Annotated in this window: 54 protein-coding genes, 1 tRNA gene and 2 pseudogenes (1 of these 57 running past the window's edge); 30 read left to right on the forward strand and 27 right to left on the reverse strand. The window is 56.6% G+C overall.

Translation table 11 applies throughout. From position 1 onward, the window contains the following. Positions 1-1,111: tyrosine--tRNA ligase (tyrS, locus tag MDG893_RS08975; protein WP_040474460.1), on the reverse strand; the 1,111-nt coding region annotated here is incomplete at its 3' end. A 306-nt stretch (positions 1,112-1,417) separates the two neighbouring features. Here tyrS and MDG893_RS08980 point away from each other — a divergent pair. Together MDG893_RS08980 and MDG893_RS08985 are read left to right on the forward strand one after the other, a co-directional pair. After that, positions 1,418-2,842, forward strand: coding sequence for a peptidoglycan DD-metalloendopeptidase family protein (locus MDG893_RS08980; RefSeq protein ID WP_007153446.1), 1,425 nt, complete (start codon positions 1,418-1,420; stop codon positions 2,840-2,842). Between the two features lie 5 nt (positions 2,843-2,847). After that, positions 2,848-3,945 (forward strand): anhydro-N-acetylmuramic acid kinase, encoded by a 1,098-nt coding sequence (locus tag MDG893_RS08985; protein WP_007153447.1) that lies wholly within the window; start codon positions 2,848-2,850, stop codon positions 3,943-3,945. Between the two features lie 9 nt (positions 3,946-3,954). Here the strand turns inward: MDG893_RS08985 and erpA are convergent, their stop codons facing one another. The 4 genes from erpA to argC all read right to left on the reverse strand — a co-directional run bounded on the left by erpA (position 3,955) and on the right by argC (position 6,635). Continuing rightward, on the reverse strand, positions 3,955-4,308 hold the full coding sequence (gene erpA, locus MDG893_RS08990; RefSeq protein ID WP_007153448.1) for an iron-sulfur cluster insertion protein ErpA: 354 nt from the start codon (positions 4,306-4,308) through the stop codon (positions 3,955-3,957). 61 nt (positions 4,309-4,369) lie between these two features. Further along, positions 4,370-4,846, reverse strand: a complete 477-nt coding sequence (locus tag MDG893_RS08995) for a bactofilin family protein (RefSeq protein ID WP_007153449.1) — start codon at positions 4,844-4,846, stop codon at positions 4,370-4,372. A gap of 1 nt (position 4,847) precedes the next feature. Further along, positions 4,848-5,588: a DUF6776 family protein gene (locus MDG893_RS09000; RefSeq protein WP_007153450.1), complete on the reverse strand. Its 741-nt coding sequence runs from the start codon at positions 5,586-5,588 to the stop codon at positions 4,848-4,850. 9 nt (positions 5,589-5,597) lie between these two features. Then, the gene (gene argC / locus MDG893_RS09005) at positions 5,598-6,635 is read right to left on the reverse strand and encodes an N-acetyl-gamma-glutamyl-phosphate reductase (RefSeq protein ID WP_007153451.1); all 1,038 of its coding nucleotides are present in this window, start codon (positions 6,633-6,635) and stop codon (positions 5,598-5,600) included. A 131-nt stretch (positions 6,636-6,766) separates the two neighbouring features. On the opposite strand from argC, the gene MDG893_RS09010 reads away from it, so the two are divergent. The 6 genes from MDG893_RS09010 (at position 6,767) to MDG893_RS09035 (ending at position 13,016) form a co-directional block, all read left to right on the forward strand. After that, positions 6,767-8,545: a chloride channel protein gene (locus tag MDG893_RS09010; RefSeq protein ID WP_007153452.1), complete on the forward strand. Its 1,779-nt coding sequence runs from the start codon at positions 6,767-6,769 to the stop codon at positions 8,543-8,545. A 3-nt stretch (positions 8,546-8,548) separates the two neighbouring features. Beyond that, positions 8,549-8,971 (forward strand): protoporphyrinogen oxidase HemJ, encoded by a 423-nt coding sequence (gene hemJ, locus MDG893_RS09015; RefSeq protein ID WP_007153453.1) that lies wholly within the window; start codon positions 8,549-8,551, stop codon positions 8,969-8,971. A 44-nt stretch (positions 8,972-9,015) separates the two neighbouring features. Beyond that, the gene (gene thiD / locus MDG893_RS09020) at positions 9,016-9,771 is read left to right on the forward strand and encodes a bifunctional hydroxymethylpyrimidine kinase/phosphomethylpyrimidine kinase (RefSeq protein ID WP_244264409.1); all 756 of its coding nucleotides are present in this window, start codon (positions 9,016-9,018) and stop codon (positions 9,769-9,771) included. Then, entirely contained in the window at positions 9,759-10,472 is a 714-nt protein-coding gene (thiE, locus tag MDG893_RS09025; RefSeq protein WP_007153455.1) for a thiamine phosphate synthase, read from the forward strand. Before thiD ends, thiE begins: the two co-directional genes overlap by 13 nt. A 3-nt stretch (positions 10,473-10,475) precedes the next feature. Continuing rightward, on the forward strand, positions 10,476-11,756 hold the full coding sequence (gene hemL, locus MDG893_RS09030) for a glutamate-1-semialdehyde 2,1-aminomutase (protein ID WP_007153456.1): 1,281 nt from the start codon (positions 10,476-10,478) through the stop codon (positions 11,754-11,756). Positions 11,757-12,095: 339 nt separating this feature from the next. Beyond that, a complete protein-coding gene (locus tag MDG893_RS09035; protein ID WP_007153457.1) occupies positions 12,096-13,016 on the forward strand; it encodes a lipase family alpha/beta hydrolase in 921 nt (306 codons plus the stop codon). Between the two features lie 44 nt (positions 13,017-13,060). On the opposite strand, the gene MDG893_RS09040 is transcribed toward MDG893_RS09035, so the two are convergent. The 4 genes from MDG893_RS09040 to MDG893_RS09055 form a co-directional block, all read right to left on the reverse strand. Next, complete coding sequence (locus tag MDG893_RS09040; RefSeq protein WP_007153458.1) at positions 13,061-14,374, reverse strand: tetratricopeptide repeat protein; 1,314 nt, start codon at positions 14,372-14,374, stop codon at positions 13,061-13,063. Between the two features lie 143 nt (positions 14,375-14,517). Further along, positions 14,518-14,802, reverse strand: a complete 285-nt coding sequence (locus MDG893_RS09045; protein WP_244264407.1) for a hypothetical protein — start codon at positions 14,800-14,802, stop codon at positions 14,518-14,520. Between the two features lie 98 nt (positions 14,803-14,900). After that, positions 14,901-15,641, reverse strand: a complete 741-nt coding sequence (locus MDG893_RS09050; protein WP_007153460.1) for an anti-sigma factor family protein — start codon at positions 15,639-15,641, stop codon at positions 14,901-14,903. Positions 15,642-15,645: 4 nt separating this feature from the next. Beyond that, positions 15,646-16,233, reverse strand: coding sequence for an RNA polymerase sigma factor (locus MDG893_RS09055; RefSeq protein WP_007153461.1), 588 nt, complete (start codon positions 16,231-16,233; stop codon positions 15,646-15,648). 226 nt (positions 16,234-16,459) lie between these two features. On the opposite strand from MDG893_RS09055, the gene MDG893_RS09060 reads away from it, so the two are divergent. Further along, on the forward strand, positions 16,460-17,365 hold the full coding sequence (locus tag MDG893_RS09060) for a DUF4382 domain-containing protein (RefSeq protein ID WP_007153462.1): 906 nt from the start codon (positions 16,460-16,462) through the stop codon (positions 17,363-17,365). A 78-nt stretch (positions 17,366-17,443) separates the two neighbouring features. On the opposite strand, the gene MDG893_RS09065 is transcribed toward MDG893_RS09060, so the two are convergent. After that, complete coding sequence (locus MDG893_RS09065) at positions 17,444-18,019, reverse strand: hypothetical protein (RefSeq protein WP_007153463.1); 576 nt, start codon at positions 18,017-18,019, stop codon at positions 17,444-17,446. Beyond that, positions 18,016-20,340 carry a penicillin-binding protein 1B gene (mrcB, locus tag MDG893_RS09070; RefSeq protein ID WP_040474473.1) on the reverse strand — a complete coding sequence of 775 codons (2,325 nt, stop codon included), beginning with the start codon at positions 20,338-20,340 and terminating at the stop codon, positions 18,016-18,018. Before mrcB ends, MDG893_RS09065 begins: the two co-directional genes overlap by 4 nt. An 80-nt stretch (positions 20,341-20,420) precedes the next feature. Here mrcB and MDG893_RS09075 point away from each other — a divergent pair, with 80 nt between their 5' ends. Together MDG893_RS09075 and MDG893_RS09080 are read left to right on the forward strand one after the other, a co-directional pair. Next, positions 20,421-22,049 (forward strand): bifunctional aminoglycoside phosphotransferase/ATP-binding protein, encoded by a 1,629-nt coding sequence (locus MDG893_RS09075; protein WP_007153465.1) that lies wholly within the window; start codon positions 20,421-20,423, stop codon positions 22,047-22,049. A gap of 67 nt (positions 22,050-22,116) precedes the next feature. Next, the gene (locus tag MDG893_RS09080; RefSeq protein ID WP_007153466.1) at positions 22,117-22,479 is read left to right on the forward strand and encodes a pentapeptide repeat-containing protein; all 363 of its coding nucleotides are present in this window, start codon (positions 22,117-22,119) and stop codon (positions 22,477-22,479) included. Positions 22,480-22,484: 5 nt separating this feature from the next. Here the strand turns inward: MDG893_RS09080 and sfsA are convergent, their stop codons facing one another. Next, a complete protein-coding gene (sfsA, locus tag MDG893_RS09085; protein ID WP_007153467.1) occupies positions 22,485-23,213 on the reverse strand; it encodes a DNA/RNA nuclease SfsA in 729 nt (242 codons plus the stop codon). A gap of 175 nt (positions 23,214-23,388) precedes the next feature. Here sfsA and dksA point away from each other — a divergent pair, with 175 nt between their 5' ends. The 5 genes from dksA (at position 23,389) to MDG893_RS09110 (ending at position 29,360) form a co-directional block, all read left to right on the forward strand. Next, positions 23,389-23,829 carry an RNA polymerase-binding protein DksA gene (dksA, locus tag MDG893_RS09090; RefSeq protein ID WP_036203245.1) on the forward strand — a complete coding sequence of 147 codons (441 nt, stop codon included), beginning with the start codon at positions 23,389-23,391 and terminating at the stop codon, positions 23,827-23,829. 64 nt (positions 23,830-23,893) lie between these two features. Further along, positions 23,894-24,766 (forward strand): tRNA glutamyl-Q(34) synthetase GluQRS, encoded by an 873-nt coding sequence (gluQRS, locus tag MDG893_RS09095; protein ID WP_007153469.1) that lies wholly within the window; start codon positions 23,894-23,896, stop codon positions 24,764-24,766. A 50-nt stretch (positions 24,767-24,816) separates the two neighbouring features. Then, a complete protein-coding gene (locus MDG893_RS21065; protein ID WP_007153470.1) occupies positions 24,817-24,993 on the forward strand; it encodes a hypothetical protein in 177 nt (58 codons plus the stop codon). Continuing rightward, on the forward strand, positions 24,983-27,943 hold the full coding sequence (locus MDG893_RS09105; protein ID WP_007153471.1) for an ATP-binding protein: 2,961 nt from the start codon (positions 24,983-24,985) through the stop codon (positions 27,941-27,943). The genes MDG893_RS21065 and MDG893_RS09105 overlap by 11 nt, the downstream gene beginning before the upstream one ends. A gap of 7 nt (positions 27,944-27,950) precedes the next feature. Next, entirely contained in the window at positions 27,951-29,360 is a 1,410-nt protein-coding gene (locus MDG893_RS09110; protein WP_007153472.1) for a sigma-54-dependent transcriptional regulator, read from the forward strand. Between the two features lie 346 nt (positions 29,361-29,706). Here MDG893_RS09110 and MDG893_RS20905 read toward each other — a convergent pair whose 3' ends face one another. Next, the gene (locus MDG893_RS20905) at positions 29,707-29,997 is read right to left on the reverse strand and encodes a hypothetical protein (RefSeq protein ID WP_007153473.1); all 291 of its coding nucleotides are present in this window, start codon (positions 29,995-29,997) and stop codon (positions 29,707-29,709) included. 107 nt (positions 29,998-30,104) lie between these two features. On the opposite strand from MDG893_RS20905, the gene pcnB reads away from it, so the two are divergent. The 5 genes from pcnB to pgi all read left to right on the forward strand — a co-directional run bounded on the left by pcnB (position 30,105) and on the right by pgi (position 35,421). Continuing rightward, the gene (gene pcnB / locus MDG893_RS09120) at positions 30,105-31,448 is read left to right on the forward strand and encodes a polynucleotide adenylyltransferase PcnB (RefSeq protein WP_040474462.1); all 1,344 of its coding nucleotides are present in this window, start codon (positions 30,105-30,107) and stop codon (positions 31,446-31,448) included. A 3-nt stretch (positions 31,449-31,451) separates the two neighbouring features. Next, positions 31,452-31,967 (forward strand): 2-amino-4-hydroxy-6-hydroxymethyldihydropteridine diphosphokinase, encoded by a 516-nt coding sequence (gene folK, locus MDG893_RS09125; protein ID WP_007153475.1) that lies wholly within the window; start codon positions 31,452-31,454, stop codon positions 31,965-31,967. A 118-nt stretch (positions 31,968-32,085) separates the two neighbouring features. After that, positions 32,086-32,880 carry a 3-methyl-2-oxobutanoate hydroxymethyltransferase gene (gene panB, locus MDG893_RS09130; RefSeq protein ID WP_007153476.1) on the forward strand — a complete coding sequence of 265 codons (795 nt, stop codon included), beginning with the start codon at positions 32,086-32,088 and terminating at the stop codon, positions 32,878-32,880. Continuing rightward, positions 32,877-33,725, forward strand: coding sequence for a pantoate--beta-alanine ligase (gene panC, locus MDG893_RS09135; protein WP_007153477.1), 849 nt, complete (start codon positions 32,877-32,879; stop codon positions 33,723-33,725). The genes panB and panC overlap by 4 nt, the downstream gene beginning before the upstream one ends. 31 nt (positions 33,726-33,756) lie before the next feature. Further along, complete coding sequence (pgi, locus tag MDG893_RS09140; protein ID WP_007153478.1) at positions 33,757-35,421, forward strand: glucose-6-phosphate isomerase; 1,665 nt, start codon at positions 33,757-33,759, stop codon at positions 35,419-35,421. A gap of 8 nt (positions 35,422-35,429) precedes the next feature. On the opposite strand, the gene folK (MDG893_RS09145) is transcribed toward pgi, so the two are convergent. Beyond that, positions 35,430-35,948: a 2-amino-4-hydroxy-6-hydroxymethyldihydropteridine diphosphokinase gene (gene folK / locus MDG893_RS09145; RefSeq protein ID WP_007153479.1), complete on the reverse strand. Its 519-nt coding sequence runs from the start codon at positions 35,946-35,948 to the stop codon at positions 35,430-35,432. Next, a complete protein-coding gene (gene folB, locus MDG893_RS09150; protein ID WP_007153480.1) occupies positions 35,948-36,304 on the reverse strand; it encodes a dihydroneopterin aldolase in 357 nt (118 codons plus the stop codon). Before folB ends, folK (MDG893_RS09145) begins: the two co-directional genes overlap by 1 nt. A gap of 159 nt (positions 36,305-36,463) precedes the next feature. Between folB and plsY the strand changes: the two genes are divergently transcribed. Further along, the gene (gene plsY, locus MDG893_RS09155) at positions 36,464-37,057 is read left to right on the forward strand and encodes a glycerol-3-phosphate 1-O-acyltransferase PlsY (protein ID WP_007153481.1); all 594 of its coding nucleotides are present in this window, start codon (positions 36,464-36,466) and stop codon (positions 37,055-37,057) included. Here the strand turns inward: plsY and tsaD are convergent. Then, positions 37,054-38,109, reverse strand: a complete 1,056-nt coding sequence (gene tsaD / locus MDG893_RS09160; protein WP_007153482.1) for a tRNA (adenosine(37)-N6)-threonylcarbamoyltransferase complex transferase subunit TsaD — start codon at positions 38,107-38,109, stop codon at positions 37,054-37,056. The genes plsY and tsaD overlap by 4 nt on opposite strands. 239 nt (positions 38,110-38,348) lie before the next feature. Here tsaD and rpsU point away from each other — a divergent pair, with 239 nt between their 5' ends. The 4 genes from rpsU (at position 38,349) to MDG893_RS09180 (ending at position 42,674) form a co-directional block, all read left to right on the forward strand. Beyond that, the gene (rpsU, locus tag MDG893_RS09165) at positions 38,349-38,564 is read left to right on the forward strand and encodes a 30S ribosomal protein S21 (protein ID WP_007153483.1); all 216 of its coding nucleotides are present in this window, start codon (positions 38,349-38,351) and stop codon (positions 38,562-38,564) included. A 152-nt stretch (positions 38,565-38,716) separates the two neighbouring features. After that, entirely contained in the window at positions 38,717-40,450 is a 1,734-nt protein-coding gene (dnaG, locus tag MDG893_RS09170; protein WP_007153484.1) for a DNA primase, read from the forward strand. A gap of 181 nt (positions 40,451-40,631) precedes the next feature. After that, on the forward strand, positions 40,632-42,482 hold the full coding sequence (gene rpoD / locus MDG893_RS09175; protein WP_007153485.1) for an RNA polymerase sigma factor RpoD: 1,851 nt from the start codon (positions 40,632-40,634) through the stop codon (positions 42,480-42,482). Positions 42,483-42,597: 115 nt separating this feature from the next. Further along, a tRNA-Ile gene (locus MDG893_RS09180) sits at positions 42,598-42,674 on the forward strand. A gap of 362 nt (positions 42,675-43,036) precedes the next feature. Here the strand turns inward: MDG893_RS09180 and MDG893_RS09185 are convergent. Beyond that, positions 43,037-43,810, reverse strand: coding sequence for a hypothetical protein (locus tag MDG893_RS09185; protein ID WP_007153486.1), 774 nt, complete (start codon positions 43,808-43,810; stop codon positions 43,037-43,039). A gap of 243 nt (positions 43,811-44,053) precedes the next feature. On the opposite strand from MDG893_RS09185, the gene MDG893_RS09195 reads away from it, so the two are divergent. After that, a protein-coding gene (locus MDG893_RS09195) for an IS3 family transposase (protein WP_085985283.1) occupies positions 44,054-45,216 on the forward strand; the annotation gives its coding sequence in 2 pieces (ribosomal slippage) (positions 44,054-44,309 and positions 44,309-45,216; 1,164 coding nt in all). Between the two features lie 893 nt (positions 45,217-46,109). Here MDG893_RS09195 and MDG893_RS09205 read toward each other — a convergent pair. The 3 genes from MDG893_RS09205 to MDG893_RS09215 all read right to left on the reverse strand — a co-directional run bounded on the left by MDG893_RS09205 (position 46,110) and on the right by MDG893_RS09215 (position 48,156). Continuing rightward, on the reverse strand, positions 46,110-46,559 hold the full coding sequence (locus MDG893_RS09205) for a hypothetical protein (RefSeq protein WP_007153490.1): 450 nt from the start codon (positions 46,557-46,559) through the stop codon (positions 46,110-46,112). Positions 46,560-46,622: 63 nt separating this feature from the next. Further along, on the reverse strand, positions 46,623-46,913 hold the full coding sequence (locus MDG893_RS09210; RefSeq protein WP_007153491.1) for a hypothetical protein: 291 nt from the start codon (positions 46,911-46,913) through the stop codon (positions 46,623-46,625). A 526-nt stretch (positions 46,914-47,439) separates the two neighbouring features. Further along, positions 47,440-48,156 carry a hypothetical protein gene (locus MDG893_RS09215; RefSeq protein ID WP_244264408.1) on the reverse strand — a complete coding sequence of 239 codons (717 nt, stop codon included), beginning with the start codon at positions 48,154-48,156 and terminating at the stop codon, positions 47,440-47,442. Positions 48,157-48,784: 628 nt separating this feature from the next. On the opposite strand from MDG893_RS09215, the gene MDG893_RS09220 reads away from it, so the two are divergent. Continuing rightward, a complete protein-coding gene (locus MDG893_RS09220) occupies positions 48,785-51,361 on the forward strand; it encodes a bifunctional diguanylate cyclase/phosphodiesterase (protein WP_007153494.1) in 2,577 nt (858 codons plus the stop codon). Positions 51,362-51,703: 342 nt separating this feature from the next. On the opposite strand, the gene MDG893_RS20485 is transcribed toward MDG893_RS09220, so the two are convergent. Beyond that, the gene (locus MDG893_RS20485; RefSeq protein ID WP_167319391.1) at positions 51,704-51,907 is read right to left on the reverse strand and encodes a hypothetical protein; all 204 of its coding nucleotides are present in this window, start codon (positions 51,905-51,907) and stop codon (positions 51,704-51,706) included. A gap of 322 nt (positions 51,908-52,229) precedes the next feature. Here MDG893_RS20485 and MDG893_RS20700 point away from each other — a divergent pair. Continuing rightward, positions 52,230-53,275: pseudogene (locus MDG893_RS20700) on the forward strand (cation:proton antiporter domain-containing protein); the annotation flags it as partial. A 203-nt stretch (positions 53,276-53,478) separates the two neighbouring features. Here the strand turns inward: MDG893_RS20700 and MDG893_RS09235 are convergent. The 3 genes from MDG893_RS09235 to MDG893_RS09245 all read right to left on the reverse strand — a co-directional run bounded on the left by MDG893_RS09235 (position 53,479) and on the right by MDG893_RS09245 (position 55,872). Next, on the reverse strand, positions 53,479-54,675 hold the full coding sequence (locus MDG893_RS09235) for a low temperature requirement protein A (protein ID WP_007153500.1): 1,197 nt from the start codon (positions 54,673-54,675) through the stop codon (positions 53,479-53,481). 584 nt (positions 54,676-55,259) lie between these two features. Beyond that, the gene (locus MDG893_RS09240; protein WP_007153502.1) at positions 55,260-55,475 is read right to left on the reverse strand and encodes a hypothetical protein; all 216 of its coding nucleotides are present in this window, start codon (positions 55,473-55,475) and stop codon (positions 55,260-55,262) included. A 94-nt stretch (positions 55,476-55,569) separates the two neighbouring features. After that, on the reverse strand, positions 55,570-55,872 hold the full coding sequence (locus MDG893_RS09245) for a putative quinol monooxygenase (RefSeq protein ID WP_007153503.1): 303 nt from the start codon (positions 55,870-55,872) through the stop codon (positions 55,570-55,572). Between the two features lie 195 nt (positions 55,873-56,067). Here MDG893_RS09245 and MDG893_RS09250 point away from each other — a divergent pair. Next, positions 56,068-56,505, forward strand: a pseudogene (locus MDG893_RS09250) (IS3 family transposase); the annotation flags it as partial. Positions 56,506-56,534: 29 nt separating this feature from the next. Here the strand turns inward: MDG893_RS09250 and MDG893_RS09255 are convergent. The 3 genes from MDG893_RS09255 to MDG893_RS09265 all read right to left on the reverse strand — a co-directional run. Continuing rightward, positions 56,535-56,819, reverse strand: a complete 285-nt coding sequence (locus MDG893_RS09255; protein WP_007153505.1) for a transposase — start codon at positions 56,817-56,819, stop codon at positions 56,535-56,537. A gap of 139 nt (positions 56,820-56,958) precedes the next feature. Then, positions 56,959-57,510: an isochorismatase family protein gene (locus MDG893_RS09260; RefSeq protein WP_007153506.1), complete on the reverse strand. Its 552-nt coding sequence runs from the start codon at positions 57,508-57,510 to the stop codon at positions 56,959-56,961. Position 57,511: 1 nt separating this feature from the next. Then, positions 57,512-57,671, reverse strand: partial view of a TetR/AcrR family transcriptional regulator gene (locus MDG893_RS09265; protein WP_040474463.1) — the end only. The gene runs 470 nt beyond the window's last position; only the last 160 of its 630 coding nucleotides appear in the window; its start codon lies off the right edge, out of view; its stop codon occupies positions 57,512-57,514.

Below are 57,671 nucleotides of genomic sequence, written 5' to 3' on the forward strand. Positions count from 1 at the left end.
TCTCACCATCAATAAAGACAGCACCACGCCCAAGCACATCTCTGGCGGCCGCCCCATTCTTCACCAACCCGGCCAGACGAAGCACTGTAGCGACAGGCAACTGCTCCTGCCCGGCGAGGGAAACCTCGATAGTTGGCACGTTCTCAGGTATTTCACCCAGGCCAACCCGATTACCCGCGGACTTGTGCGCTGTCGCCGCCGCCTCAGCGTCGTGAAAGCGAGTGATAATTTCTTCTGCCAGCAGCTTTTTATAGTCCTGGGGATTTGCACCTCCGGACACTGCCGCACGAAACTCTTCCACTTCCGCCAACGGCCTGAAACTCAGCAACTCAAAATAACGCCACAGAAGATCATCCGGCATGGACAACAGCTTGGTGTACATTTCACCCGGCGAATCATTAACGCCTACATAGTTGCCCAACGACTTTGACATCTTCTGGACACCATCCAGCCCTTCCAGCAACGGCATGGTCAATACAGCCTGTGGTTTCTGACCATAGTGCTTTTGGAGAATCCGCCCCATCAACAGATTGAACTTCTGGTCCGTCCCCCCCAACTCGACATCAGCCTCGAGGGCAACCGAATCGTACCCCTGAACCAGTGGATACAGGAACTCATGGATGGCGATAGGCTGCTCGGCACGGTAGCGCTTGGTGAAATCATCGCGCTCGAGCATACGGGCAACCGTATACTGGCCCGCCAGACGAATCATGTCAGCCGCAGAAAGCTTGCTCATCCAGTCGGAGTTAAACACCACACGTGTCTTTTCCTGATCCAGGATCTTGAACACCTGCTCTTTATAGGTAATGGCATTGGCGGCAACCTGAGCTTCGGTCAGAGGCGGACGGGTTGCACTCTTGCCGGTGGGGTCACCGATCATTCCCGTGAAATCCCCAATAAGGAAGATCACCTCATGCCCCAGGTCCTGGAACTGTCGCAGTTTGTTGATCAGAACCGTATGGCCCAAGTGGAGATCAGGGGCCGTGGGATCGAATCCGGCCTTTATCCTGAGGGGGCGCCCCTCCCGGAGCTTCTCAATCAACCCTTCCTCGGGGATCAATTCATCCATGCCGCGTTTGATAACGGCCAGTGCCTCATCAATAGATGCCATGTACCACACATCCTCAATTCTGATCGTTCGGGCCGGGCGACGGTTACAGAGATCTACAAAAGAAATCTGTGCGTTACCAGCACCCCTGTTAAAGTGTACCTGCTCAGTTTTTGAACAAAGCCGCGTATTTATGGCCGGGTATTATAACAATCCCGGCCTCAGAAATCCGGCCAGTATGCCAGTAACGGTAATGTTTGATGCTGTCCTGAGCGCATTTTATACGGTAATCTGTTGGACTATACTTGAACAACAGCTTTAATTAGGTAGTACAACCTACCGGAATACCGATTAAAACGGACGCGACACGTGCTGAAAATGTTTCCGAAAACCCATATCACCATTGCCGCAGCGACCAGTGTTGTCGTAGCGGCCGCTATCTTGATGAGCCCCAGCGCCGATGTAGAAGCCAATAGAATGGCTTATTCGCTGGATCTCGACGAAGGCACCGTCAAGGCATCAGGCAAGCCAGCTCCCCGCTTGAGCGAGAAGCCCGAGCCCGCTGCCGACAAGACGCCTGAAGAAGCCACAGCAGCACCTGAATTGGCATCCATCGGCAGCGAGCCTCAGCTACCCGAGGCACTCGATACCGCTGCGGCCATGGCTGAGGTCAGTGAGCCAGTGTTGCAATGGCAGGAATACAAGATCAAGTCCGGCGACACACTTTCATCCCTGTTCGGCAAGGCCGGCTTCAACGACGGCATCATGCTGTCTGTCATCCATGGCTCTGGCGAAGCCGATAAACTTCAGCGGCTCTATGCCGGCGAAACCATCGCGTTTGCAACCGATGATGCCGGCGAACTCGCCGCCATTGACCTCCAACGCAACCTGCTGGAAACCCTTCACGTTGAAAAAACCGAAGATGGTTATTCCGGCGAAACCGTCGTCCGTGAGCCCGACGTCAAACCAGCATTTGCGTCAGGCGTTATTGACGGTTCCCTTTATGTGGCGGCGCGCGAAGCCGGAATGAGCGACAGACTGGCCATGGAAATGGCTGGTATCTTCGGCTGGAACATCGACTTCGTATACGACGTTCGTAAGGGCGACCGGTTCGAAGTAGTGTATGAGGAACTGTATCTGGACGGCGAGAAGTTCGATACTGGCAACATCCTGTCTGCCCGGTTTATCAATCGCGGCAAAGAAGTCATTGCCCTTCAGTACACCGACAGTAACGGTGATACCGACTATTACAGCCCGGACGGCAGCAGCATGCGTAAGGCATTCCTGCGCACGCCGATCAATGCCCGCGTGTCTTCTTCCTTTAATCTTCAGCGTCGCCACCCGGTGTTGGATGTCGTTCGCCCGCACGAAGGCACTGACTACGCCGCGCCTCCAGGCACTCCTATTAAGGCAGCAGGCCACGGCAGGGTGCAGTTTGCCGGATGGAAAGGCGGCTATGGCCGTACGGTCATTCTCAAGCACGGCGACAACATTACCACTCTCTACGCCCACATGAGCCGTCTCGGCAAAGGCATCAAAACCGGCACCAAGGTCAAACAGGGTGACACCGTTGGCCATGTTGGCTCTTCCGGCATGGTCACCGGCCCGCATCTGCATTACGAGTTCCGGATCAACGGCTCTCCGAGAAACTCACGGACGGTCAAGCTCCCTGATGCGAAACCGGTTCCCAAGTCAGAAATGGCCCGCTTCAAGGGATTTGCAGAGCAGCAGGTTGCCAAGTTCGAACTGTTCCGCCAGAACTACCAGCATCTGGCCCTGGCCGCTGACGAGTGAACTGAATGAAAGCCTGGATTGGATTGATGTCAGGCACCAGTATGGACGGCATTGATGCCATACTGGTGTCGTTCAGCGGCCAAACAATCCAGGTGCATGCCACCCACACCACCGCTTACCCAGACGACATACGCCGACGGCTATTCAATCTCAGTCAGAACCGGGGAACGGCAGATGACGTCGGCGAACTTGATCACGCCGTCGGCTCACTGTTCGCCCTCGCAGCGGAGACCGTGATCGGCAAGTCCGGTTTCCCGGCCTCGTCCATCAACGCCATCGGCAGTCACGGCCAGACCCTAAGACACCACCCTGATAGTTCAGCACCCTTTTCTCTGCAGATTGGCGATCCCACCGTTATCACGGAGCGAACCGGCATCACGACGGTGGCGGACTTCAGGCGGCGAGATCTGGCGGCAGGCGGTCAAGGCGCGCCACTGGTGCCGGCGTTTCATAGAGCCTTCTTTAGCTCTGAAGGCGAGGGCCGGTGCATCCTTAACCTTGGCGGCATCGCCAATATTACCTACCTTCCAGCGGACAACAATGAGCCGATCGTCGGTTTTGATACAGGGCCCGCGAATGCGCTAATGGACGCCTGGTGCATGGATCAGACTGGCCGGGCGTTTGACGAAGATGGCGCATGGGCCGAGGAAGGTGAAATCAACCAGGCGCTGCTAAGCGACCTGCTTTCGGATGCCTACTTTTCGCGACAGCCACCCAAGAGTACGGGTACCGAAAAATTCAATATTGAGTGGATCAAGACCCAATTACGTCGTCACCCCGACCTCTCCGGCGCCGATGTACAACGCACCCTCCTCGAGTTGACGGCGGTGTCTGTTGCTCAGCAGTTGCCGCAATCGCCGGGGATGACCATATTTGCATGTGGGGGCGGTGCTAAAAACAGGATTCTGATGCGGGCACTGCAGCGAACCTGCAGCCCGGCCCGCCTCGCGTCAACTGAAGACCTGGGCCTGGACCCGCAATGGGTAGAACCCGCGGCCTTTGCCTGGCTCGCAAGCCAGACACTGGCCGGCAAGCCTGGAAATGTTCCAGAAGTTACAGGCGCAGAGGGGAAAAGAATACTTGGGGCGGTGTACTACGCCTGAGCACGCGCGTCAGATCGAAAAGGAGCTACCACAGCCGCAGGTGGAGCTGGCATTGGGGTTCTGAACGACAAACTGCGACCCCTGTAACCCTTCCTGATAATCCACAGTTGCTCCAACCAGATACTGGTAACTCATAGGATCCACAAGCAACATAACGCCATCCCTTTCGATGACCGTGTCTTCCTCATCCTGCGCTTCATCGAATGAGAAACCATATTGGAAGCCTGAACAGCCGCCACCGGTCACAAACACGCGAAGCTTGAGGTCAGAGTTACCCTCTTCATCCACCAGCTCCCGTACTTTGGATACCGCGCTGTCGCTTAAGAACAGCGGTGTGATTGCCTGTTGCTGAACTACACTCAAGTCCGCCTCCGGTTACAGAAAAATCTGACCTGATTATCATATTCCTGACTAAAACAATCAACTATTCCTTGTCAGGCACCTCTACCGACTCTTCCTCCTCCGACTTCTCGTCAGGAACGGCTTTGCCGGCAGCGTCATACGGTTTGTCTCTGCTCAACAAACCCGCGGGCTCGTTCTGGTGAACCAGACTCCCGTTAACGGACGCCCCCATAGCCATCTCGATCAGATTGTAATAGACGTTGCCATGGATGGAGGCCTTTTCGGCCAGTTCAAGGTGCGTTGATGCGTAGACATCACCATGAACCGTACCGTTTACAATCACATGAGGGGCGACGATGTCCCCCTCCACGGACCCCACTTCAGACACTCTTAACACCGCATCGCCACCCTCCTCGGCAACAACCCGGCCGCGAATAGTGCCATCCACATGCAGCCCGCCGGAGAAATGCACATCCCCCTTGACCGTCGTGCGGGACGAAACCAGGGTATCGAAGTGCCCAGCGGGACGCCTAGGTTTCTGTTTCTTTTTGCCAAGCATTTTAGTTCTCCGTCAATTCATCCCAATCAAAAGTTCGTTCGGCCTGGGACGATTTACTGCCTTCTGCACGGGCGACCACCTGCAGCTCAACCGGCTCGAAACCGTCTGGCACTCGTAAAAGCCCCTCTACATCCTGAAAATACCGGAAGCGGAACTTGACGCCCAGATCGTCGATATCGTCGGACAGATCCCTCAGCGCGATCACTTCTTTCTCATCATTCCGCATACCAATGACGTTCACCGCAACCACGCCCGATATGTAACTCTTGTTGTCACCAATTTGGGTGAGCACCAGCTTGAAACCGTAGGTGTCGTCCTGGCGCCCCTGCTGCATCGTGAACCGATCAACCTGCAGCCCTTTACTGGTTTCCGAAGGCGCCATGATGTTTTTATAGAAAGTCAGATCCGCTTTCAGTGACGCGATCCGGGTTTCCAGATCAACAATGCTCCTTCTCGCCTGATTCAGAGCTTGTGCATCTATGGTTCGCCCCCGCTCCAGGTTGACCAGTTGCTGGCTGGCCTCACGGTTTTGTTCTCGAAGGTCCTCAACCTGTTCTTCCAGCAGGTCGCGGGACTGCTCGGCAGTTGAAAAACGGAATCCACCCTGCGCCATACCGGTGACATACCCCAGAATCGCAGCGATGACGGAAAACGTCAGCAATATCAAACTGCGGCGCAGTCGGTAACCTGGGCGATGCCGGATGACAACGTATTCTTCAGCGGGTTTTCTGTGTTCGCTCACCGGTCAGACCTATGGTAGCAGGGCGGGCGCTTCCAGCCCGAGGGTTTCCTTGAGGTCAAACATGATGTTCATGTTCTGGACCGCCTGCCCTGCCGCACCTTTTACCAGGTTATCAATGACCGATGAAACGATCACAATGTTGCTCTGCTCCTGCCGGTGAAGGGCCATACGACAGTTGTTGGCACCACGAACACTGCGGGTTTCCGGATGGCTGCCAAATGGCATGACGTCCACGAAAGGCTCATCCCGGAAGCGGTTTTCAAACAGCGCCTGGAGACGGTCAAAATCAGCAGGGTTCCTAAGCTCCGCGTAAAGCGTTGCCTCGATCCCCCGGACCATCGGAATCAGGTGTGGCACGAAGGTAACACCAACATCAACACCCGCCGCCTGGGACAGGCCCTGACGAATTTCCGGGAGATGGCGATGGCCGGATGCGCCATAGGCCTTGAAGCTCTCCCCCACCTCACCGTGCAACATGCCGATCTTGCCCTGACGCCCGGCACCACTGGCGCCTGACTTGGCATCCGCAATCAGTCGCGACGGATCGACCAGCCCGCTCTCAAGCAACGGCAGGAAACCCAGCTGGACAGCGGTGGGATAACAACCCGGATTAGCCACCAGTTGTGCTGTGCGAATCTTGTCCCGCACCACTTCCGGCAGGCCGTAAACCGCCTTCTCCGCCCATTCGGGACTTTCATGGGGCATGCCGTACCACTCGGCCCAGACATCCAGATCCCGGAGGCGGAAGTCCGCTGATAAATCCACGACACGAGTTCCGGCAGCCATCAGTTCCGGCATCATTCGCATGGCCACACCGTGAGGCGTGGCGAAAAAGACCAGATCACAGGCTGCCAGCGTTTTTACGTCCGGCTCGGAAAAGGCAAGGTCGTAGTGGCCGCGAAGGTTCGGATACATATCAGCGACTGGCATGCCAGCCTCGGAACGCGAGGTGATGCAACTCACCGTGACGTCCGGATGAACCGTAAGAATCCTCAGAAGCTCAACACCGGTATAACCGGTTCCACCTACAATGCCTACTTTTATCACCTGTTTCTCCAGCTGAAATCGAGTTCATAACACACATAGTCTAACATGATAAACCAATGACTTATTGCAGCCCGACCGGCGCTGGTTACAATATCGTCAAGAAACCACTCGTCTCTGGAAAACCGGCGCTCATGCGTAAACTGAGAAACAAGATTACTGAAAATCTGATCCCGGTTTTCCGACGCCGGCTGTCCGGTGTCGACGCTTTGCCGCAACTGGCAGTTCTCGGATTGCTATCCGGCCTGTTTACCGGTGGCGTTATTCTGGTTTTTCGCCTGGCCATCGAATGGCCACTCGAGTACTTCCTGCCTGGCGACGGTTCCGAAGCGTTTGAAGAGCTGGACATTCTCACCCGCGCGATCCTGCCGTTGGCCGGCGCCATCGGGCTGGGCCTGCTGATGCACAACCTGGCAACACACGACCGCAAGGTGGGCATCGTGCACGTTATGGAACGCCTGAACTACCATCAGGGCTACATTTCCGTTCGCAGCGCCCTCGTCCAGTTCGCCACCGGTGTCAGCACCGTTGTTACCGGCCAATCTGCCGGCCGGGAAGGACCCGCCGTACATCTTGGGGCAGCTATCTCCAGCCTGATGGGGCAATGGATGCGGCTCCCCAATAACAGCATCCGGACCCTGGTTGCCTGCGGCTGCGCAGCCGCCATTTCCGCGTCGTTCAATACGCCCATTTCTGGCGTTATTTTTGCCATGGAGGTGGTGATGATGGAATACACCATCGCCGGTTTCACCCCCATCATCCTGGCATCCGTTACCGCGGCGGTGGTCACCCAGGCCGCGTATGGCTCGGAGCCAGCGTTCAGTGTGCCGCCACTCACCATGAACTCCCTGCTGGAAATCCCGTGGATTATCGCCATTGCGATCATTATCGGGATCGCAGCGGCAGCCTTTATACAACTGATTGACACCACCGGCCGACATCATCACCGGCCGGTATTGCTGCGGCTCACCATCGCCGGACTTCTCATGGTGCCTTTTGCCATTGTTGTACCGGAAGTGATGGGGATCGGATACGACACGGTCCAGTTCACGATCGACAACCAGTTACCCTTTTGGCTCTTGCTGGGCGCTGGCATCGCCAAGTTGTTGATCACCTCGGTCACCCTTGGCCTTGGCATGCCCAGCGGCGTAATTGGCCCCACCCTGTTCATGGGAGCCACATTGGGAGGGGCCATGGGGTTAATCGGGGCCCAGATACTGCCAGATATGGCATCGTCCGTGGGCTTTTACGCCATGTTGGGCATGGGCGCCATGATGGGGGCCGTGCTGCAGGCACCACTGGCGGCACTCATGGCGCTGATGGAGCTCACAAGGAATCCCAACATCATTCTGCCGGGCATGCTGATCATTACCACCTCAAGCCTGGTCACCAGCGAGGCCTTCGGCAAGAAGTCTTTGTTTCTGACCATACTCAAGAGCCAGGGCCTGAGCTACCAGAACTCACCGGTTATCCAGGCTTTACGACGTGTGTCCGTTGGCGCCATCATGGACAGGAATATCCTGCGCACCGAACGCTTCCTGTCGCGAGAAGAAGCCAGAAAAATCCTCAAATCCGAACCAAAGTGGTTAGTGGTGGAAGGCAGTAGCGGCCCCACTGGCCTGCTGCCGGCGGTGGATCTCGCTCGCTACATGGAAGACACCAAAGCGCCAGCAACGGCCAGCGAAGAAGACACGACATCGGAGCAGATTGACCTGATGGACATTCCCGCCAATCGCCGGGACATCGCACCTGTGCAGTATCAGGCAACCCTGGAAGAAGCACTGAACGAGTTTGACCAGACCAACGTAGAGGCCCTCTACGTGCAGCGCCATGTTGCCCCGATGATACAACGCGTCTACGGCGTTGTGCTGAAATCGGATATCGAGAGCTACTACCAATACCGACGGAGTTGATAAATGCTGTGGGTCAAAGCCCTGCATATTGTGTCCATGGTGTGCTGGTTCGCCGGCCTTTTCTACCTGCCAAGACTGTTCGTCTATCACGCCGCCTGTGAGGACGAACCTGGCCGCCAGCGCTTCAAGATCATGGAGCGCAAGCTCTATCGCGGAATCACCACACCGTCGATGGTGGCAACGGTTGTTTTTGGTCTCTGGCTCATCGGTTACAATGTCGAGGGTTACATGAGCCAGGGCTGGATTCACGCCAAACTGTTGTTGGTTGTCCTGCTGATCGGCTACCACTTCTACTGCGGACATCTGGTGAAGGTGTTCCGCGATGACCAGAACACCCGTAGCCATGTGTTCTACCGCTGGTTTAACGAGATGCCCGTTCTGGCACTGGTCGCCGTTGTCATTCTCGCTGTCGTCAAACCCTTCTGAGGAGCCAGACTATCAACCTTCACAGCCGTCCTCACGTTCTGATTATTTCTGGTTTGGATCCCTCCGGCGGTGCCGGCATCCAGGCCGATATCCAGGCAGTGACCGCCCTGGGCTGTCACCCGCTGCCAGTGTTGTCCTGCCTGACCGTGCAAGACACCCGTAACGTATACAACGCCACTGCAACGGATCCGGACATCGTCCGCCAACAACTGGAATGCCTGGCCGGAGACACCCCCATTCATGCCATTAAAACCGGTGCCCTCGGCAACGCCGATGTGGTGGATGTGCTGGTGGACTTTCTCGCCAACCACCCTGACATTCCGCTGATTTCCGATCCGGTGATCAAGGCCGCCGGCGGCGGCGACCTCGCCGACGAAACACTGATTGCACGTATGAAGGCGCGCCTGTTCCGACACGCCGAGATGATTACGCCAAACAGCATCGAATTGGCTCTGCTGGGCGAGGACGAAGACCCGACGCAAGCCGCCCGCAACCTGCTAGACGCTGGTTGCCAGTCAGTACTGGCCACGGGGGGGCATGGCGAAGGCGAGGACATCATCAACACCCTCTACCACCAGACCGAAGAACCTTCCCGTTTTTACATTGAGCGGGTTGGTGGTGAATATCACGGCACCGGGTGCACCCTGGCGGCTTCGATCGCCGCTGGCAGGGCATCAGGCCTCTCTGCCGGGGCAGCGATTGACCAGGCGCAGAACTACGTCCTCCGTGCGATCCGGCATGCACTGCGAGTCGGCAAAGGGCAACCAGTACCCGACCGGGGCATTCCATGGCAGAGCTAACGCCTTCCGGCACCTTCAGTGCCCAGGCCATCGCCAAGGGCCTGAAGCCAGGCCTCTACGCCATTACCGACAGCCAGCTGTTATCGGAAGATCGGCTGTTAGTCGCGGTTGAGGCGGCCCTTCGGGGCGGGGCTGTGTTGGTACAATACCGTGAAAAGAAGGCGCCGGAGCCGGAACGACTGAAACAGGCGCAGGACCTGGCAGCCCTCTGCCACAACGCCCGGGTGCCGCTGATCATCAACGATGATCCCGAACTGGCCCGACGCTGCGGAGCCGCCGGCGTGCACTTGGGCCAGTCCGATGGCTCCCTGGCCCAGGCCAGACGGCAGCTTGGTGACTATGCCATTATCGGTGCGACCTGCCATGCCGACCTGGCACTGGCGTCCCGTGCGGATGCGGACGGCGCCGACTACCTGGCCTTCGGTCGCTTCTTTAACTCAACCACGAAGCCTGACGCACCCGTTGCCGAGCCCTCAGTTCTGGCCAAGTCACGGCAGTTTGGCAAACCCGTAACCGCCATTGGCGGCATTACCACAGACAACGGCGAAGGCCTGATCCGCGCCGGCGCCGACCTGCTGGCCGTAGTCGGTGGCCTGTTTGATGGTGACGTTGCCGCCATTGAAGAGCGCGCACGCCGGTTTACCAGGCTGTTTGCGCAACATCACCCACTTTTTTCATCGTCCGTACCCGAGGAGTCCTGAACCATGACCCAGTCCGAAACCCTGTTCGAACAGGCTCAGAAATACATCCCGGGAGGCGTCAACTCTCCGGTCCGGGCCTTTCGGGGAGTCGGCGGTACCCCGCTGTTTTTTAAGCACGCCGAAGGCGCCTACCTGTACGACGAAGACGATCGCCGCTACATCGACTATATCGGCTCCTGGGGGCCTATGATCCTTGGCCACGGCAACCAAATCATCAAGGATGCGCTCCACGCTCAGGTCGACCAGGGCATCGGTTACGGCGCGCCGACGGCAATCGAAACCGAAATGGCCAAGAAGGTCTGCGAACTGGTCCCTTCCATTGACCTGGTGCGCATGGTTAATTCCGGCACCGAGGCCACCATGAGCACAGTTCGACTCGCCCGCGGCTATACCGGCCGAGATAAGATCGTGAAATTCGAAGGCTGCTATCACGGCCACGTGGACTCCCTGCTGGTGAAAGCCGGCTCCGGCGCACTGACCCTGGGCGTCCCCAACTCACCGGGCATTCCCGCCAGCCTCGCGGAACATACGTTGACCCTGGCGTTCAACGATATTGAAAGCGTTCGGGAAACCTTCGCGAAAATGGGCGATGAGATCGCAGCCATCATCGTTGAGCCAGTGGCGGGCAATATGAACTGCATACCGCCTGTACCCGGTTTCCTTGAAGCGTTGCGGGAGGTATGCGACGAGCACGGCACGGTATTGATTTTCGATGAGGTGATGACCGGTTTCCGCGTCTCTCTCGGTGGTGCTCAGGGCCTCTACGGTGTCACACCAGACCTGACTGCTCTGGGCAAAGTGATTGGCGGCGGCCTGCCCGTTGGCGCGTTTGGCGGCAAACGGGAAATCATGGAACACATTTCGCCACTGGGGCCGGTCTACCAAGCCGGCACTCTGAGTGGCAACCCGCTGGCCATGTGTGCCGGACTGGCTACATTGAACGCCATTTCAGAACCAGGATTCCATGACCGGTTGACGGAAAAGACCAACGCCGTTCGCGATGGGTTGAAGGAGGCTGCGGACAGCACCGGCGTCCCATTGGCAGTGCAAAGTGCTGGCGCCATGTTCGGCTTCTTCTTCACCGATGCTCCCAAGATCACCCGCTTCGATCAGGTTATGGCCTGCGACGTTGAGCGGTTCAAGAAGTTCTTCCAGGGGATGCTGAAGGAAGGCGTATACCTGGCACCGTCAGCCTTTGAGGCCGGCTTTACCAGTGCCGCCCTGAGTGATGACGACATCCGACAGACAACGGAAGCGGCACGCCGTGTCATGAAAACGCTCTGACCGGTAATGATCGCGGTCACCGCCCCTGACTCCGAAATTCCGTCCACCCCATGGACATGTCTTTCGGGGCCCCAGGGGTGACCCGCGTCACACTTCTGACCGCCCAACCCGCCCCGGCCTCTCCTGCCGTTGACTTAGCCCACCCCATGATCAAATTATGGTCAGATCTCAGATATGAGATGCACTGACTGCGACCATCTAACAATCACAAGACAGAAGTCAGCGCACGGACGCCACGCAGTACTGCCTTGGACTGCCCGAAAATGCAGTAGTCGGCACAACCTGTTAGGTCGAGCCGCAGTTTGACAATAAATACAACAGCAAACTGTAGGTGCAACAATGAAACAATGGATCAAGGTATTCGCCATGCTGGTGGCACTGGCATGGTCGGCGCCATCAATGGCCTGGTGGTGGAATTCCACGCCCTCCAACTACACCGACACCCGCTATCCGGTGGTGTTGGTTCACGGTATGTTCGGATTCGATTCAATTGTGGGTGTGGACTACTGGTATGGCATTGCCGAAGACCTGCGCAAGTACGGAGCCGATGTCTACACCACCCAGGTACCCGCTCTGGACAGCACCATCGCCAGAGGTGAGGCGTTGCTGCCACAGATCGCTTCAATCGCAGCGGTGCACGGCAAGGTTAACCTGATTGGCCACAGCCATGGCGGGCCCACCGCTCGATACGTAGCACGGGTAAGACCGGACCTGGTAGCCTCGGTAACCTCTGTGGGCTCTCCCCACAAAGGCTCACCGGTTGCAGACCTGATCTACGGATCTCCGGCAGAAGGTCTCGCGGCATCACTGGGCAATGCACTGGGCAGCCTGATCGACCTGCTCTCCGGTGGCGGCTACAACCAGGATCTTCAGTCCAGCCTTTACTCACTGACCACCGAAGGCAGCGCCGAGTTCAACAACTTCGCCCCTGCTGGCGTTCCTGCCAGTGCCTGTGGTGAAGGTGCCTATTCCAGCAACGGTGTGCGCTTTTATTCATGGGGTGGCACTGGCGTACTGACCAACGTGCTGGACCCATCCGACGCGCTTTTGGGCACCACCAGCCTGGCGTTTACCTTCAGCCCCAATGATGGATTGGTGGGGCGCTGCAGCAACCACTTTGGCAAAGTGATTCGTGATAACTATTTCATGAACCACCTGGACGAGGTAAATCAGGCTCTTGGACTGCATAGCCTGTTCGAGACTGATCCAAAGACCGTCTTCCGGCAGCAGGCCAACCGCCTGAGAAATGCCGGGCTTTAAATAAGCCATAGGCCATGGCGGGATATGGATGTCCCGTCATGGCTTCAGAATACGGTCTCAACCCCGAGCATCACTTCCCGACGGCTGTAGTCATAACGTTCAATGGTACTGCGGTTATCCAGCACGCTCCATTCCGCCAGCATCATCCATTGGCCGGCCAGTCGGTATTCCGCCAGCAGAGAACCACGCAACCGGTTATCCGTACGCCGCTCTGAAACCAGCGCCCCATTCGACACAAATCGTTGGTCATCCTTGTAGCGGGAGTGGCGAACATCGGCCTTGCCGCCCAACGAAAATCGGCCCGACACATGGTGGCGGACTTCCGCCGCGACAAGATTGCGTATGGGAGATACGCTGAAGAACTCTTGTTGTGTCGACAGATCTCTTCGATGGTTGTCTTCCAACTGATAGTGACCGCTCAGAACCCAACTTCCCAACGCTTTATCAGCGCTGGCACGGAACCGCAGCATCTCTCCATCGTAGGCGCTGTAATCGCTGCCACCGTCAATCTTGGAAACCGAACCACTTAAGCTGCACTCAACGTTAGAGACCACAGGCGCCAAAACGCACCGATCAGGATGATAGAACATCTCGACTCGGGCCTCGCGCTCAAGGGGATCGCCTCCAAACCAGGAAGCGGACAGGTTCAGGGTTGATGTGAGCTCTCCGCCCCCCAGCTCTTTCGGCCATAACGCACCGGTGCTGAGATAAGTGTTATCAAAAGCTGAGTTCCCAGGGTACTGGCGAGTGAAGGCAACCCCGTGCACGCTGAGCTCCTTCACTCCGAGCTGAACACTTCCCGCCGCCAGAGCATCCGCAAAGCCACCTTCCCTATCACTGGATACATCATCCGGGGTCCCGGCAATATTGTCGTCGTATCCGCCAACGACTGCGAGATAGCCACTGCCATGGCGCTGATCCGATGAAGATTGCGCGGTCGCGTCCGTCAGTTGGTGACGAGCCAACGTTTGGACTTCTTCAGGCGAATCCTGGCTGGCGGCGCGTTCAAACCACTGGCGGGCGTCGCCCACGTTCCCCATCCTCTGGTTTACCAGACCGAGATTGTAGTAAGCCAGCGGTGCATGAGGCGTTTCCAGCAACGTCAGGAATACTGTCTCCGCCGACTTGAGATCGCCGAGACGGAAGTAAACAACACCGAGATTGTAGAGTAGGGATGGAGAGTTGGAGCCAGACGCACGTGCTCGCTCGAAAAAAATCCGAGCCTCTTCCAGATTTCCTTGCCGAAAGGCCTCCACCCCGGCATCGAAATCCGGTTTATTTATGACCTCCATGGCTATCGCCGCAGGCGTCGAGGTCATCAGGGCAATAAACAGAATGGCTGATCGTGGGAACCCCAAGCTTTACTCCGGAAATACGCTGTGGTGGCGCCCCTCAAAACAGACGCGTTCAGTGAGGGCACGACGAAAACCGGAGTATAGCAATTGACGAAGTGCTTCGTCGCAGAAGGAAAGTTACGATGCCGTATAGTTGGTAAGGAAAGCTAAGGCCGGTCGGGGCGATTGGAGACGTCTGGCAGATCAGGCAACTCAGGGCGCCCCTTTCGTCCATTGTCATTACGGACTTCCCGAGCCCGCTCTGACGCTGCGTTGGCGGCTTCTCGCCCTCTTTCGCGTGCGTCCCGGGCATCACGGGCCTTATCCGCAGAGTTAACGGACTTATCAGCACCACGATCTTCCGACGGTCGACCAAGTGATACCGGTTCACGCAGGTTGATCTCGCGCACGACAGACTCCGTAAGGTCCTCGTCGTCTGTGACCATTCTCATGGTCACATCAAGATCATCACTCGCAAAAACCGCTGACGGTCCCACCAAAAACAGGCTGAGACAGACGAGAAAAACCGTTCTCTGCCAGATTCCCGACATCATGACGAGGGCTCCGGACGTCCATTTATGGATGGGCCGTTGAGACTGGCCCGAAACGTTTTGGTTCTTTGGCCATCGTCAAGATGAGCGACCAGCTCACCCTCACCAGAGAACAGTATGTTTAATGGTAGGTTGACCACATTTTCGCCTTTATCCAGATCAACTCTCCAGCTCAACCTTTGGTGCCCGGGATAATCCGACACCTCTACATGAGGCGGCAGTTCCACTGTCAAAGTAACACCCTGCAGCGCTTCTCTGGAGCGAAACGCAAGCCGAACATTCCGGGCAACCGGCTTCACGACCGAGTGTTCATCCGTGCTTTCATCAACAACGGTTACTCGATGATCGGTTACTGAATCCGTTTTAATCTGCGCCAACTCATCCGCCGGTTCCTGGCCTGAACGCCAGCCAAAACCAAGTGCAATTCCCAGGACCAAGGCCGCCGCAATGGCACCTCCCACCCACGGTGCACTCCTACCGTCGTCCACAAGGCTTTTGCGGGACCGGCGCCCTCTTCCAATGGCGACATCCAGAACCTGTTTCTCAAAACCCGGCGACGAGGGCGGTATCTCTTGGCTTTCACGCATCGCGGTGACGATCGCCAACTCGTTGTGTGAGGCAACGGAACAGCTCTCACACTCAGCAAGATGCTGTTCAAGGCGGTTAACCTGAGCAGCCGAAAGCTCGGCCTTGGCCCAGGAACCCAGATTGTTTTTGCACTCGTCACACATCATTGCCATCACCTCATTCTTTCACACGCTCGGCCTGCGGAAAAAGTTCCGGACGCTCAAGTAACTTTTCCCGCAGGGCGGCCCGACAACGATGGACTCTCGACTTCACCGTGCCAACCGGTATTTCAAGCACCCGAGCAATATCTTCCTGGCTCCAGCCATCCACATCGTGCAGCAGCATCAGAGTGCGTCGATCCGGCGACAGCGTCTGAATAATCTCATCCATAACGGGCTTTAAGCGCTCGGAACTGATCTGCTCGCTGAAGTCGGGGATATCCGCGGCGTAGGAATCTAAAAAGGAGGCTTGCTGTTCCGGTTCTGCTACGTCGCTGACAGGCCTGTCGGCGCGACGTCCTTTGCGGCGGACCTGATCGATAAAGTGCCGGTACAACACGCGATTCAACCATGGTCTCAATTGCTCCACCGATTCCAGCTCCGCGAGACGGGGATACAGCTTCAAGACCACATCCTGAACCAAATCCTCTGCGTCCTGTTGCTGCCCGGCCAAACGATAAGCAAACCGGTACATAGCCTCCAAATGCGGCTGCACCAGTTTCTCAAATCGCTTGGCCCGGGAGGGGTTAAAGGAAAGTAAAGCCAAAACCGGTACTCGTTTGATTAATCGCCCAAAAAGAGGGCGCAGTTTACAACACAATCCGCACTTAAGTATTGGCCAATAACCAAACCACCGCTCAGAGTCGAAACAGCCATACCATGAGCAAAGATTAACAGAACTTATGGAACGACTGACGGACCTCCAGCGTTACCCCCTTGTGGCCATCCATTATTTCTTCAACGGGCCAGCGTCTTTCCTATAGGAGGTTTTAATGAATCAGTCTCTCAAATACCTGACAATACTTGGCTTTATCGGAGCGCTGACTGCCTGTGGCGGTGACAGCGACAGCAGCAGTCTTAGCGGAGGGGAAACCGGCAGCGTAAGCGTCGGGCTGACCGATGCACCTGTAGACAGCGCTCAGGAAGTAAACATTGAGGTTGCCGCACTGGTACTTCAACCTTCGGACGGCGAACGGCGCAGGTTTGAGCTGGAATTCCCCGAACCCATCAACCTTCTTGATTTACAGGGAGGCTCATTTGAAAGCCTCATTACTGATGAGGAAGTTCCAGCTGGCAACTACAACTGGATGCGAATCGAACTCGGCGACGACAACACTGTGGTGAACGACTCGGGCACCCACCTACTTACCACGCCGTCAGCCAGGGGCGTCCAAACGTCTGGTTTTACGGTTCCGGCAGGCGGACAAGTGAGCTTGACCATTGATTTCGACGTGCGTAAATCACTGGTAGACCCGGTAGGACAAGAGGGCTACAAGCTCAAGCCGGTACTTAGACTGGTCGACAACTCGGAAACAGGCATCATTGAAGGAACCGTGGCCGGTGAGCTGATCACCCAGGAATGCGGCGACGCCCTCACCCCCGATTTTGCCGGCAACGTATACGTTCATGACGGTGAGAATGCACAGCCAGACGACATTGGCAGCGCCAACGAGCCGCTGGTTGCTGTGCCGGTTGAAGAGAACGGAGGAGACTACTCCTACATCGCAGCCTTTATTCCGGCAGGTAACTATACCGTCAGCTACACCTGTGGCGACGATCTGATTGAAGACGATCAGGGAGAGCCTTCAGACGATGACATTGATTTCGTAGGCGCGCAAAACGTCACGGTGATCGCTGGTGAAACGGCAACGGCTGACTTCGAGATCCAAGCACCGTAAATAGCCGAAATACGAGGCTGGGGCTCTTTCGGGCACCCAGCCTTTTCGCAAACGCAAACAGTCTTCGATTGCCGTCACTTACAGCGCGGACGCCCGGGCCTCCGCCTGATCCGCCCCGGCAACATTCCCCCGTGCACGACGAATATCCGCCAGCAACAGCCACCCCGCACGCTGCAGCGATGCGTCACTGCCCGCCAAAGACAACCCTTTCAGGGTGAACTGTTCCGCCGAACCCAGTTGATCCAGTGCTACATAGGCTTGCGAAAGCTTGAAATACACCTGCGCTGAGCGTGGGGCAATCCGCTGTGCCCGCTCCAGTTGTGCGACGGCGGCTTGGGTCTCGCCGGACGCCATCAGGCTGTCCGCCCGCTGGATAAGGCTTCGTGCTGCCGGCGACAGAGCGTCCCCCTCATCCTGGTAGCTGGGGGCCGTGCGTTCTGTCTGTCGCACCGGTTGATCAGGCTGCTCGCTTTTACGTTCAACCCGCGGTTCGTCACGCGGCTCGCCGGTTTGTGGCGGCTGGGGTGCCTCGTCAGGGGATGACTGACCACCGGCTGGCACATAAATGGAACCACCACCCGGGCCAGAAGCGCAACCGGCCACCGTCAGCGACAGGGCCAGTAAACCAGCGTATTTAAACGTGTTCGATGTCATTGGAAGAGTCCTTCAAACCAGCCCCGTATCCGCCGCTCGATATTCCCTCCGCAGGAAACCTCCACATCAGGCTCACTGCCGGTGATGAACGGTACGAGGCGTGCATTATCACAATGTTCTTCTGTCAGGGCGACTTCGCCGGGATTGACCCAGAGGTACTCTACGCCATCCGGCACCACCGGCGAAAAGCCGTGCTGCGGCACCTGGCTCATGAACCGGGACCACACCGGTAACGCGCCTGTGGCGCCCGTCAGAGACGTTGGGCCGTTGTCGTCCCGGCCAACCCAGGTCACCGCCAGCAGGTCGCCGCTGAAACCGGCGAACCAGGAATCGCGGCCATCATCGGTGGTTCCGGTCTTCCCTGCAAGCGAGAGTTCCCTCGGCACGGTGCGATACGCGGAACGCCCGGTGCCTTCCTGCATGGTTTCCTGCATAACGTACTGTACGAGATGTACTGCCGCGGGATCAGCGACCTGGTCCACTTTCAGGCTATAGCGCGACAGAGCCTCGCCTTGCGCATCGGTAACCTGCCGGATGGTTCTCAGAGGCGTATTGAAACCGGAGGTAGCCAGGCCCTGATAGATCTGGGCGACCGTTACCGGCGTCATGGAGACCGAGCCCAATAACATCGAGGGGTACTCCGAAATACCTCCGGGAACGCCAAATCCCTGCAAGGTAGACTTCACCGCATCGATACCGACATCCAGCCCTACACGCACAGTGGGCAGGTTATAGGAGTGGGAGAGTGCCTTGTGCAGGGGCACCTCGCCGCGCTGTTCCTTATCGTAATTTTCCGGCTCCCAGCGGCGCCCGTCGTCGAACACCAGGGAGAAGCCCTTGTCCTCGACAGGCGTGATCAGGGTATACCGATCCGGGTTCTGCAACGCCGTCAGGTAAACGAACGGCTTGACCAGGGAACCGATGGGACGGCTAGCATCCACGGCGCGGTTGAAACCGGCGTATTTCGGGTCACGCCCGCCAACCAGGGCCAACACCTCTCCACTGTCCCGCGATGTCACCACCATGGCGGACTCCAACGTGGTATCGGAGCTCCCTTCCATTCGCCCGAGCATATCCTTGACGGCAAATTCCGCCGCATACTGGATCGCGGGGTTCAGGGTGGTGAAGATGCGAAGCCCCTCACTCTGCAGGTCTTCCTGCTTGTAATCCCTGGCCAGGTGGCGGCGAACCAGATCGATGTAGGCCGGATACCGGTTTTCAGAGTAAGAAGCCTGGTTCGTAACACCCAGCGGCTGGGCACGAGCCCTGGCGGCGTCCTGTTCGCTGATGAGATCGGTTTCTGCCATCACATCGATGACCAGGTTGCGACGGGACAGGGCACGTTCCGGATGGCGCCGGGGGTTGTAGTAGCTCGGCCCTTTAACCAGGCCGACCAACAAGGCAATCTGGTCAGCCTCAAGATCACGTATCGATTCCCCGAAATAGAACTGACTGGCCAGCCCGAAGCCGTGAATGGCTCGTGTGCCCGCCTGCCCCACATATACCTCGTTGACGTAGGTTTCCAGTATGTCGTTCTTTTCGTAATGGAGTTCCAGCAGCAGCGACATCAAGGCTTCGTTGCCCTTGCGCAGCAAGGTCTGATCCCGGGTCAGGAAGAAGTTCTTCACCAACTGCTGGGTCAGTGTGCTGCCGCCCTGCACAATCTGCCCGGCTTGGATATTGGCCAGCATTGCCCGGCCGATGGATAGCGGAGCGATCCCGACATGGTCATGGAAATTGCGATCCTCGACGGCCAGCAGCGTATCGGTGAACAGTTCCGGCACATCCGCCAGCTGCACCAGCACCCGATCTTCCTTGTGGGCGGGGTAGATACCGCCGATCTGGGCAGGTTCCAGGCGCACAATCGGCGAAGGGTCGCCCGACAGTACCCGGAAATCCTGCACCTGGTCGCTGTATATGTTGAGCGACAGGCGCCTACGAGGTTCCAGCCCGTCGGTAAACAGAAAGCCTCGCGTGCTGATAATAAAGTGGCCACCATTGCGGCGATAAGTACCTGCCTGGCTGCCATCGCCGGCTCGGTAACCGGACAGTTCAAGCTCACGCTGCAACGCACCCGAGCTGACGCTCGCGCCGTCATACAGCTCCAGTGGTCTCGCATAGACTCGTGAGGGCACTTCAAAGCGGCGACCCTCAAAGCGGGAGGTGACCACCGCATCCAGGTAAACCATCCAACCAGCGAGCAGCACCACGCCGATAAAAAAGACGCGTAAAAACAGGCGCCAGAACCAGGGCCGGCGGGCAGACTTTCCCTTGCGGGTGTTTTTCTTGGGCGATTTCCGGGGGGAAGCAGATTTTTTCATGGCGGGATTATAACGAATCCGGACCTCGGTACGGCAGGTCATCCGTGTGTTATTTCTGTAATCTGCCCGTTTTGCTCGTTATGATGGGGGCGATAAAAATCAACGAGTTCAAGGAACCCAAGGAGAGAGCCGTGAGCGATGCACCTTCCGACAACCTGATTCTGGCACTGCAGGATCCGGCGCTGTATGACCACCCGGTGAAAGACTTTCAGGTTATCGAAACACACATCTCATGGGTTATCCTGACCGGCGACTATGCCTACAAGATCAAGAAACCGATGGACTTCGGCTTTCTCAACTTCTCGACTCTGGAGCGTCGCAAGCACTTTTGCGAAGAGGAGTTGCGGCTGAATCGGCGCCTCGCCAACAACCTATACCTCGACGTATTGCCCATAACCGGCTCGGCCGAAGCTCCGGCGCTCAATGGCGAGGGGGATGCGTTCGAGTACGTCATTCGCATGCGCCAGTTCGACCAGAACGAACTGTTCGACGTGCGGCAGGAAACCAGCAAACTCACGCCTGAACTGCTCACCAACCTCGCCCGGCAGGCCGCCGACTTCCATGACAAGCAACCACCGGTTGAACCCGGAAAACCACTGGGAACGCCGGAAGCAGTCTTCGCTGCAATGCAGGAAAACTTCGACCAGATCCGCCCGATGATTGACGACGACGCCCTCCTGCTTCAGCTCGACAACCTGGAGCAATGGACCCGCAGCACCTTTGAGCGTCAATCGGCCCTGATTTCCGAACGCTACGAAGGCGGGTTTGTACGGGAATGCCATGGCGACCTGCATTTGGCAAATATCACAATCTATGACGGCGATGTGACCGTATTCGACTGCATCGAGTTCAATGAGCCTTTCCGCTGGATTGATGTGATCAATGACCTGGCGTTCCTGTTGATGGACCTGGAGTCCCGTCGTGAGCCCGAGTTGGCGAACCTGGTATTGAATACCTACCTGGAATACCGGGGTGACTTCGAGGCCCTCCCGCTGCTGCCCCTTTACAAGGCGTACCGGGCCATGGTCCGCGCCAAAATCGCCCTGTTTACCCTGGGCAACCCATCACTGACCGATGCAGAGCGCCAGGGCCTGATGCAGCGCTATCGCGATTACGCCCAACTGGCGGAAGACTACAGCGCCATACCCAATCCTTACCTGCTGGCCACCACCGGGCTCTCCGCCAGTGGCAAATCCTGCGTTAGTGGCTCCATGGGGGCGGAATTGGGGCTGATCCGGCTGCGTTCGGATGTAGAGCGCAAGCGGCTCTTTGGCCTTGGCCCGCTGGACAAGAGCAAATCCCCGACCGGTGAGAAGCTGTATACAGAAGAGGCCAACCAGCGCACCTATGAGCGGCTGGCCAAACTGGCAGGCGCCTTGCTTACCAGCGGCCTGCCGGTGATCGTAGATTCCGCCTGCCTGAAACAGTCCGAGCGGGAGATGATGGCGGACGTGGCGGAGAGCCGGGGTATGCCGTTCGCGCTTTTGCATTGCGAAGCCCCCCTGGAAAGCCGCAAGGAATGGGTTCGCAACCGCTCTGGCGATGCCTCCGAGGCCACCGAAGAATTCCTGGAAGAGCAGCAAGCCTGGCTTGAGCCTCTCACCACCGAGGAAAAAACCCACACCATCCACCTGTATACCGACGAAGAGCACGTGGCAGAAGCCGTCGCGGACCGTATCCGCCAGCATTTCGGCCTGCCCGGGATGTAAAGCGTCTACACTGAACAGTGCCCGACCCTTGGCCGGGCTTCTGAGAATCGACTCCGGGAGCACCCCCATGGATATGGATACCGACGCCGTTCGCCACATCAATGACCCGCTGTACGAAAAACTTCGCAGCGAAGACATTGACGCTTTCAACACCGCAAAAAGCAGACTGACCGAGCTCCCGAGCCTGGCGCACGGTGATTTCCGGGGGTTGGACCTTCGCGGGATGGACGCTAGAGGGCTGGACCTCAGCCACGCCTATTTTCGTGGCGCGGACCTGCGCGGTATCGATTTCAGCCAGACCAACCTGGAAGGTGCAAGCATCGCTGGCGCCAAGATCTCGGGCTGCTACTTTCCTTCACAGCTGCATTCGGACGAAATCATCCTGTCGCTCAATCACGGCACCCGAATGCGCTACAACATCCTGAAGTAACCGACTCAGGCGTCCAGAACAACCGGCACGGCCTCCCCTAACGAGATATCCCCATCCGGCCCTTGCGGGCCGGAAAGCCCCGCCCGATATGCCAGCAACTCCACACCCGCTGCCTTTGCTTCACGCAGTAGCACACCGTAGACACTGTCGATATGGTCAGCCGGCCGCACACTATTGATACCGGTGTGATTGACCACAAAAAACAGCACCGCACGCTCGCCGGCCCTGGCCTGGGCCATCAGTTCCCGCAGATGCTTCTGGCCACGGGTGGTTACGGCATCGGGAAAAAAGCCCTGTCCGTCCTCGCACAGGGTCACGTTTTTCACTTCCACCCAGGCATCCGGATGATACTCGTGACACGACAGATGTAGATCAATCCGGCTTTTTTCAGTGCCGTAACGCACCTCTGCCCTGCAGGTCTGGTAAGCGGCCAACTCCGGAACGTTCCCATTTTCAATGGCTTCACGGGCCTGCGCGTTCGGCCGCGCCGTGTTGATACAAGCCACCTCGCCCGGCGCGGTTTCAACCAGCTCCCAGGTATACTTCAGTTTGCGCTTGGGATTATCACTGGTGCTCAGCCACACTCGGGCATCCTCAGGCTGACACCCCAGCATGGAGCCCGTATTGGGGCAATGGGCAATGACCTCGCTGCCATCCGGCAACCGGACATCAGCCAGGAACCGCTTGTAACGCCGCATTAGCCGGCCTTCGATCAATGGTGCGGGCAACTTCATTTTGGTCTCCGTGCAAAAGTAGGCATCACAAGGCTGGCACCCCTGTGACTAATCTGCTATTTTCCGCAAATTCCCGTTTCAGGACGAATGCTTTTCCAGGGTAATGGCCGGCCAGTATTCGCTGGCCGCCGGAAATAAAGCGTTCTTGCGAAGTACAAACATGAGGCCGGGTTCAATGGCAAAGACTGCAGAACAACCACGCGAACGTTTCACCAACTTCACCCCCTATGAAATGAAGAAGGGTGAAGAGTACATGAGTGCGGAAATGCTGGAGCACTTCAAGGATCTGCTGCTGCAATGGAAGCAGGAGCTGATGGAAGAAGTGGACCGCACGATGCACCACATGCAGGAAGATGCGGCAAATTACGCGGATCCCAGTGACCGTGCAACCCAGGAAGAGGAATTCAGCCTGGAATTGCGCACCCGCGACCGCGAGCGCAAGCTGATCAAGAAAATTGACCAGACCATCGACCGCATCGACAAGGACGACTACGGGTTCTGCGACCAGTGTGGCGTTGAGATCGGCATCCGTCGCCTTGAGGCACGGCCAACCGCGACGTTGTGCATTGACTGCAAGACTCTCGCTGAAATTCGCGAGCGCCAGACTGGCATCTGACCCCACGCCTCTGCCCACGTCTGAGAGTGCCGGCCCCCGAACCCGGGGCCGGTGTTCACCAGCCATGACCGATTCCCACTATCGCGGCCGATTTGCGCCGTCGCCAACCGGGCCTCTGCACTTTGGTTCCCTGGTTACCGCGGTTGCCAGTTATCTGGAGGCTCGCAGTCACAAAGGCACCTGGCTGGTGCGCATCGAAGATCTTGACCCCCTTCGGGAATCCCCTGAAGCCACCCAACGGATACTGGACAGCCTGGACGCCCACGGCCTGCATTCCGACGAGCCGGTGTGTTTCCAGTCAGAGCGCCACGCCCATTACCACGCATTGATTGATCGTTTACTCAGCCAGGGGCTGGCCTATCGTTGTGCCTGTTCACGAAAGCAACTGCAGGAAAACAACGGGCGCCACCCGGAGCATTGCCGCGAGGGGGAGGCCGAACCGGGCGAACGTCCGTTCGCAGTCCGTTTTGCCCTTCACGACGAGCGCAGCACGTGGCACGACCAATTACTGGGGCCGCAATCGCAAACGGTACACGCCGAACTGGACGACCCGGTCATCCTCCGCAAGGAAGGCTTCTACGCCTATCAACTGGCAGTGGTTGCCGACGACATCGACCAGGGCATCAACCACGTTGTCAGGGGCTCAGACCTGTTGGACATGACCGCACAGCAACAGCAGATCTACCGTTCACTGGGCGCCCCACCACCTTACTGGATGCACATTCCGGTTATTCTCAATGCCGAAGGTCAGAAGCTCAGCAAGCAAAACCACGCACCAGCCCTGGACGACCGGAAAGCAGAAGACAACCTGAAACAGGCCCTTGCCGCATTAGGACAGGATCAACGTTTGTTGGCAGGGACATCAGACATCGGTACCCTGCTTGCCCGGGCTGCAGCCAACTGGGCACCGGAGCGGATTCACCTGACAGCCCGGTGAACGACGTGTTATAAACCTTCTCACAAGCGACAGTGCGGATATCATGCCTGATGTATATCTACCGTCTGGTCTTCCTTCTGGTTCTGGCCATCTACATATTCTCTCCCAACATTCTTGACTGGTGGACGTCGCCAGGGAATGCCTGGTACAGCCCCTACGTCATCTGGGCCGGCCTGATTGCCATCGGCTTCTGGCTGGAATGGCGACGGGATCCCAATGAGTTTTAGCGCCCCCGGCCTGTTACTGGCCAGCCTGTTGTATCTGGTTCTGCTCTTCGGCATTGCGTGGGTGACCGAAAAAGGCGCGGTGCCCCGCAGCTGGATCAGGCATCCCCTGGTCTACACGCTTAGCCTTGGTGTCTACGCGGGTATCTGGGCCGTGTACGCCGCGGTGGGCATGGCCGCTGAATCGGGGTTTGGCTTCCTGGCCTACTACCTGGGCATCAGTGGCGCCTTTCTGCTGGCACCGGTTCTACTCAACCCGGTGATGCGGATTGGCCGCGCTTACCAGCTCACCTCCCTTGCCGACCTGTTCGCCTACCGGTATCGAAGCCAGTGGGCGGGCACGCTGGTAACCATCTGTTCCGGCACCGCCATACTGGCCTTGCTGAGCATGCAGATCCAGGCGGTATCCACGTCTGCCAGCCTGCTGGCGCCAGACACGTCCCCCCAACTCATAAGTGTGCTTTTCAGCATTATCGTGGTCCTGTTTGCCATGCTGTTCGGCACTCGTCGCAGCCAGGGTTCCGAGAACCACCAGGGCCTGGTGCTGGCCATTGCTTTCGACTCACTGGTAAAACTCTTCTCCCTGCTGATCCTTGGCGGAGTCATTCTGTTTGGCGTATTCGATGGCATGGCGGGGCTGGAAACCTGGCTGTCGGACCAGAGCACTCCGGTGAGCACCATGACCATGAGCATCGATGACGGCAGTTGGCGTGCCTTGATGCTGATGTCCTTCGCCGGAGCCCTGGTGCTGCCCCACATGTACCACATGACGTTCAGTGAAAATCCATCGCCCAAGGCGCTGGCAAAGGCCAGTTGGGGCCTCCCCCTGTATCTGCTGCTGCTCGGCCTGCCAATCCCGCTGATTCTCTGGGGTGGCCAGGCGCTGGCTGCCACCACGGGACCGAACTTCTACGCCATCGGCACCGCCCAGGCCCTCGGCAGCCCGGCACTAACACTGATGATGTACATTGCCGGGCTGTCCGCCGCCAGCGGCCTGATGATCGTCAGCACCCTGGCTCTGGCGGGCATGGTGCTGAACCACGCAGTACTTCCATTACGAACCCCCAAGGACCACGGCGACATCTACCACTGGCTGAAATGGGTCAAGCGCCTGCTCATCGCGGCCATCATCTTCGCTGCGCTGCTGTTCCATGAAACCCTGGGCAAAAACCTGGACCTGTCGATCCTCGGCGCCATTTCACTATCAGGTATGCTCCAGTTACTTCCCGGCGCCCTTGGCGTCATCTATTGGCCTGAGGGCAATCGCCGCGGCCTCATCGCCGGGCTGGTCTCCGGCCTGGTCATTTGGGTGGTTACCCTGGTGCTGCCGTTCTCCCATACAGCCAACCTGCTGGATTTCATCGGTGCGCCCCTGGTACCGGACTACAGCAACTGGCACATCTTCACCTTCGTTAGCCTGACGGTGAATGTCACCATATTCACCCTGATTTCAGTACTGAGCACCAGTTCCGCCGAAGAGGCCGGGGCTGCTCAGGCATGTTCCCTGGGCGCGCTTTCCCGCCCCCAGCGCAGGGAGTTGCTGGCAACTTCGTCCGCGGACTTCACCCGTCAGCTTGCGGTGCCGTTAGGGCTGGGAGTTGCAAGGCGGGAGGTGGATAAAGCCCTTACCCAACTCAAGCTGCCGAACGTGGAATACCGGCCTTACCAACTTCGGCGCTTACGCGACCGCGTGGAGGTGAATCTTTCAGGCCTGCTGGGCCCGGCTGTCGCTCGTGATCTTGTCAAACGACATCTGGGCTACAAACCCATGGCAAGTGGCGGCACCGCACAGGATATCCGCTATGTCGAACGGGCCCTCGGGGATTACCAGAACCGCCTGACCGGTCTCGCAGGGGAATTGGACAACCTGCGCCGCCACTATCGCCAGACCCTTCAGAACCTTCCGATTCCCGCCTGTTCTGTCGGTGAAGACGGCGAAATACTCATGTGGAACAACGCCATGGAAGCCCTTACCGGCATTACGGCCGACGATGTGGTGGGTGCCCGACTGATGGCCCTGCCCGAGCACTGGCACCTGCTGCTGGACGACTTCAACAGCGGTGAGGATCTGCACCGCTACAAGCACCGGCTGGACCTGAAAGGCCGCCCCCACTGGCTTAACCTGCACAAGGCAGCCTTGAGCGGCCCCGATCACACCGAGGGTGGCAGCATCATCCTGGTGGAAGATCAGACCGAAACCCGCCTGCTGGAAGACGAACTGATGCACAGCGAGCGGCTGGCCTCTGTGGGCCGGCTCGCTGCGGGTGTCGCCCACGAAATCGGTAATCCGGTCACCGGCATTTCTTCCCTGGCCCAGAACCTGAAGCTGGAAACCGACGACCCGGACATTTTGTCCACGGCGGATCAGATCCAACAGCAGACCCGGCGGATTTCCACCATCCTGCAGTCGCTGATGAACTTTGCCCGCACCGGGAACCATGCCCACGCCAACCGCTACGAACCGGTCGATATAAAGCGTTGCGTGGACGAGTCCATCAACCTGCTCTCCCTCAGTGACAAGGGCATGGGCATTCATTACCGCAACGAATGCCCGGCTGATCTGACCATTCTGGGGGATGAGCAGCGGCTGGTGCAGGTGTTTATCAACCTGTTGGCCAACGCCCGGGACGCCTCCCCCATTGGCGGAGAAGTGCGTATCAGTGGAAACCGCGACGGCTACTCCGCTATTATCGAGGTCACCGATGACGGCTCCGGCATACCGAAAGACCAGTTGGACCACATCTTCGAGCCTTTTTACACCACCAAGGCCCCCAACAAAGGCACAGGCCTGGGCTTGTCGCTGGTGTACAGCATCATTGAAGAACACTACGGCAACATTCAAGTGGACAGCCCGGCTGATTCTGGTACTCGCCGGGGCACCTGTGTGCGCATGAGGTTGCCGGCCTACGAGCCGGACACCGGTACCACCATCAGCCAGAACGAAGGGTCGTAAACGCATTATGCCTCGCATTCTGATTGTAGAAGACGAAGAGATCATCCGTTCAGCGGTTCGCAAACTGCTTCAGCATGCCGGTTATGAGGTTGCCGATGCCGGCTCCGTGGAAGAAGCCGAAGACAAACACGACCCCAGCGAATTTGACCTGATCATCTCCGACCTTCGGCTGCCTGGCGCAGCCGGAACGGAACTGATACGGCGCGCACCAGACACCCCGGTGCTGATCATGACCAGCTATGCCAGCCTCCGCTCCGCCGTGGACTCTATGAAGATGGGCGCCGTGGAGTACATTGCAAAACCCTTCGACCACGACGAAATGCTGGAAGCCGTCGAGGGCATTCTCGCCAGACAGCCGCAGGTTTCTTCCTCTGCTGCCCAGCCATCGTCGGACCGGGCAGATGCGGGTTCACCGGACAGCGACCCGGCCAGCATTATGTTTGGTCACTGCGATGCCATGCAGAAGGTGTTCACCTTGATACGCAAAGTGGCACCAACGGAAACCACCGTACTGATCCAGGGCGAATCCGGAACTGGCAAGGAACTGGCCGCTCGCGCACTTCATTTGATGAGCCCCCGAGCCGCCAGACCTCTTATTTCCGTAAACTGCGCCGCCATCCCGGAAAGCCTGATTGAGTCGGAACTGTTCGGTCATGAAAAGGGGTCGTTTACCGGAGCTGTATCGGCCCGGACCGGCCTGATCGAAGCAGCCGACGGCGGCAGCCTGTTTCTGGACGAAATCGGCGAACTACCCGCTGAGGCCCAGGCCCGCCTGCTACGGGTGTTGCAGGAAGGCGAGATTCGCAAGGTGGGCTCCACCCAGAGCCGCCAGGTAGACGTACGCATGATTGCCGCCACCCACCGCAACCTGAAGGCCATGACGCGAACCGGTGATTTCCGCGAAGACCTGTTTTACCGACTGAACGTCATGCAGGTTCGCATACCGCCGCTGCGGGAAAGGCAATCGGATATCCTTGGCCTGGCCCAGCGATTCCTGCAACGCCAGGGCGAAAAGATGAGCAAGCCCGGCCTGAACCTGACACCAGAAGCCATGCGTGCGCTGGAACGACACCGCTGGCCCGGCAACGTCAGGGAGCTGGAAAATGCCATCGAACGTGCCACGATCCTCTGCGACAGCGACCTGATCACTCCGTCCTTGCTGGACCTGGACGGTGAAGGCGGCGACGTCAACATTCCCGAAACCCTGGTGGACGGCAACAACGAGCAGGCGCCCTCCCGGGAGGCCGAAGCCACCAGTGATCTCTCCCTTGAGGATTATTTCCAACACTTTGTGCTGGAGAACCAGGACCGCATGAGTGAAACCGAGCTGGCCCAAAAGCTGGGAATCAGCCGTAAGTCGCTGTGGGAGCGGCGGCAACGTCTGGGCATCCCACGGAAGAAAAGTTCGGGGAACTGATGCTTTTCCGGCACCCCTCCGGCAAGCGTTGTTACCGGAAAGTGTGAACCTGCGCTCAGTTGTTACCCTGTGTTCCTGACGGTAACACCCCAGATCTAAAAAACGCGACCTCAGTAACACTTGAGTCTTACGGCCCACCTTCTCAGATAGATCGAAAATACTAACCTGCTGTTAATAAAGAATTTTATAAAACTGGCACACAGACTGCACTCTATAGGGCGCACAACAACAAAAACAACAGTGACAACGCAGCGCCAACAACAAGAACAAAAAGCTGCAGAAGACGTTCGGTAACAAAAACAAAAACAGAACGTGAGCGAACTGAGTGTTTTGGGTACTTTGCTTTTTAGTGGTCCCACGGCACGTGTGAGTTGTAGATGTAGAGAAGAATCGTCTTCCAGGCGGCACTGCATTTACCCAATGACTCGCCCGATGTCTCTGACTGCTCTGTGTATTCAAAGCTTTCCGTTTGCACTCCTGAAATCCCTAAGTTGGGGATTAACAGTGGGGTAGAAAAACGAAGAAAAATCCCGGTAAAAACAAAAACAATGCAGATCGTCAACGCTTTCAGGGCGGGTTCGTGTAAACGAATCCGCCTTTTGATTATCTGGCCCAACGGTTTTTTCAACCTGGCCATTTCCGCCCTTCCCTCGGTTGTTTTCACCAGCTTATGTCGCCAAACGTGTGCAAATCCCGCCCAAACCGTTAAACTCTCGCTTTTGCTCAGCGCAATAACGGAATTCAATGCTTAAACGACTATTGTCATACGTGTCAGGAAACGGGAAGAAAAAAGCCCGAACCTATCAACGTCAGGAAATCCCACGAGACCAGCATAACGTCTCCCGCTCGTTCATCAGCGAGCCTGCCAAGAAAGTGCTCAGTCGGCTGAATAACGCGGGCTATGAAGCGTATCTGGTGGGTGGCGGCGTTCGCGACATTCTGCTTGGCGGCAAGCCCAAGGATTTTGACATCGCCACCAATGCCACGCCAGAAGAAGTGCATGACCTGTTCCGCAACTCCAGGCTGATTGGCCGCCGCTTCCGCATAGTTCACGTTCTATTCGGTCGGGAAGTTATTGAGGTCACCACCTTCCGTGGAAACGCGGCGGAAGCTGAAGCGGATGACGACGACGATGACCGCAGGACCAGCGAGCACGGCCTGCTGCTGCGGGATAACGTCTACGGCAACCTGGAAGAAGACGCCCTACGCCGTGATTTCACCGTGAATGCCCTCTATTACTGCATCCGCGATTTCACCGTGGTGGATTTTGCCAACGGCATTGAAGACCTGGAAAATCGTCAAATGCGCCTGATTGGCGACCCGGAAACCCGCTACCGGGAAGACCCGGTGCGCATGCTTCGCGCCGTGCGCTTCGCCGCCAAACTGGGCTTTGATATTGAGCCCGACACCGAAGCTCCAATCCGGGAACTGGCACCGCTACTGACCCACATTCCGCCAGCTCGCCTGTTCGAGGAGGTGCTCAAGCTGTTCTCCGCCGGCTATGGTGAAGCCACTTACGACCTGCTCAGCGAATACAACCTGCTGGCGCCTTTGTTCCCGGAGACGGTACAGGCCATCAACAATGGCGAGCCGGATGAACTGATCCGCAAGGCCCTTCGCAATACCGATGCCCGCATCGCCCAGGGCAAGTCGGTAACACCCTACTTCCTGTTTGCCGCCATGCTCTGGCCGGCCCTGCAGGCGGAATGGCGGAAACGCCAGGATAATGGCGAGCCGGTACAACCGGCATTGCATATGGCCATCGCCAAGGTGATCGGCCGACAGGTTCAGGCAACCTCGATCCCCAAGCGCTTCTCCGGCCCTATGAAGGAAATCTGGGAATTACAGATGCGCCTGCCCCGTCGCCAGGGCAAGCGCGCCTTCGCCACCATGTCCCACCCCCGCTTCCGGGCCGCCTATGACTTCCTGCTGGTACGGGAAGCTTCCGGCGAAATCGAACCCGGGCTGGGCCAGTGGTGGACAGAGTTCCAGGAAACGGACGAGCGCGGCCAGGAACGCATGTTGACACAACTGGGCAGTGACGGCCCCAAGAAACGCCGCCGCAAGAAGCCCGCGAAAAAGGCCTGACCGATGACGGCCACGGATGTTTTTATCGGGCTCGGCAGCAACCAGGCCGACCCTTCCGCGCAACTGGCCGGTGCCGTAGCCCGGCTGGCTGCGCTGCCGAAAACTGAACTTGTGGCCCAGTCCCCTTTTTATCGCAGCAAGCCGGTGGGCCCGCAGGAACAGCCAGACTTCGTAAACGGCGCGGCCTGGTTACGCACGGAACTCTCCCCCCTGGAACTTCTGGACCAGCTACAGACCATTGAACAGGCTCATGGCCGCAAACGCATACAGCACTGGGGGCCGAGAACCCTGGACCTGGACCTGCTCCTCTATGGCCATGAAACCATCGCCAGCGAACGCCTGAACGTACCCCACGCCGAGCTTGCCAATCGCGATTTTGTCTTGCAGCCATTACTGGACCTGGAGCCCGGGCTGGCACTGCCGGACGGCCGTACCGTTGCACAACTGCGACAACAATGCCCCGACAACCACCTGCAAAAACTCAATCCAGTGGAACGGACACCTTTCCCGCCCGCTTGAGACCAACGGCTTGGCGTGCGGCTATTGCCACAAACACACCCCCGGATTACCCTAATGGCCTGGATGCCGGCATACACCCGGCCCGGTCTGGCCCATCCACCCACAAGGCAAGGATTCTATGGCTGTTACCATCAATACTCTACGCGATTACAAGCAGAAGGGCGAAGCTTTCTCCGTTCTGACATCCTACGATGCCACCTTTGCTCAAATCGTCAGTGAGGCCGGCGTTGATGTCATCCTGATTGGCGATTCTCTCGGCATGGTGCTTCAGGGGCACGACAGCACACTTCCCGTGACCATGGACCAGATGGTGTACCACGTATCCTCTGTGGCCAAGGGTAATCGGGGCTCGTTGATCATGGCCGACATGCCGTTCATGACCTATGGCACTACCGAAGCCGCCTTGGAGAACGCCGCCGAGCTGATGCGCGCCGGCGCTCACATGGTCAAGCTGGAAGGCACCGACTGGATGAAAGACACCATTCACGCCCTGAGCGAACGCGGCGTGCCGGTATGCGCCCATCTGGGCCTGACTCCGCAGTTCGTCAACAAGTTTGGCGGCTACAAGGTCCAGGGCCGGGACGAAAAGCACGCCGAGCTGATGATTGAACACGCCAGTGAGTTGGTGGCTGCGGGCGCCGATGCGATCCTGCTGGAATGCGTACCTGCACCGTTGGCAGCCAGGATCACCCAGGCCGTGCAAGCACCGGTGATCGGCATTGGCGCCGGCGCAGACACTGACGGCCAGGTATTGGTTGTCCATGATATGCTGGGCATGGTTACCGGCCGCAAACCGCGCTTTGTGAAGGACTTCCTGGCGGAGTCCGGCTCCATCAAAGGTGCCATCGAAGCCTATGTGGCCGCTGTTCGCGACCGCTCATTCCCCGCCGAGGAGCATACGTTCAAGGCATGAGAACCGTACATACGCTCAAAGAACTCCGTGCCATGCTGCGCAGCTATCGCCAGCAAGGGAAACGTATCGGACTGGTTCCCACCATGGGCAACCTGCATGAAGGGCATATTTCACTGGTCAGAAAGGCCCGTGAAGCGGCCGACATTGTTGTAACCAGTATTTTCGTGAACCCGATGCAGTTTGGCGCCACGGAAGACCTGGACACCTACCCCCGCACACTGATTGAAGATCAGGAGCGGCTTGAGGCGGCCGGCAGCACCCTGGTGTTCGCCCCTTCCAACGAAGAAATCTACCCCGAGGGACTGGCCCGGCACACCCGCATTACGGTTCCGGAAGTCAGTGAGGGCCATTGCGGCGCCAGCCGGCCCGGACACTTTGAGGGTGTAGCCACGGTCGTCACCATGCTGTTCAATATGGTTCAGCCGGATATCGCTGTGTTTGGCGAGAAGGATTACCAACAGTTGGCTGTCATTCGCAAACTGACCCAGGATCTGATGATACCGGTGGAAGTCATCGGCAGCCCGACCGTTCGCGAAGAAGACGGCTTGGCAAAAAGCTCCCGCAACGGATTCCTCACCGAGGCCGAGCGCACCATTGCACCGGCTGTCTATCAGACACTCAAAGACACCGCAGAACAGATTCAAGAAGGCCGGACCGATTTCACAGTGCTGTCCCAAGAGGCCAACAATGTCCTCAGCAAAGCGGGACTACGCCCGGATTATTTCAACATCGCCAACAGCCTGACCCTGAAACCGGCCAGCGCCGACGATACCGAACTGACACTGCTGGTGGCAGCGTTTCTGGGCACCACACGACTGATCGACAACCTGTCGATCACCCGCTGATCCGACACCCACTGACCGAAAGGATTCCATAATGTCCCAGGGCTCTGTACCACTCACCAGCCGGCCCGAGTGGCAGGCACTGAAGACACATCAGGCGGAACTGAAAAGCACTCACATGAGGGAACTTTTCAGCAGCGACCCGGACAGAGCCAGCCGTTTTTTCGTTCGCGGCGGTGGCCTGTCGCTGGATTACTCCCGCAACCGCATGACCGATGACACCCTGGCAAAGCTGATGGCATTGGCCAGGGAATGCGGTGTACCGGAGCGGATCGAAGCCATGTTTCGTGGCGACCACATCAATGTCACTGAAAAGCGTCCGGCGCTGCACATCGCCCTGCGGGACACCAGCGGCGCTCCCATCCACGTTGACGGCATGGACATCGCGCCGGAAGTGGAACGCACGCTGAATCGCATGGAGCAGTTCGTAGACGACGTGCTTAGCAAACGCTGGCAAGGGCATACCGGCAAGACCTTTACGGATGTGGTCAGTATTGGCATTGGCGGCTCCTTCCTCGGCCCCAAACTGGTATCGGAAGCTCTACGCCCCTACTGGCACGGCCAGCTGAAGGGCCACTACGTCGCTAACATCGACGGCACCCAGATGGCCGAGATACTGCGCCGGGTTAACCCGGAAACCACCCTGTTCCTGATCCAGTCGAAATCCTTCCGTACCCAGGAAACCCTGGAGAACAGCAAAGTGGCCCGGAACTGGTTCCTGAACAATGGCGGCAGCGAAGACCAGATCGCAAAGCACTTCGTGGCGGTTACTGCCAATACCCCGGAAGCCGTTAACTTCGGCATCTCCGAAGACAACATCTTCCCCATGTGGGACTGGGTGGGCGGACGCTACTCACTTTGGTCCGCCATCGGCCTGCCCGTGGCACTGACCATCGGCATGGAGAATTTCCGTGCCCTGCTCTCCGGCGCCAACGCCATGGACCAACATTTCCATACCGCGCCACTAGAGCAGAACCTGCCTGTGGTCATGGCCATGCTGGGGCTCTGGTACAACAACTTCTGGGGCGCGGAAACCTACACCATCCTGCCCTACGACCATTACCTCCGCAGCCTGCCCGCGCACCTGCAACAACTGGACATGGAAAGTAACGGCAAGAGCGTGACCCAGGGCGGTGAGCCGCTAACCTATCAAAGCGGCCCGGTGATCTGGGGCGGTGTTGGGGCCAACGGTCAACACGCCTTCCACCAGCTACTGCACCAGGGCACGCGCCTGATCCCGGCGGATTTCATTATTCCTCTCGAGACACACAATCCGGTCGCCAGTCACCACGTCACCCTGTTTGCCAACTGCCTGAGCCAGTCACGGGCGCTGATGTCCGGCAAGACGCTGGACGAGGCCAAGGCGGAACTGAAGGCCGAGGGCATGAGCGATGAGGATATTGACAAACTGGCCCCTCACAAGGTGATTCCAGGCAACAAACCCAGCAACACCCTGCTAATGGATAAGTCGACGCCGGAAACCGTCGGCGCGCTGATCGCGCTCTATGAACACCGCACGTTTGTTCAGGGCATTATCTGGGATGTGGATTCGTTCGATCAGTGGGGTGTGGAGCTGGGAAAACAGATGGGCAAAGGCATACTGGACCGCTTGACCGGCGATGCTGCTGAAGGCAGCGAGGTCATCGACAGTTCAACGGCCAGCCTGATCCAGCTATACCGCTCGCATCACGGATCATAAAAGCCCGATTAGCGAGCGGAGGCCTGCGAGATGCGTCGGCCCTGCCAGGTAAAGTCCACCGGCCACAGTTTCTGGTCACGGTCATAGGCCTGCCACAGTACCTGGTAACACTCACCGCAGACCGGATGAACGGCGGTCGGCGCAATCTCCGCCAGCGGCAACAGCACAAAGGCGTTTTTCAGAATCTCGCCCCGAGGCAGCTCGACACCATCAACCCGGCCCACCTCGAGATCGTAGGTGAGAATATCCAGGTCCAGTGTTCGGGGGCTGAACTTTGGCACATCCCGCCGTCGACCATTGTCTGCCTCAAGTTGCTTGAAGCGGGCCGACAGCTCGGCCACGCTCAGGTCGGTATCGACGCCCACCACCAGATTGTAGAAGGGCGAGCCATCAAAACCGACGGACTCGCTCTCGTAGACAGATGAGATAAGCGGTTCGTCAAACCAGCCAGCCAGTGCATCCAGCGCCGCTGTGACATAGTGCTCGCGGTCAATGTTACTACCGATACTGATATACACCCGCGCCATCAGCGGCTCCCCCGTTCAATCTTTACACCCACGGCCACTGCAGCCGGAACAGCGCCGGGCTTACGAAGGGTCAACTTGACCCAGCGCACGTTGAACTCGCTCTGCAGCAAACCTGCAATGCCTTCTGCAGCGGTTTCCAGCAATTGCGGGCGAGCCTCGACAAGGTAGCCTGAGACCCGCTCGCTGACCAAAGCGTAGTTCAGGGCGTCACCGACATCATCCGAGGCCGCTGGAGCCCTGTTATCCCAAGCCATCTCCAGGTCTACCAACAGTCGCTGACTGACTTCACGCTCCCAGTCGTACACGCCGATGATTGCCTCAACGGCCAGACCTTCGATCAGTACACTATCTGTCAACAGAGGCACTCCCGGGCTTACACTCTTTGCTGATTGAATAACGCGCAGGCAGCGGATACTGTGTAAAATCTGACCTGCTTCGTCGCGGGGCCGGCATTTTCTCACAAATGACCAGTACGCGTCTTTGCGTCTTTTTCACTTTGCCAATGATCGCCACCGATGAGCTACCTGAGTGACCCGGTACTGACCGTTCTACTGTGCGCCCTGGCCTACCTGGTGGGCTCGGTGCTGTTTGCACTGCCGGTCTGCCGCGCCTGGCACCTGCCGGACCCACGCGCCCAGGGTTCCGGAAATCCCGGCGCCACTAACGTCTACCGCAACGGCGGATGGCCGCCGGCAGCACTGACGTTGTTTCTGGATGCCGCCAAGGGCTGGCTTCCGGTATGGCTTGCCCACCAGGCAGACCTGACCATTCTTTCCCAGGCCATGGTGGCGCTGTGCGCGGTGACGGGGCATATGATTCCGTTGTTTTATAGGTTCAAGGGTGGAAAAGGCGTGGCGACTGCGCTGGGCGCGGGGCTTGCGCTAGCGCCAGCAACCACTCTTCTGCTGGCCGCCATCTGGGCCCTGGTGATGTGGCGCTGGAAGATATCAGCGCTCGCCTCGATTGTAGCCATTGTGAGCGGCCCCATCATCAGTGCGCTGATCGAACCCGACACCTTGCCGCTGTTCGGCCTGCTGGCCATCCTGATTGTGGTACGTCACCGCAACAACCTGATCCGTATGGCCCAGGGCCGGGAACCGGGCTTCTAGTCCACCAACCCGTTCGTCCGTGGCTCGCCAACCGGTGGCAGTGTGTTCATCGGCCAGCGCGGCACCGCCACAATCCGATCGCCATCCTGCTGGCCTGCGTTCATGCGCTGACAACCCGCGTAGGCAATCATGGCGCCATTGTCCGTGCAGAACTCGGGGCGGGCGTAGAACACGGCGGCACGAAGTTTCTCTGTCATTTTCTCAAGCCCGGCACGCAACCGGTTATTGGCGCTAACGCCACCGGCAATCACCAAACGCTTGCAACCTGTCTGCTCCAGGGCACGGCGACATTTGATGGTCAGTGTATCCACCACCGCTGCCTCGAAGGCCAAGGCAATATCGGCGCGGGTCTGATCATCCAGCCCCCCGGCACGTTCTGCGGCAGTTACCGTATTGAGGGTAAACGTCTTCAGGCCACTGAAACTGAAATCCAGCCCCGGCCGGTCGGTCATCGGGCGCGGGAACCGATAGCGCCCCGGCGCGCCCTTCTCTGCCAGCGCAGCCACCCTCGGTCCGCCAGGATAATCCAGCCCTAGCATCTTGGCGGTTTTGTCAAAGGCTTCACCGGCGGCATCGTCCACCGACTCACCCAGCATTTCATATTCGCCAATACCCTTCACCAGAACCAACTGGGTATGACCACCGGAGACCAGCAAGGCAACGAAGGGAAACGCCGGAGGATTGTCCTCCAGCATCGGCGCCAACAAGTGGCCCTCCATGTGATGCACCCCCAGCACGGGAACACCCAGGGCAAACCCCAGGGCATGGGCCACGGAACCACCAACCATCAGCGCACCCACCAGCCCGGGGCCGGCGGTGTAGGCAATGCCTTCGATATCAGCGCGAACCCGGCCAGCATCGGCAAGCACTTGGTCACACAACGGCAGCAATTTGCGGACATGGTCGCGTGAGGCCAGCTCCGGCACCACACCACCGTAGTCTGCATGCATATCAATCTGGCTGAACAACGCATGCGCGAGCAGCCCACGCTCGCTGTCATAGAGGGCAACGCCGGTTTCATCACAGGAGGTTTCAATACCGAGAATCAGCATAAGTAAGGGCCACAACTCCGGGCAGGTAAACGTAAACGAGGCATTTTAGCAGAAACCCGAAACCCTCCGTCAGTTTCATCGAACAAACATTGACCTTGGCCATGGGCAGGCGCTATCATTGCCGGCCTTAAATACGCACTGGTCGAGTTTTAGCCAATCTGACCAGGTATCGAGTCGATTTGACAGACAGGTCGATCAGACAAAACTGAAACCGAATCAATCAGGTAGGTGATTTTCGAATGCCAGCTGTTAAAGTGAAAGAGAATGAACCGTTTGACGTAGCCCTTCGTCGCTTCAAGCGCTCCTGCGAAAAAGCAGGCGTTCTGTCGGAAGTACGTCGCCGTGAGCACTACGAGAAGCCGACAGCCGTGCGCAAGCGTAAGGCAGCTGCAGCCGTCAAGCGTCATCTCAAGAAGCTTCAGCGGGAACAGCGCAAGTTCGAGCGTCTGTACTAAGCTTTACCGGACGCCGCTTGACTGCAAGCCTATAATCGCCTGTATAGCCACAGGTTGCACAGAGCGATACCAAAATGCCGCCGAGGCCTGGCTTCGGCGGCATTTTTGGCTGTACTTCCAGGCCCGGCACTTTCCGCGCGACCGGAGACATCATGAGTGGACTGATCCCGCAACGCTTTGTTGAAGACCTGCTCGACCGGGTAGACCTGGCAGAGCTGATCGGATCACGTATCACCCTGAAAAAGGCCGGCGGCAACTACAAGGCCCGCTGCCCCTTCCACGATGAGAAGACGCCGTCTTTCAACGTTCGGCCGGATAAGGGCTTTTACCACTGCTTTGGCTGTGGCGCCCATGGCGATGCCATCAGTTTTGTCCGCGAATTCGACGGCCTGGGCTTTACTGATGCGGTCGAGGAACTGGCCCGCCGAGCCGGTATGGAAGTGCCCTACGACCAGAGCGCGCGCCAGGAAATGCAGCAGGCGCGAACACTGACGGACGCCCTGGATTACGCCAGCCGCTTCTATCAGTCAGCCCTGAAGGGCCAGCAGGGTGAATTCGCCCGGGACTACCTCAAACAGAGGGGCCTGGACGACAGCATCATTGAACAATACCAGTTGGGCTACGCCCCTGGTACCGGCACTGCCTTGTTCGACAGTGCCAGCAGGGATCTGCAGGGTCCATTGGTTGAAACCGGCACCGTGTCCGACCGCTACGGGCGGCCCAGGGACCTGTTTCGCAACCGGGTGATGTTCCCGATCCGCAACAGCCGCGGACGGACCATTGCGTTCGGCGGGCGCACACTGGGTGATGACAAGGCCAAGTACATCAACTCTCCGGAGTCTGATGTGTTCCATAAGAGCCGCGAAATCTACGGCCTTTATGAAGCCAAACAGTCGATCCGCCAACTCGACAGGCTGCTGGTGGTGGAAGGCTACATGGATGTCATTGCGCTCGCGCAGAATGGCATCCACTTTGCCGTGGCCACACTGGGCACAGCCACAAACCAGGACAGCCTGTCGGCACTGCTGAAGCAGGTACGGCACCTGGTGTTCTGTTTTGATGGCGACCAGGCCGGTTATCGGGCGGCCGACAAGGCCCTGGAAAATGCGCTGGAATTGCTGACCGACGGCCTTCATCTGCAGTTCCTGATGATGCCGGACGGTGAAGACCCGGACACGCTGGTGCGCAAGGAAGGCCCCGACGCGTTCCAGGAACGCATCAACGGCGCGACGCCCCTGTCTCGCTACCTGTTCAACCGACAGAGCGAAGGCTTGGACCTGACGCTGCCGGAAGACCGGGGTGAGCTGAAGGCACGGGTAGAACCGCTGCTGAAGAAAATGCCCAGGAGCACCCTCAGGGATGCCATGTGGCATGAGATGCTGCGACTGTGTGGCAACAACCGGGGTGACTGGCAGAACCGCCGCCAGCCAAACGGCAAGGGCGGCTACGGCGAGCGCCGGGTGCAGGAACAACGGATCGACGTAAAACTCAGCAAGGATACCCAGCTTTGCCTGGCCCTGCTGGAAGCACCGGACATGGCCAGCGAAATTGCTGAACTCTGCCGTAGCAGCCGCCAATACCGGCAGGCAGGCCAGTTCGCCGGCTGGATTCTGGAACGCGCCATCAAAGACCGGCGCTCCCTTGTCCGTGAGCTGGCAACGGATAACCGCGCCAGGGAACAGTTTTACAACCTGTTCGATGGCATTGAGCACATCCCCGCACGGGAGCAGACCCTGGCTGGCGCCAGGGAAATGCTGAATCCGAACCGGGAAGTGGCGCGCAAGCAGCGGCTAACGTCTCTACTATCGGAAAAACGTAGCCTGGCAGACCTTAGCGCCGAAGAGCGGCAGGAACTGAAGGCACTGACCGGACAGAACGACGACTGACCAGCGCCAGAAAACGAGAGCCGGCGGGCCAAAAAACGCAATAACTGCCGCCGGAAACGGCACTGCACTTGAAACTTGGAGTGTTGATCACCATCTAACCATCCGGTGGCAGAGCAACCGAGCGACAGCTATAATGGCTGTTTCACTTTTTTCCTTTTACCAGCGAGTTCACAGGGTGTCTATGTCAGGCAATTCGCAGAAATCACGTCTTAAAGACCTCATTGCACGAGGCAAGGAACAAGGTTACCTGACTTACGCCGAGGTAAACGACCACCTCCCGGAAGACATTGCTGACCCGGACCAGGTCGAAGACATCATTCGCATGATTAACGACATGGGCATCCAGGTGTCTGAAGTGGCACCGGACGCGGACACGCTGCTGATGACCGACGGTGACTCCACCGCTGACGAAGCAGCGGCCGCCGAAGCCGCCGCCGCACTCGCTGCCGTAGAATCCGACGCCGGCCGCACCACCGACCCCGTCCGCATGTACATGCGCGAAATGGGCACCGTGGAGCTACTGACCCGCGAAGGCGAAATCGTCATTGCCAAGCGCATCGAGGAAGGTATCCGCGATGTCATGGCTGCCGTGGCCCACTTCCCCGGCATCACCGGCACCGTTATCCAGGCCTACGACCGCATCATCGAGAATGAAGGCCGCCTCAGCGACATCGTCTCCGGTTTCCTCGATCCTGATGGCGCCGAGCCGTTCATGGAGGAAGACACAACCCCGGATACGTCAAGCACCTCAGACGATTCTTCCGACGATGATGATGACGATGACGACAGCGAAGAAGAAACCGAAAGCGGTCCGGATCCGGAAGAGACCCGTCTGCGTTTTGAGCTGCTGAAAGAAAAGCTCGATGCTGCCGATGCAAGCCTGGCCAAACACGGCCGCGGCCACAAGAAAACCCAGGAAGCCCTGAACGAGCTGGGACAGGTGTTTGCGCCGTTCAAGCTGGGCAACAAGGCCTTTGATGAGCTTGTAAACGTGGTTCGCTCCACCAACGATCTGGTGCGTGAGAACGAGCGTGCGATCATGAAAATCTGTGTGCGTGAGTGCAAGATGCCGCGCAAGGATTTCATCAAGTCGTTCCCCGGCAACGAAACCAGCCTGGACTGGGCCGAAAAGATGTCCAAGGGCAAGAAGCCCTACGCACCGCTGATTGCCGAGCGCATCGACGAAGTCGTGCGCCTGCAGAAGCGCATTGCCAACATCCAGACCGAAGTCGACCTGGACGTTTCCGACATCAAGGAAATCAACCGCCGCGTCTCCATCGGCGAAGCCAAGGCCCGCCGTGCCAAGAAGGAGATGGTGGAAGCCAACCTACGTCTGGTTATCTCCATTGCCAAGAAGTACACCAACCGCGGCCTGCAGTTCCTCGACCTGATCCAGGAAGGCAACATCGGCCTTATGAAGGCCGTTGACAAGTTCGAGTATCGCCGTGGCTACAAGTTCTCCACTTACGCCACCTGGTGGATTCGTCAGGCCATCACCCGCTCCATCGCGGACCAGGCCCGCACCATCCGTATTCCGGTGCACATGATCGAAACCATCAACAAGCTCAACCGCATCTCCCGTCAGATGTTGCAGGAGATGGGCCGCGAGCCCACGCCGGAAGAGTTGGGCGAGCGCATGGAAATGCCCGAGGACAAGATCCGCAAGGTATTGAAGATCGCCAAGGAACCGATCTCCATGGAAACCCCGATCGGTGATGACGAAGACAGCCACCTGGGCGATTTCATTGAAGACATCCAGGCACTGTCGCCCGTCGACTCCGCCACCGCCGAAGGCCTGCGCGAAGCTACCCGCTCCGTGCTCTCCGGCCTGACCGCGCGCGAGTCCAAGGTGCTGCGCATGCGCTTCGGTATTGAAATGAACACCGACCACACCCTGGAAGAAGTGGGCAAGCAGTTTGACGTAACCCGCGAGCGAATCCGCCAGATCGAAGCCAAGGCTCTGCGCAAACTGCGCCACCCTTCCCGCTCCGACCACCTGCGCGGCTTCATTGACGATCAGGGCAACGGATAACACCACAACAGTAGCGGGCGCCACCCCTCACCGGTATAATGGCGCCCGCTTTGTTGCTCCTGCCCGGAAGCGACATCCCAAAAAGCACACCTTTAAACAGCATCGGCTGAAAAAAGGGCCTATAGCTCAGTTGGTTAGAGCAGAGGACTCATAATCCTTTGGTCCCTGGTTCGAGTCCAGGTGGGCCCACCACTCCCCCAGTATTTTTGAAACTGGTATTGAAACCATAAATCGTCCGCTTTGGTCGCAAAGCGAACATTCGGATCAGACGAGTCACGCCAGCCAGGATGCACGGCTCCAAAATGAGGGCGAAGCGTCAATATGTCGACTTCGCCCTTACTCGTTTCGTCAGAATAAGCAAATCACCAACATAGCAATTGCTCGTGCGATTCTAGAGAAGTAAAGGAAAACCTTGTCGTTCACTCTTACCCGAATTTCAAATCTAATCCTAAGTATCACTTTCGTTCACCTCCTGCTTTTATCAGTGAGGTGAGAGTAAACTTGCTTGTACTTGTTCACCCATGACACAAAACCGGGGAAAATCCAATATTGTGTCAGGGTGCTGTCCGTATGATCTGGCGCTCCGTCAATGTCGGATCGTCGAATACAGTTGCGGTGGTCTTAGCAACTATTTCTCGCAATGGCTGCCCAGTCTCACTGCGGATCAGCTGAGTTAATCTTTTTATAAAATAGCTACGCTTAGCATTAGGATGCTTTGGCTTTTCAAGCTTTACGGATGACTGCTCATTACCAAGCAGTCCCACCTGATCATCCGAGTCCAAGGTTGCTAACTTTCGGAGATTCGCTGATAACAACCCGGGACTCAAATCGGGCCATTGTTTGTACTCAGGTTCGGTGTTCGCATGTTGCTCAGCATCTATGTTGGGGTCGAAGAATTTTAGGGAGTGGCCTACAAGATTTTCGAGCATTAACTTGCTACGCTTGGAAAAATACCTTTCTTGTAAGAGCTGATCGTAGCGACTAAATTCAATTAACTTCGCGAGCTTCATAGCTGTTTCTTTTACTTCAATTAACCAACTCTCGTAATCTTTTGGCGTGAGATTGTGAGGCTTCGTTTCTATATAAATCGACGACAATTGAACCATGCTCGCGAACGAAGTAGCTCTTATTTGGTATTTGGGAAGCTTCTCCCATACCGATTTCATATCGGGGTACGTTAGCAACCTATATAAAAGATCGGCTTGCTCAGTATCAGGTTCCGCTGTTGGAAAGCGACGCTTCCAATAGTCCACCTCGTCACATGCCTCTTTCCACTCCGAAATAACTTCCTTTGGAGCCCAGCTCGGAAATCTCTGACTATTCACCATCAAAAGATCTTCAATTTCTTGATTAAGAGTGTTGGAGCGTTAATATGCTAACGCTTGTAGTATGCTCGCTCACGGCATGGAGCCGAAGGCGCAATATAGTAGGCGTCGCCGTTCCTGTGCTGGTTAGCTGGGGACGCTTGATCGATATAATTTTGCTGCCTCAACAAAGTTATCTCTGTAGTGGTTCAATGATTCCGGACACCAGCGTAGGTGGTAAGATCGCCACCATAAACGAGGTGTCTGATGACCAGAAAGCGACGTTCTTTTTCTCCTGAGTTCAAACAGGAAGCAGCCAGCCTGGTGCTTGATCAAGGTTACACGATTCCCCAGGCGAGCGTGTCCCTGGGAATTGGCGAAAGCGCTATCCGGCGCTGGGTTAACCAACTGACCGAGGAGCGTGACGGTGTCACCCCGAAGGGCAAGGCGTTAACCCCGGAGCAGCGCCGTATTCAGGAGCTGGAAGCCCGCTGCAAGCGCCTTCAACAGGAGAAAGACATACTAAAAAAGGCTACCGCTCTCTTGATGTCGGACGACATGAATCGTACGCGCTGATAGACCAGTTGAGTGAGCAAATGCCTGTTGAAATGGTCTGCAATGCGTTTGATATCAGCCGTTCCAGCTATTACGAGTACCGCCAACGGCGGAAGCACGTGAATGTTGAGCGTCTGGCCCTGAAGGCTCAGGTAAACCGTCTCTTTACCAAGAGCCGCAGCTCTGCCGGCAGTAGAACGATCAAGGGCATGCTCAATGACGACGGCGTTGTTATTGGGCGCTTCAAGGTTCGACGATTGATGAGTGAACTGGGGCTGATCTGTAAGCAGCCGGGTCCTCACGCCTACAAGCAGGCGACCGTTGAGCGACCGGATATCCCGAACCATCTGGCTCGTGAGTTTACGTTAGGCCGGCCCAATCAGGCGTGGTGTGGTGACATCACCTATGTCTGGAGCGGCCAGCGGTGGAGTTATCTGGCTGTCGTTCTGGATTTGTATGCCCGACGAGTTGTTGGTTGGGCGATGTCATCCAGCCCCGATGCCGATTTGGTGGTCAAGGCTCTGGATCACGCCTGGGAACAGCGTGGTCAACCAGAAAAGGTCATGTTCCACTCAGATCAGGGAAGTCAGTATGCCAGCCGTAAGTTCCGTCAGAGGCTCTGGCGCTATCGAATGACACAAAGCATGAGCCGACGTGGCAACTGCTGGGACAACGCACCGATGGAGAGACTGTTCCGGAGCCTGAAATCTGAATGGATACCGGCTCTAGGATATCGGAACCTCCCCGAGGCGAAAAAAGATGTGGGTGGCTATCTGATGGACTACTACAACCGACAGCGACCGCACACATTCAACGACGGCATTTCGCCGGTTGCGGCTGAGGAAAACCTTAAAATACTGTCCGGGATGAGTTGACCACTACACAATGTAATGGGCGTCGCAGTGCGTGCACTGATTAAGTGTTACCGGGCTACGATTTAAGTTTGGTTTTTAGGTGGCTTAGTAGGTCTTGAGTTTTGACCTTCTCACCCTTTCGGTATGCCATGATTTTTTTCAGGGTAATCTCGTAGTTCTCCGGTTTATGCGCAAGGTCGCACTCATCATAGTACTGGAGGATAAAGTCCCTGATCTCATAACCTTCACTACGGTTTATGAATAGGCGATCCCGCTTAACTGCCGGGGCGTCCCCGCTGGTACGCGTCCATGATAAATTCGTGTTTTCTTTGAGCCACTGAGTTACCTGACTTTCCTTTGACATTTTCAATTCTCCTTAGAGGTATTATCGCGGCCTTCATTGACCACTTAAAGCTGAAATAGGCGGCTCGAAAGGGGCTTCCGGTGGAGGCCGAAGGTCGGACCGTACTTATTTAACGGGTTATGTGGTTTGCTCCCGTTTGACCTGATCTCAGGCCAACTACAACGGAAGCAAGCCATGTAAGAATTAGTTTTTGCAGCCGTTTTTGCCGCACGTGATCCTTTCATGCGATGAAACCCAGTGACTGGGGTTGTCACGAGTATCGAAACCGCAACCAGTTTTACCGCCTTTGCTACCGCTGTGAACTTCACCTGTTGGTGTATGCTTGACAGCCATCTTGACCCCTCCTCAAGGGTGCGAGCATTCCAGAATTACCCTAACCTATTGGTGTACGAATTTTGTACACAAAAATAGCCTACACCCTGGCCAAAAACTGTTCAAGCATACAGTCTGTACAAATACACATGACGCGCGCAGCATGCGCAGCTTTGGAATGGATGCGAAGCCACAATGGAAAAGGAGTCGCCGTGCCTGCGATGGTGACGTGACGTGCCTATTTTAGCTGGAAATTACAGTCGAAATTCGTAGAACGCGCCTTTACTCCGCTTGTTGGCGCTCCGTAGCCGCCGTACCCGCTGACTTGAGACCCAACAACTTTCTGCATTCCAATATGTATTGCGTACGTCCAAACCCCCGCCGCATTCCCATTATTTCCGGGGGCTTCTACAACAATTACTAATCCGGGATTTTGGGCAAGGACATAGCCCATTTTTTCATCAATACGGATTTGGTCAGGAGGGGTAAACGTGAATTTCCACATAGACCCAAACTTTTCCGCAGTCGTCCAAACTCCGCCCGATTGGTCTTCACGAAAATCTGTTGCGTCGCGATATCCATGCGTATTCACATCCTTGCATATCGCCTCAAATGCCGGATTTTGGCCTTGCCCAAAAGCAAATGTCCCGGTGGCCGTGAGAACAAGTCCAGCGATCAATGTCCTCATATCTATTTCCTCGGCATAGTCTTGTCATACTGACATAACAATTGTTTATCTTTAATTGACTAATTACAGATCATTAACCTCAATTGTGAAGTCTTTACGAAGGAGTACTTCCATCTTTGGATTACTTTCAAGTACACCGATCACACGCGCGCTGAGGGCATCTAAAATAGAGTCTATATCGTTATCATCTACGCATTGTTCCGATATTTTAAATACTAATCTGCCCTCTGACCTACTATTCACATAATAATTGTATAAACCTCGATCAAGGTCATGCTGTTGCAATACTTCTGATTCTGGATAATTTTTTGAGAAAAACTCTTCTATTTGAGCAACTTTCTCTGAATCGTCCATTGTCTCTCTCCGAAAAAATAACAGATATTAGGCAGCGCGTTTTATCATTGCAGAACTTTGACTGTGTCATTATTACTGATTTTGAACCATCAATCGCGCTGCATAAAAATTGATAAAACAGAAGCTTAGCCGAGCATTGCCATCTTTGCCATGTAATCATTCAGCGTCTGCAATGTGCTCCGGCAATCATACTGGATGAAATTGCTGTGATTTAGCTTGGAGGCTCTGGAGGAAAGGCCTGGCTCGAATGTCCGCTTTTGTTTAGCAGACAGCGGGAAAAGGCCTCCAGCGGGCGAGTAAGTTCATGAGAAACCCAATAAATGCGCTAGATGAACCATCTGATGAATCAGAGCAAGCCCCTGAGCAGCTAGGCTCTTGTTTGAAGGTGGCTTATTGGAGCCTGGCAAGTTCCATGAACAACGACAGTGCGTATAGGTTAAACCAGCGTTTCCGATCGGAGCCTTCTTTACGTAGAGTGTGATCCGCTGGATGACGACTGTTAGCTCCAAGGCGAAGGTCAGGGAAATCAATCCTCAGCCTGGATATACTGCACGAGCATTCGACCAAGTGTCGTGACACTGAGGCGATTACCTTTCTGCTCGGCAAGCCCGAACCGCTGCAGAGTCTGCTTGTAGCTCTCCTGAAGCGCTGCCTTGACGATTTGTTCCTGAGAAGCCCCCATTGTTTTGCTTACCGGTTCCAATATTTCTGGGTGCAGCTTCGCCCATTCTTTATGCGGCCCATCTCCAAAGACCGGATTCAAAGAATAATAAATTAACCAAATGATCTCCGGGTCTGTTAGTTCTCGGTAGATATTGAGTAATTTCCGGATTTCCTCATAGCGCAACTCTTCGGTTGACAGCGCCTTGGCAACCAAGCGTCCAAGACGCTCTTTGCGGTCTGCAGATACTGCCCTGGATGCTTGGACGCAGCCTTCCTCCAAGAGATCCAAACCTTCTTCAGTTTGAAGGTGTTGCTCAAATGTATCCAGTCGCCCGTGAATGTTTGCGACTTCGGAATCAAGCTGTTTCAAAAAGGCAACCATGCGCTCCAAGCGCAGGTCTGGGATGATGGCCGTCATCACTTCAGAAATGAGGGTTCCGACACCTGGAAGCACGCCAGCAGCGCTGTTGGCGATACTTACCAACTTATCCCGTCTATTGGAATCCAGAGTGTTCTGGTCGAGATTGCTCATCATTCTGTTATCGATTGTGACAAGCGTTAGCGCAGAAGAAACAGCCATCCACATTGTCATATTTTTGTCGGGCCGCTTCGAGAGCATCTCTGCATGATGCGAACATGCCCAAATAGGTCCGGTTCAGAATTTCAGGCATGAATTGGCAACCCTCTCTATGCACCTCATGCTCACCGGTGCTTTGTGGGTTGTCGTTTGAGTAATAGTGTTCCACTGATGCCTCCTTGGCTTAGCTGTCTCAATCCAGAGTAGACAGCTTGCTACTATTTCGCCAGCTTCGGATATGTCTGGCGCACAACAGGACATCCACACGGTGACTTGAAGAAACGAATTCCGTTAAATCTTGCTCTTTTGGCAAACAGTTTCAGGACGCCCACAGATTGCTCTCGCTAGCTGCGGAAACAAAGCTGTCGCTCCACGTATATTTCGAGTTTTAACAAATGGTTACTTAAAATATTTTCCATTTTTGCGACTGTTGCCGATACTTCATTGAGTTCGAATCACGCTGCAATTTTGTATCAATGCGTATGTTCACCGGCTTTCGGGACATGCTCGATAAAAATAATCGTTAAACAGATCGGGGTTCGTCATCTAGTGACCAGCTCAGAGTTGCTCTGGAGATTGCGCGTAGAGGGATTTCTGAGAAGAACTCCACCTGTCAGCAGGGCATCGCACCATGAGCGACATAGAATATTCTGTGCTGGAAGCGCAGCAGAACATCCATGAACTAATTGCCCAGCAACACCCGCTGGAACAGACGCTGGACGCGATAGCCGACTGGGTCGGCAGCATGATGCCCGGTGCGCTGGTTTCCATCATGCAATTTCATCCAGCCTCAAACAGCCTCAGTTTAATACCCAGCGATCGGTTTTCAGATCGTTTTTTCCAGGCCATGCAGGATATTCAGGTGGCTGAGAACAAGGGCACTTGTGGTACTGCGGCCTTTACTGAAGACTTAGTTATTACTGACAATATTCAGGAAGATCGCCGCTGGACGGGCTTCCATGACATCGCCGAGGCAGAAGGAGTCCGCGCCTGCTGGTCCATGCCGATTCTGACCTCGAAAAATGAGCTCCTGGGCACCTTTGCCACCTACTACCGCGCTCCAGCCACCCCAACTGCGGGCGCTCAACGCAACCTGGCCCGGGGCGCAGCTCTGGTCGCCCTGGCCATTCTCCGACACCGGGACGCTGAGAACCATAGAACCCTCTCCGAGTGGCACCGGACCCTGTTCGACAACCATCCAGATGCTGTATACACGTTCGACCTCGATGGTCGCTTCCAGAGCTGTAACAAGGCATTGGAAAAAATTTCTGGCTATTCGGCGGGTAAGGTGTACGGCCTTCACTTCAATCTATTTATTGAACCTGATTATCGCCCACAGACCCAGGCAGCATTCGACAGAGCTCGAAACGGTGAAGTCATCACCTACGAAACCATAGGCACTCACGCCTTCGGCCATCCCTACTTCCTGGAGGTCACCAACTTCCCGGTCATCATCCAGGGTGAGATTGTCGGCGTCTATGGTCTCTGCCGGGACATTTCTGATCGTAAACATCAGGATGCAGACCTGCATTTGCTCAAGCGTGGCATTGAAGCAAATCCCAACGGTATGTTGATGGTGGACGCACGCAGTCCAGACATGCCAGTGGTCTATGCCAACCCCGCATTCACTGAAATGACCGGTTACTCTTACGACGAGGTCATGGGAAGCAACTGCCGCTTTCTTCAGGGAGAAGAAACTGCTCTGGAAGCGCTCGAAACCATACGGCAGGGACTGCACCACCAAACCGAGGTCAATGTCGAACTGATTAACTACCGAAAGGACGGTACGCCTTTCTGGAATCACCTCAGGATCAGCCCGGTGTTCGGTAATGACGGCCTTTGCACTCACTTTATTGGCACTCAGCAGGATGTTACCCACCAACGGGAGCAGGAAGCCCAGATTACTTACCAGGCCACCCATGACCTGCTTACCGGCTTACCCAATGGGGTCTCGTTTCAAGAGACGCTGCATGACGCACTGATTCTGGATGGTGGGCGTGGAGCGTTAGCTGTCCTGTATCTGGACCTGGACGGATTCAAGCCCATCAATGACGAACTGGGGCATCATGTTGGCAACCAGGTACTCATAACCATTGCCCGGCGACTGGCAGACTTGACGGCACCTGAGGCAACCGTTGCCCGGTTGGTTGGGGATGAATTTGGTTTGTTGCTACCTGGGTACACAAATCGCAAAGAGGTCACCCAACTGGCCGAGCGCATATTGGTACATCTTGCAAAGCCGATCGACGTGGACGGCCAGATGGTCCACATTAGTGCCAGTATTGGGATCGCCTGTAACAGCGCCCCTCTGGACGCCCCTCATGAATTACTGCAGTTTGCAGACATTGCCCGGGAGCGGGCCAAACGGCAAGGCAAAAACACCTGGCAATGGCACAGTGGCCTTAAAGCCGAACGCAGCCAGCACAGCGTTAAGCTGAGGCATGACCTTCACACCGCTCTGAATGAAAACCAGTTTGAAATCCATTACCAGCCCCTGGTGGACGCTGTCACTGGACGAATGCGCAGTGTCGAAGCTTTGGTACGGTGGAAACACCCTACCCGGGGGATGATCTCCCCCGGTGAGTTCATTCCATTGGCCGAGCAGACTGGTCAGATCATTCCGCTCGGCCTCTGGATCCTCAAACAGGCCTGCATAGAAATCGCAGACTTCAATGCCCAGCGGGAAAGAGGGCTACGTGTTGCCGTTAACATTTCATCGCTGCAGTTCATCCGCGGCGGCTTTCTGGATGACGTTCGCCGGGTGCTGGCAGAAACGGGGCTTCCGCCACAACTGCTGGAACTGGAGGTGACGGAAAGTGTTCTTCTTGATGGTGCCGAGCCCGTAATCGAGCTAATGGAAACCCTGAAAACCTTGGGCGTACGTGTGGCACTGGATGATTTCGGAACCGGCTTTTCCAGCCTAAGCTATCTTCGGGATTTGCCCACCCACAAGGTGAAACTCGATCGAAGCTTTGTGGAGAAAACCACGACAGATCACCGGATAGCCGCCATCGTTCAGGGCGTGATTACCATGGCTCACCACATGGATATGATCGTGGTTGCGGAAGGGATAGAAACCCGTGAGCAGCAGGACGACCTGGCCCGTCGGCACTGCGATATCCTGCAGGGGTATCTGTTTGCCCAGCCAATGCCTCTCGCGGACTTGAAAAAGCTGCCTGACCTATTGCCGGTGAATCCAGCGAGATGACACTCCGTCATACTCGCCCGACTTTAGCCAAACGCCACTGTTGCCATTTCTCCTCCACGCCAACATACAACCCCTCTTGGGGTGATCAGCCATCAACACAAATGGCCAACCTGGGCCTAAGAGGCATCTTTCTGCCGTCACCATCTTCATCACTCAACGTATGGGCGGCATAACGTCTGAAATGGTGGTGGCGCGAGTATTCGCTCTTGTTCGCTGAGGTCCGTGAGTAGCCTTGGGTCGCAAAGCGAACATTCGGCGAAACTAAAACCACGTCTCGTTAACCATTTTGATCACATGGAACGAACTCGCTGGATCTTCAAGCTTCCCCGTTTCATGCAGCCATCAATACACATTTGGCTTAAACGAGGCACCTTCTCGGATTAGTACCATCTGATCAACAAACCCATTGCCGGCAATCGTGATGGCATTTTCGGAAAAATTCCCAAAGCCTCGTGTAGACTCAGTTTCTTCACGAAATTCTCCTTGGCTATAACGCCCGCCAACCCAAGGTTTGCGCTGCACACCGGCAGTATTAAGAATCGCCATCGTCTTCATCTTACCCGGTGGTAGTCCTCTACTTCGACTTCATACGCTTCGCCATCTTCAAAACGAAATTTGTCTCCTAACACATGTCAGTACAAGTAAAGTAAGATTGCCCGGACAACGTCATGGCTTTGCCGAGCGCCAGCGCAGGAGAGGCTTCTCAGATGTTCATGGGCCCGAAGATGTCCGCGCTGGACATAGTGGTGAAGTAAAGCAGGTCTGATCTGTCCCCGGTTTCGAAACGGGAGATGAAATGCGGCCTTTGGTCTAAGGTTACAAGAACGAATATCTAATTATCAGCCGACGGACATAACTGACGACTCTAATGACTGACTACTTTATTCAGGCGTTTATTTACCTGGTGGCGGCGGTCATCGCGGTGCCGTTGGCCAAACGCCTGGGGTTGGGGTCAGTACTGGGTTACCTGGTGGCTGGTGTGGTCATTGGGCCGGTGATCGGTCTCGTTGGCCAAGAGACCACCACGCTTCAGCATTTTGCCGAGTTCGGCGTGGTGATGATGCTGTTCCTGGTCGGCATGGAGCTGGACCCCAAATCCCTCTGGGCCATGCGGGTGCGGCTGCTCGGCCTGGGTGGTCTGCAAGTGGCACTCACCGCAGCGGCCGAGTGCCTTCTCGGTGCTGCTCCTCCAGGACATTGCGGTGATTCCCATGCTGGCCATCATCCCGCTGCTGGCCGTGCCCGGCATCTCCCCCAGTGGCAGCGAGGGGGCACTGCAGCCTCAGCCTGGTTGAGCACCTGCCGGGCTGGGCCCATGGGCTGGTGCTGGGACTGTTCTTCATTACCGTGGGCGCGGGAATCAATTTCGGCGTTCTGGCGGAGTCCTGGGATATCGTCATGCTTCTCGCCCTGGCGGTGATCATCGGCAAGGCCCTGATTCTGGTTGGTCTGGCCCTCGCCTTCGGCATCCGCAGCAGTGATGGCTGGCTGTTCACCCTCGGGCTCGCCCAGGCCGGTGAATTCGGGTTTGTGCTGCTGACCTACAGCACCCAAAACCGTGTGATCCCGGCGGACACCGCGCAGATGCTGTCACTGGTCGTGGCCCTTTCCATGTTCCTGACGCCGCTGTTGTTCATTGTCTATGACCGAGTGGTGCTGCCGCGCTATCAGAAGGCCTCCAATGAAGAAGCGGGGCCGGATGAGATAGAAGAGCAGGCGCCGGTGATCGTGGCAGGGGTCGGCCGCTTCGGGCAGATCGTCTGCCGGTTGCTTCGCGCCAACAACATTCCGAGCGTTGCCCTGGACCACGCCCTGGAGCAGATCGAAAACCTGCGCCGAATCCAACTGAAAAGTTACTTTGGCGACGCCACCCGCATCCAGCTACTGGAAACGGCCGGCATTGCCGAGGCACGCCATGCGGGAGGACGCACGGCGAACTGAGGACGAAGCGCCGGCGTGGACAGCGCCGACGGACAATCACTGATCACGAAAACAAAAAGGCCGGCTTGATGAATACTTCCGAAAAGAATGTGGTTCTACGGCTTAGTGAGCATAAGAAGGGCGCATCGAATCCCTGACGGCTATCTGTCAAATTGCATGGGCGTAGCCATGTTCCATCACAGTATTTTATCAGACCGGCGCGCATCTCTTACCGCTAGAAAAATCGGCACACCAATCTGCGAGAACAGCGCCAGGACCCAAAGCCCGTTGCTGACAATCGACGGTACGAGGGGGTGAACGGCTAGCACAACCAGCGCCATGACAATGCCGAACAGCCTCAGACCGGCGCTGTGGTAGTTGTCGGTGGCATCAGCCACAGTTCGACGCAGCGCCCATAGCGAAGCTAAAAAAACCGCAAGGCCGACAGAGCCAAGCGCGGCGTAGCCGGGCGGATAAGGCTCCCACAGGCCGACGTAGACTTCTCCGGCCAGCGCAACGCCAATCGTCACCGCACTCCACAAAATCACGATGTGAGCAAACCAGTATCTCAGCAGCACGGCACTGGTGCGGCTCTTCGGTTTTTCATTGCCGGCGCAGTCGAAATAAGTCCAGGCCAGCGCGAAGAGGGACAAGCCGCCCATGGTCACATTGAACAGCGTACCCGCGCTGACGCTGTAGACGCCCTTCTCGGCCAGCGTGACCACCAGCTTAAAGAAGCCTTCACCCAGCAAGATCAACATCAGAAGGCCGAAGCGCTCCGAGATGTGTCCGAGTTGAGGCACAAAGCGTTCGAAGCGGAGCGTGCCCACGCGCGGCAGCATGTACTGCAGCTGGATTGCTGCCACGCCGGCGGCAAAGACCCAGTAGGCGACCGGTGTGGGCAAAAAAGCCGACAGCGCGAACACCCCGGCCAATACGAAAAAATTCCGCGCCTGTTCCTGCGCCAGCGCATTGGTCGCGTTGTCGGTACAGCGCGCCCGCCAATAAAGATAGGCCGTCAGCGCCCGATTCAACGCATAGGCCAGCGCGAAATACGTCCAGCCTTCACCGCCCACGTCAGGAATCGCCGCCGCGACGGTCATCATCGTGACAATCTTAAGTGCCATCGCCACGCGATGCGGCATGTCCGTGGAGATATACAGCGAGTTATAGACCGAGCTGTCTGCCCAGGCATAGAAAATCGCCAGGAACAGTCCCGTAAACACCCAGAATCCTTGCCACCCCAGATGATGGGACAGGTAATTCCCCAGAATGAAAATTGTCACTACATGGACCAGATCGAAGAAAAGTTCCACCCAGTGCACGCGGTCGTGGGTTTCATCGACATCCATGTAATGGCGCGGTCGCCGCCAGAGAAGATCGCTAACTACCATACACTACGCCTTTTTCTTATTGTTCTGGCGGTGAATTATGCGCCCGCCAGGTCGATCGGTCTATCGTGCTACTCGCCGGGCCGCCACCGTGGCGGCAAGTATTAGCGCAGTCACAGCCACCATTAGATTCTCGGCCGCACTGTCCTCACTGATCAGTGCAGCCTGCATACCCGCGCCGAGTGATGCGCAGTTTACCGGTGAGTAGAGAAACCCCGCTCTTGATCTCCTCAACCAGTAGCGCTGCCAACCTCCTCTCGTCAACGATCTCGTAGTAAGCCCGGCTGATGCCAAATCGATAGAGATTCGCAGCAAGTCAGGCCACTATAGCTCACTACGCAAAGCGAACATTCAGGCGGAGCGCAAAACCACAGTCACTTGTTATAGCTGACATTGATTCCGAGAGAGCTCTCGATCTTCCGCATAGCCTCATAGATTCTTTCTTGTTCGTCAGCCCGCTCTTCTTTGCCAGTCCGAACACAATTTCCTATTTGATTAATGCTCTTGGCAGCATCCAAGACTTTATCTGATGATGGTAAGCCATACAGGCCTGATAACCGTGAGTAATAGATGATGGCCTGCCTTTTCTAGAGTAACTCGGACGCTAGAACGAAAAGTTCATTTTCTGTCGACTCACTTCCCTCGGCAGAGATCATCTCGCCCTGGTTGCGAAGAAAGAACTGAGTGAACCTTCCCAAAAGATGACGGAATTCAAGGATAGGCTCGATGATGAACTTGATGATTATCTGGCCAAGGACATAAACAGAATCGCCTGCCACTACTGTTCCAAACACCGCACTCATAAGATCCCTCTTCTATAACGCCCAAGCTCAGCCGCGGGCTTGCCGGAGCGAAGCGGAGGCAAGACCGTCGGCTGGAGCGCCTTGTTGGGCTTCACTACCCAGGTAGCTTTGCTGCCAGAACGTCAACTTTCTCGATGGACGGCGGCGTGGAGAAAAGCTCTCCGGCCTTAGCCATCAGAGCGGCAGCGACCTTGCCGGTAAGGTGAGCTTGACGGCCCGCCTCATCGGGGAAAGCATCAAAGATGCCGAACGTGGATGGCCCAAGGCGAATGCCGAACCACGCGGTGGTGGCCGGCTCCGCCTGAACGAGTGGAAGGCCATCGAGCAGGAACTGCTCAACTTCCTTCTCCTTCCCAGGCTTCGCTTCCAAACGGACGAACAACGCTACTTTGACCATGATTCACCTCCTTTGGTTATGGACGCACCACTATACGCCTCATTCTTGTGACGCCCAACAGCTAATTCAACGACAAATGTAGTGGTTCAATGATTCCGGACACCAACGTAGGTGGTAAGATCGCCACCATAAACGAGGTGTCTGATGACCAGAAAGCGACGTTCTTTTTCTCCTGAGTTCAAACAGGAAGCAGCCAGCATGGTGCTGGATCTATACGCTCGCCGGGTTGTTGGCTGGGCCATGTCGTCCAGTCCGGATGCGGACCTGGTTGTAAAAGCTCTGGATCACGCCTGGGAACAGCGTGGTCGTCCAGAGAAAGTCATGTTCCACTCGGATCAGGGAAGTCAGTACGCCAGTCGAAAGTTCCGTCAGAGGCTCTGGCGCTATCGAATGACACAAAGCATGAGCCGGCGCGGCAACTGCTGGGACAATGCACCGATGGAAAGGCTATTCCGGAGCCTGAAATCGGAATGGATACCGGCCCTGGGTTACCGAAATCTGCCTGATGCCCAAAAGGATGTTGGGAGCTACTTGATGGACTACTACAACCGGCAGCGACCTCATGCATTCAACGGTGGCATTTCACCCGTTGCGGCTGAGGAAAACCTTAAAATACTGTCCGGGATTAGTTGACCACTACATCGCCAACCGCTGTTGACGGCTTACTGATCGAGCTTGCGCGACAAAAAATCGCGTTCCACCGTCAGTCGACCGATCTCGCGGTAAAGCTCGTCTGTGCTGGGCTCATCGGATTGCTTGCCGGCCTTCCTCTTGCCTTCGAAGAGATCGGGAGCGTTCTCCAGCAGCTCGCGCTTCCAGGTACTGACCATGGTGGGGTGAATCTGGAAACGGGCGGCAATTTCGGATGTGGTCTGGTCGCCCTTGAGGGCGGCCAGAGCGACCTTGGACTTGAACGATGGGCTGTATTGCTTGCGTTTCTTGCTCATGATTCTCCTCCTTGTGGAGATGATGAATCAGAGCTTAGGTACCTGTCCAAAATTTGGGGTCCACTTCAACTGCCACTATCGACTACCCGCAGAAAGACGCGGATTGCATGGATTAATCCCGATTCAAGAGTCTTACCCATCATCCGACCTTCTTGATAAGCTTTAATACCTCGCGAAAACCTGGGTTCTCGCAATCGTCCAGCCATTCGAACAACGCCATTTCATGGGTAACGATACTGGCGCCAGCCTGGGCTAGGCGGGTCATGGCGGTAGCATGGTCATCCTTACGGCGAGAGCCGCTTGCGCTGGTCACTACCCAAACCTGCTTGCCTGATCGCAATAACCCCAACGCCGTTTGCAACATGCACACGTGAGCCTCGCAGCCAGCGATAACTACTTGGTTCCGCCCGGCGCTTTCGCCGTTGAGGGCGTCCAACAGCCCATCCTTGCATGCATCGAAGTGCATCTTTGTAATGGTGCGAGCGCATTCAGAACCAATCTGCTCCATATTTGGCCCGAGGCCGGAGGGGTTTTGCTCAGTTCCGAATACCGGAATACTGAGCACACGTGCGGCTTTGGCGAGCAGTGTCGCATTCACCGTCACCCGATTGGAATCATAAATCGCCGGCATCAAGCGGGCCTGATAATCCACCAACACCAGGACACTCTGTTCAGCATGCATCTTATCCATCCTAATCTCCCAAGACAGATTCAGCTCGACTGACCAATTGCTGAAGATACCTGTTGAACAGAATCGCAGAATCCTGCCTGAACATGCGAATACGACCTGTGTGGCTTAACACAAGCAGACCAACACTGTGCGCAAAGAGTGCAGTGACTTCTTCCAAAGCC

The organism is Marinobacter algicola DG893 (assembly GCF_000170835.1).
Classification (GTDB): Bacteria; Pseudomonadota; Gammaproteobacteria; order Pseudomonadales; family Oleiphilaceae; genus Marinobacter; species Marinobacter algicola.

Coding starts and splice junctions, on each gene's coding strand:
- gluQRS (WP_007153469.1), top strand. CDS start 23,894: ATGACCGATTCCCACTATCGCGGCCGATTTGCGCCGTCGCCAACCGGG.
- MDG893_RS09235 (WP_007153500.1), bottom strand. CDS start 54,675: ATGGTAGTTAGCGATCTTCTCTGGCGGCGACCGCGCCATTACATGGAT.
- MDG893_RS09065 (WP_007153463.1), bottom strand. CDS start 18,019: ATGACATCGAACACGTTTAAATACGCTGGTTTACTGGCCCTGTCGCTG.
- MDG893_RS08985 (WP_007153447.1), top strand. CDS start 2,848: ATGAAAGCCTGGATTGGATTGATGTCAGGCACCAGTATGGACGGCATT.
- pcnB (WP_040474462.1), top strand. CDS start 30,105: ATGCTTAAACGACTATTGTCATACGTGTCAGGAAACGGGAAGAAAAAA.
- MDG893_RS09110 (WP_007153472.1), top strand. CDS start 27,951: ATGCCTCGCATTCTGATTGTAGAAGACGAAGAGATCATCCGTTCAGCG.
- MDG893_RS09205 (WP_007153490.1), bottom strand. CDS start 46,559: ATGAGGACATTGATCGCTGGACTTGTTCTCACGGCCACCGGGACATTT.
- MDG893_RS09260 (WP_007153506.1), bottom strand. CDS start 57,510: ATGGATAAGATGCATGCTGAACAGAGTGTCCTGGTGTTGGTGGATTAT.
- MDG893_RS21065 (WP_007153470.1), top strand. CDS start 24,817: ATGTATATCTACCGTCTGGTCTTCCTTCTGGTTCTGGCCATCTACATA.
- MDG893_RS09035 (WP_007153457.1), top strand. CDS start 12,096: ATGAAACAATGGATCAAGGTATTCGCCATGCTGGTGGCACTGGCATGG.
- folK (WP_007153479.1), bottom strand. CDS start 35,948: ATGGCGCGGGTGTATATCAGTATCGGTAGTAACATTGACCGCGAGCAC.
- panB (WP_007153476.1), top strand. CDS start 32,086: ATGGCTGTTACCATCAATACTCTACGCGATTACAAGCAGAAGGGCGAA.
- mrcB (WP_040474473.1), bottom strand. CDS start 20,340: ATGAAAAAATCTGCTTCCCCCCGGAAATCGCCCAAGAAAAACACCCGC.
- MDG893_RS09220 (WP_007153494.1), top strand. CDS start 48,785: ATGAGCGACATAGAATATTCTGTGCTGGAAGCGCAGCAGAACATCCAT.
- MDG893_RS09045 (WP_244264407.1), bottom strand. CDS start 14,802: ATGAGAATGGTCACAGACGACGAGGACCTTACGGAGTCTGTCGTGCGC.
- sfsA (WP_007153467.1), bottom strand. CDS start 23,213: ATGAAGTTGCCCGCACCATTGATCGAAGGCCGGCTAATGCGGCGTTAC.
- MDG893_RS09215 (WP_244264408.1), bottom strand. CDS start 48,156: ATGGCTGTTTCTTCTGCGCTAACGCTTGTCACAATCGATAACAGAATG.
- MDG893_RS09240 (WP_007153502.1), bottom strand. CDS start 55,475: ATGAGTGCGGTGTTTGGAACAGTAGTGGCAGGCGATTCTGTTTATGTC.
- MDG893_RS09105 (WP_007153471.1), top strand. CDS start 24,983: ATGAGTTTTAGCGCCCCCGGCCTGTTACTGGCCAGCCTGTTGTATCTG.
- plsY (WP_007153481.1), top strand. CDS start 36,464: ATGAGCTACCTGAGTGACCCGGTACTGACCGTTCTACTGTGCGCCCTG.
- MDG893_RS09245 (WP_007153503.1), bottom strand. CDS start 55,872: ATGGTCAAAGTAGCGTTGTTCGTCCGTTTGGAAGCGAAGCCTGGGAAG.
- rpoD (WP_007153485.1), top strand. CDS start 40,632: ATGTCAGGCAATTCGCAGAAATCACGTCTTAAAGACCTCATTGCACGA.
- MDG893_RS09080 (WP_007153466.1), top strand. CDS start 22,117: ATGGATATGGATACCGACGCCGTTCGCCACATCAATGACCCGCTGTAC.
- tsaD (WP_007153482.1), bottom strand. CDS start 38,109: ATGCTGATTCTCGGTATTGAAACCTCCTGTGATGAAACCGGCGTTGCC.
- MDG893_RS09210 (WP_007153491.1), bottom strand. CDS start 46,913: ATGGACGATTCAGAGAAAGTTGCTCAAATAGAAGAGTTTTTCTCAAAA.
- MDG893_RS09050 (WP_007153460.1), bottom strand. CDS start 15,641: ATGGCAATGATGTGTGACGAGTGCAAAAACAATCTGGGTTCCTGGGCC.
- MDG893_RS20485 (WP_167319391.1), bottom strand. CDS start 51,907: ATGGCGATTCTTAATACTGCCGGTGTGCAGCGCAAACCTTGGGTTGGC.
- MDG893_RS20905 (WP_007153473.1), bottom strand. CDS start 29,997: ATGGCCAGGTTGAAAAAACCGTTGGGCCAGATAATCAAAAGGCGGATT.
- pgi (WP_007153478.1), top strand. CDS start 33,757: ATGTCCCAGGGCTCTGTACCACTCACCAGCCGGCCCGAGTGGCAGGCA.
- dnaG (WP_007153484.1), top strand. CDS start 38,717: ATGAGTGGACTGATCCCGCAACGCTTTGTTGAAGACCTGCTCGACCGG.
- MDG893_RS08995 (WP_007153449.1), bottom strand. CDS start 4,846: ATGCTTGGCAAAAAGAAACAGAAACCTAGGCGTCCCGCTGGGCACTTC.
- thiE (WP_007153455.1), top strand. CDS start 9,759: ATGGCAGAGCTAACGCCTTCCGGCACCTTCAGTGCCCAGGCCATCGCC.
- panC (WP_007153477.1), top strand. CDS start 32,877: ATGAGAACCGTACATACGCTCAAAGAACTCCGTGCCATGCTGCGCAGC.
- hemJ (WP_007153453.1), top strand. CDS start 8,549: ATGCTGTGGGTCAAAGCCCTGCATATTGTGTCCATGGTGTGCTGGTTC.
- dksA (WP_036203245.1), top strand. CDS start 23,389: ATGGCAAAGACTGCAGAACAACCACGCGAACGTTTCACCAACTTCACC.
- MDG893_RS09010 (WP_007153452.1), top strand. CDS start 6,767: ATGCGTAAACTGAGAAACAAGATTACTGAAAATCTGATCCCGGTTTTC.
- MDG893_RS09185 (WP_007153486.1), bottom strand. CDS start 43,810: ATGGTGAATAGTCAGAGATTTCCGAGCTGGGCTCCAAAGGAAGTTATT.
- folK (WP_007153475.1), top strand. CDS start 31,452: ATGACGGCCACGGATGTTTTTATCGGGCTCGGCAGCAACCAGGCCGAC.
- hemL (WP_007153456.1), top strand. CDS start 10,476: ATGACCCAGTCCGAAACCCTGTTCGAACAGGCTCAGAAATACATCCCG.
- MDG893_RS09255 (WP_007153505.1), bottom strand. CDS start 56,819: ATGAGCAAGAAACGCAAGCAATACAGCCCATCGTTCAAGTCCAAGGTC.
- rpsU (WP_007153483.1), top strand. CDS start 38,349: ATGCCAGCTGTTAAAGTGAAAGAGAATGAACCGTTTGACGTAGCCCTT.
- MDG893_RS09075 (WP_007153465.1), top strand. CDS start 20,421: ATGATGGGGGCGATAAAAATCAACGAGTTCAAGGAACCCAAGGAGAGA.
- MDG893_RS09060 (WP_007153462.1), top strand. CDS start 16,460: ATGAATCAGTCTCTCAAATACCTGACAATACTTGGCTTTATCGGAGCG.